Origin of the sequence: Brevundimonas sp. (assembly GCF_046295595.1) — a bacterium.
Taxonomy (GTDB): domain Bacteria; phylum Pseudomonadota; class Alphaproteobacteria; order Caulobacterales; family Caulobacteraceae; genus Brevundimonas.
On the sequence record NZ_JBKBMX010000007.1, the window covers coordinates 52010 to 105742 of the forward strand.

Annotated in this window: 58 protein-coding genes and 1 pseudogene (2 of these 59 only partly in view); 23 read left to right on the forward strand and 36 right to left on the reverse strand. The window is 68.6% G+C overall.

The features are described from left to right. Nucleotides 1–764 carry the 3' portion of a type I glutamate--ammonia ligase gene (glnA, locus tag ACK4JY_RS06890; protein WP_409604087.1) on the forward strand. Its footprint begins 643 nt before the window's first position, so the window shows 764 of its 1407 coding nt (coding positions 644–1407); its start codon lies beyond the left edge, outside the window; it ends in the stop codon at nt 762–764. Nucleotides 765–841: 77 nt separating this feature from the next. Here the strand turns inward: glnA and ACK4JY_RS06895 are convergent, their stop codons facing one another. From ACK4JY_RS06895 to ACK4JY_RS06910, 4 genes are read right to left on the reverse strand one after another with little or no spacing between them, the layout of a single operon-like run. Next, complete coding sequence (locus ACK4JY_RS06895; RefSeq protein ID WP_409604089.1) at nt 842–1111, reverse strand: hypothetical protein; 270 nt, start codon at nt 1109–1111, stop codon at nt 842–844. Nucleotides 1112–1168: 57 nt separating this feature from the next. Next, nucleotides 1169–2053, reverse strand: a complete 885-nt coding sequence (gene tatC / locus ACK4JY_RS06900; protein ID WP_409604090.1) for a twin-arginine translocase subunit TatC — start codon at nt 2051–2053, stop codon at nt 1169–1171. Next, entirely contained in the window at nt 2050–2631 is a 582-nt protein-coding gene (gene tatB, locus ACK4JY_RS06905) for a Sec-independent protein translocase protein TatB (RefSeq protein ID WP_409604092.1), read from the reverse strand. Before tatB ends, tatC begins: the two co-directional genes overlap by 4 nt. Before the next feature lie 26 nt (nt 2632–2657). After that, a complete protein-coding gene (locus tag ACK4JY_RS06910) occupies nt 2658–2876 on the reverse strand; it encodes a twin-arginine translocase TatA/TatE family subunit (protein ID WP_409604094.1) in 219 nt (72 codons plus the stop codon). 102 nt (nt 2877–2978) lie between these two features. On the opposite strand from ACK4JY_RS06910, the gene rnhA reads away from it, so the two are divergent. Continuing rightward, complete coding sequence (gene rnhA, locus ACK4JY_RS06915; RefSeq protein WP_409604096.1) at nt 2979–3419, forward strand: ribonuclease HI; 441 nt, start codon at nt 2979–2981, stop codon at nt 3417–3419. On the opposite strand, the gene ACK4JY_RS06920 is transcribed toward rnhA, so the two are convergent. From ACK4JY_RS06920 to ACK4JY_RS06935, 4 genes are all read right to left on the reverse strand, one after another. Then, nucleotides 3416–4081, reverse strand: a complete 666-nt coding sequence (locus tag ACK4JY_RS06920) for a hypothetical protein (protein ID WP_409604098.1) — start codon at nt 4079–4081, stop codon at nt 3416–3418. The genes rnhA and ACK4JY_RS06920 overlap by 4 nt on opposite strands. After that, entirely contained in the window at nt 4078–4536 is a 459-nt protein-coding gene (locus tag ACK4JY_RS06925; protein ID WP_409604100.1) for an NfeD family protein, read from the reverse strand. Before ACK4JY_RS06925 ends, ACK4JY_RS06920 begins: the two co-directional genes overlap by 4 nt. Before the next feature lie 3 nt (nt 4537–4539). After that, complete coding sequence (locus tag ACK4JY_RS06930) at nt 4540–5544, reverse strand: SPFH domain-containing protein (RefSeq protein ID WP_409604101.1); 1005 nt, start codon at nt 5542–5544, stop codon at nt 4540–4542. 67 nt (nt 5545–5611) lie between these two features. Next, on the reverse strand, nt 5612–6046 hold the full coding sequence (locus ACK4JY_RS06935; protein ID WP_409604103.1) for an NUDIX hydrolase: 435 nt from the start codon (nt 6044–6046) through the stop codon (nt 5612–5614). Between the two features lie 183 nt (nt 6047–6229). Here ACK4JY_RS06935 and ACK4JY_RS06940 point away from each other — a divergent pair, with 183 nt between their 5' ends. The 6 genes from ACK4JY_RS06940 (at nt 6230) to ACK4JY_RS06965 (ending at nt 10895) form a co-directional block, all read left to right on the forward strand. Next, complete coding sequence (locus ACK4JY_RS06940; protein ID WP_409604105.1) at nt 6230–7636, forward strand: FAD-binding oxidoreductase; 1407 nt, start codon at nt 6230–6232, stop codon at nt 7634–7636. A gap of 70 nt (nt 7637–7706) precedes the next feature. Next, nucleotides 7707–8651 (forward strand): ACP S-malonyltransferase, encoded by a 945-nt coding sequence (gene fabD / locus ACK4JY_RS06945; protein ID WP_409604106.1) that lies wholly within the window; start codon nt 7707–7709, stop codon nt 8649–8651. Between the two features lie 17 nt (nt 8652–8668). Beyond that, nucleotides 8669–9409 (forward strand): 3-oxoacyl-[acyl-carrier-protein] reductase, encoded by a 741-nt coding sequence (fabG, locus tag ACK4JY_RS06950; protein WP_409604108.1) that lies wholly within the window; start codon nt 8669–8671, stop codon nt 9407–9409. Beyond that, entirely contained in the window at nt 9409–9600 is a 192-nt protein-coding gene (locus tag ACK4JY_RS06955; RefSeq protein ID WP_409604110.1) for a hypothetical protein, read from the forward strand. Before fabG ends, ACK4JY_RS06955 begins: the two co-directional genes overlap by 1 nt. Nucleotides 9601–9757: 157 nt before the next feature. Then, nucleotides 9758–9997 (forward strand): acyl carrier protein, encoded by a 240-nt coding sequence (locus ACK4JY_RS06960; protein ID WP_055830235.1) that lies wholly within the window; start codon nt 9758–9760, stop codon nt 9995–9997. 304 nt (nt 9998–10301) lie between these two features. Continuing rightward, on the forward strand, nt 10302–10895 hold the full coding sequence (locus ACK4JY_RS06965) for a sce7726 family protein (protein WP_409604112.1): 594 nt from the start codon (nt 10302–10304) through the stop codon (nt 10893–10895). Here the strand turns inward: ACK4JY_RS06965 and ACK4JY_RS06970 are convergent. Genes ACK4JY_RS06970 through ACK4JY_RS06980 form a run of 3 tightly spaced genes read right to left on the reverse strand, consistent with a single transcriptional unit; the run spans nt 10852 to nt 13674 of the window. Beyond that, nucleotides 10852–11934, reverse strand: coding sequence for a beta family protein (locus tag ACK4JY_RS06970; protein ID WP_409604113.1), 1083 nt, complete (start codon nt 11932–11934; stop codon nt 10852–10854). The two genes, ACK4JY_RS06965 and ACK4JY_RS06970, sit on opposite strands and share 44 nt — an antisense overlap. A 13-nt stretch (nt 11935–11947) precedes the next feature. Continuing rightward, the gene (locus tag ACK4JY_RS06975) at nt 11948–13210 is read right to left on the reverse strand and encodes a helix-turn-helix domain-containing protein (RefSeq protein WP_409604115.1); all 1263 of its coding nucleotides are present in this window, start codon (nt 13208–13210) and stop codon (nt 11948–11950) included. Next, a complete protein-coding gene (locus tag ACK4JY_RS06980) occupies nt 13207–13674 on the reverse strand; it encodes a DUF6932 family protein (RefSeq protein ID WP_409604213.1) in 468 nt (155 codons plus the stop codon). Before ACK4JY_RS06980 ends, ACK4JY_RS06975 begins: the two co-directional genes overlap by 4 nt. Nucleotides 13675–13912: 238 nt before the next feature. On the opposite strand from ACK4JY_RS06980, the gene fabF reads away from it, so the two are divergent. Genes fabF through gmk form a run of 4 tightly spaced genes read left to right on the forward strand, consistent with a single transcriptional unit; the run spans nt 13913 to nt 17904 of the window. Beyond that, nucleotides 13913–15193 carry a beta-ketoacyl-ACP synthase II gene (fabF, locus tag ACK4JY_RS06985; protein WP_409604117.1) on the forward strand — a complete coding sequence of 427 codons (1281 nt, stop codon included), beginning with the start codon at nt 13913–13915 and terminating at the stop codon, nt 15191–15193. Then, nucleotides 15193–16377, forward strand: coding sequence for an endolytic transglycosylase MltG (gene mltG, locus ACK4JY_RS06990; protein WP_409604119.1), 1185 nt, complete (start codon nt 15193–15195; stop codon nt 16375–16377). Before fabF ends, mltG begins: the two co-directional genes overlap by 1 nt. Next, complete coding sequence (locus tag ACK4JY_RS06995; RefSeq protein WP_409604121.1) at nt 16374–17273, forward strand: YicC/YloC family endoribonuclease; 900 nt, start codon at nt 16374–16376, stop codon at nt 17271–17273. Before mltG ends, ACK4JY_RS06995 begins: the two co-directional genes overlap by 4 nt. Further along, nucleotides 17263–17904 (forward strand): guanylate kinase, encoded by a 642-nt coding sequence (gmk, locus tag ACK4JY_RS07000; RefSeq protein ID WP_409604123.1) that lies wholly within the window; start codon nt 17263–17265, stop codon nt 17902–17904. The genes ACK4JY_RS06995 and gmk overlap by 11 nt, the downstream gene beginning before the upstream one ends. A 118-nt stretch (nt 17905–18022) precedes the next feature. On the opposite strand, the gene ACK4JY_RS07005 is transcribed toward gmk, so the two are convergent. Both ACK4JY_RS07005 and ACK4JY_RS07010 read right to left on the reverse strand, forming a co-directional pair. Then, a complete protein-coding gene (locus ACK4JY_RS07005) occupies nt 18023–19387 on the reverse strand; it encodes a terminase large subunit domain-containing protein (RefSeq protein ID WP_409604125.1) in 1365 nt (454 codons plus the stop codon). Between the two features lie 140 nt (nt 19388–19527). Further along, nucleotides 19528–20073: a hypothetical protein gene (locus ACK4JY_RS07010; protein WP_409604127.1), complete on the reverse strand. Its 546-nt coding sequence runs from the start codon at nt 20071–20073 to the stop codon at nt 19528–19530. A 338-nt stretch (nt 20074–20411) separates the two neighbouring features. Between ACK4JY_RS07010 and ACK4JY_RS07015 the strand changes: the two genes are divergently transcribed. After that, nucleotides 20412–20906 carry a hypothetical protein gene (locus tag ACK4JY_RS07015; RefSeq protein WP_409604129.1) on the forward strand — a complete coding sequence of 165 codons (495 nt, stop codon included), beginning with the start codon at nt 20412–20414 and terminating at the stop codon, nt 20904–20906. 792 nt (nt 20907–21698) lie between these two features. Here the strand turns inward: ACK4JY_RS07015 and ACK4JY_RS07020 are convergent. The 8 genes from ACK4JY_RS07020 to ACK4JY_RS07055 form a co-directional block, all read right to left on the reverse strand. Further along, nucleotides 21699–22097, reverse strand: a complete 399-nt coding sequence (locus ACK4JY_RS07020) for a host attachment family protein (RefSeq protein WP_409604131.1) — start codon at nt 22095–22097, stop codon at nt 21699–21701. A gap of 79 nt (nt 22098–22176) precedes the next feature. Further along, a complete protein-coding gene (gene rsmA, locus ACK4JY_RS07025; RefSeq protein WP_409604215.1) occupies nt 22177–23049 on the reverse strand; it encodes a 16S rRNA (adenine(1518)-N(6)/adenine(1519)-N(6))-dimethyltransferase RsmA in 873 nt (290 codons plus the stop codon). Nucleotides 23050–23165: 116 nt separating this feature from the next. Beyond that, the gene (locus tag ACK4JY_RS07030) at nt 23166–23522 is read right to left on the reverse strand and encodes an endonuclease domain-containing protein (protein ID WP_409604133.1); all 357 of its coding nucleotides are present in this window, start codon (nt 23520–23522) and stop codon (nt 23166–23168) included. Nucleotides 23523–23927: 405 nt separating this feature from the next. Beyond that, nucleotides 23928–24902, reverse strand: coding sequence for a 4-hydroxythreonine-4-phosphate dehydrogenase PdxA (gene pdxA / locus ACK4JY_RS07035; RefSeq protein WP_409604216.1), 975 nt, complete (start codon nt 24900–24902; stop codon nt 23928–23930). A 26-nt stretch (nt 24903–24928) separates the two neighbouring features. Then, nucleotides 24929–26269 carry a peptidylprolyl isomerase gene (locus ACK4JY_RS07040; RefSeq protein ID WP_409604135.1) on the reverse strand — a complete coding sequence of 447 codons (1341 nt, stop codon included), beginning with the start codon at nt 26267–26269 and terminating at the stop codon, nt 24929–24931. Nucleotides 26270–26367: 98 nt separating this feature from the next. Beyond that, complete coding sequence (locus tag ACK4JY_RS07045; RefSeq protein WP_409604136.1) at nt 26368–28815, reverse strand: LPS-assembly protein LptD; 2448 nt, start codon at nt 28813–28815, stop codon at nt 26368–26370. A gap of 54 nt (nt 28816–28869) precedes the next feature. After that, complete coding sequence (locus ACK4JY_RS07050; RefSeq protein ID WP_409604137.1) at nt 28870–29973, reverse strand: LptF/LptG family permease; 1104 nt, start codon at nt 29971–29973, stop codon at nt 28870–28872. After that, nucleotides 29970–31103: an LptF/LptG family permease gene (locus ACK4JY_RS07055; protein WP_409604139.1), complete on the reverse strand. Its 1134-nt coding sequence runs from the start codon at nt 31101–31103 to the stop codon at nt 29970–29972. Before ACK4JY_RS07055 ends, ACK4JY_RS07050 begins: the two co-directional genes overlap by 4 nt. 132 nt (nt 31104–31235) lie before the next feature. On the opposite strand from ACK4JY_RS07055, the gene ACK4JY_RS07060 reads away from it, so the two are divergent. Continuing rightward, nucleotides 31236–32711: a leucyl aminopeptidase gene (locus ACK4JY_RS07060; protein ID WP_409604141.1), complete on the forward strand. Its 1476-nt coding sequence runs from the start codon at nt 31236–31238 to the stop codon at nt 32709–32711. A 266-nt stretch (nt 32712–32977) separates the two neighbouring features. Here the strand turns inward: ACK4JY_RS07060 and ACK4JY_RS07065 are convergent, their stop codons facing one another. The 9 genes and pseudogenes from ACK4JY_RS07065 to ACK4JY_RS07105 form a co-directional block, all read right to left on the reverse strand. After that, the gene (locus ACK4JY_RS07065; RefSeq protein WP_409604143.1) at nt 32978–33298 is read right to left on the reverse strand and encodes a peptidase inhibitor I78; all 321 of its coding nucleotides are present in this window, start codon (nt 33296–33298) and stop codon (nt 32978–32980) included. Next, nucleotides 33295–33567: a hemolysin gene (locus ACK4JY_RS07070; protein ID WP_409604144.1), complete on the reverse strand. Its 273-nt coding sequence runs from the start codon at nt 33565–33567 to the stop codon at nt 33295–33297. Before ACK4JY_RS07070 ends, ACK4JY_RS07065 begins: the two co-directional genes overlap by 4 nt. Then, nucleotides 33564–33857, reverse strand: coding sequence for an I78 family peptidase inhibitor (locus tag ACK4JY_RS07075; protein WP_409604146.1), 294 nt, complete (start codon nt 33855–33857; stop codon nt 33564–33566). Before ACK4JY_RS07075 ends, ACK4JY_RS07070 begins: the two co-directional genes overlap by 4 nt. A 17-nt stretch (nt 33858–33874) precedes the next feature. Further along, a complete protein-coding gene (locus ACK4JY_RS07080) occupies nt 33875–34189 on the reverse strand; it encodes a hypothetical protein (RefSeq protein WP_409604147.1) in 315 nt (104 codons plus the stop codon). Between the two features lie 11 nt (nt 34190–34200). Continuing rightward, on the reverse strand, nt 34201–34659 hold the full coding sequence (locus ACK4JY_RS07085; RefSeq protein WP_409604218.1) for a DNA polymerase III subunit chi: 459 nt from the start codon (nt 34657–34659) through the stop codon (nt 34201–34203). Nucleotides 34660–34749: 90 nt separating this feature from the next. Then, nucleotides 34750–35070 (reverse strand): annotated as a pseudogene (locus tag ACK4JY_RS07090) (endonuclease domain-containing protein); the annotation flags it as partial. 96 nt (nt 35071–35166) lie between these two features. Beyond that, a complete protein-coding gene (locus ACK4JY_RS07095; protein ID WP_409604149.1) occupies nt 35167–36501 on the reverse strand; it encodes a serine hydrolase in 1335 nt (444 codons plus the stop codon). A 176-nt stretch (nt 36502–36677) separates the two neighbouring features. Further along, nucleotides 36678–36917, reverse strand: coding sequence for a DUF2164 domain-containing protein (locus ACK4JY_RS07100; RefSeq protein WP_409604151.1), 240 nt, complete (start codon nt 36915–36917; stop codon nt 36678–36680). 1 nt (nt 36918) lies between these two features. Beyond that, the gene (locus ACK4JY_RS07105; protein ID WP_409604153.1) at nt 36919–38805 is read right to left on the reverse strand and encodes an ABC-F family ATP-binding cassette domain-containing protein; all 1887 of its coding nucleotides are present in this window, start codon (nt 38803–38805) and stop codon (nt 36919–36921) included. A gap of 180 nt (nt 38806–38985) precedes the next feature. Between ACK4JY_RS07105 and ndk the strand changes: the two genes are divergently transcribed. Continuing rightward, nucleotides 38986–39405 (forward strand): nucleoside-diphosphate kinase, encoded by a 420-nt coding sequence (ndk, locus tag ACK4JY_RS07110; protein WP_409604154.1) that lies wholly within the window; start codon nt 38986–38988, stop codon nt 39403–39405. A 76-nt stretch (nt 39406–39481) separates the two neighbouring features. On the opposite strand, the gene ACK4JY_RS07115 is transcribed toward ndk, so the two are convergent. The 3 genes from ACK4JY_RS07115 to purM all read right to left on the reverse strand — a co-directional run bounded on the left by ACK4JY_RS07115 (nt 39482) and on the right by purM (nt 43308). Continuing rightward, nucleotides 39482–41527 carry a M13 family metallopeptidase gene (locus ACK4JY_RS07115; protein WP_409604156.1) on the reverse strand — a complete coding sequence of 682 codons (2046 nt, stop codon included), beginning with the start codon at nt 41525–41527 and terminating at the stop codon, nt 39482–39484. 91 nt (nt 41528–41618) lie between these two features. Continuing rightward, a complete protein-coding gene (gene purN / locus ACK4JY_RS07120; RefSeq protein WP_409604158.1) occupies nt 41619–42224 on the reverse strand; it encodes a phosphoribosylglycinamide formyltransferase in 606 nt (201 codons plus the stop codon). 46 nt (nt 42225–42270) lie between these two features. Further along, nucleotides 42271–43308 carry a phosphoribosylformylglycinamidine cyclo-ligase gene (purM, locus tag ACK4JY_RS07125; RefSeq protein WP_409604160.1) on the reverse strand — a complete coding sequence of 346 codons (1038 nt, stop codon included), beginning with the start codon at nt 43306–43308 and terminating at the stop codon, nt 42271–42273. Nucleotides 43309–43388: 80 nt separating this feature from the next. On the opposite strand from purM, the gene rnd reads away from it, so the two are divergent. After that, nucleotides 43389–44537: a ribonuclease D gene (gene rnd / locus ACK4JY_RS07130; protein WP_409604162.1), complete on the forward strand. Its 1149-nt coding sequence runs from the start codon at nt 43389–43391 to the stop codon at nt 44535–44537. Between the two features lie 126 nt (nt 44538–44663). On the opposite strand, the gene ACK4JY_RS07135 is transcribed toward rnd, so the two are convergent. After that, complete coding sequence (locus ACK4JY_RS07135; protein WP_409604164.1) at nt 44664–45125, reverse strand: peptidylprolyl isomerase; 462 nt, start codon at nt 45123–45125, stop codon at nt 44664–44666. A 66-nt stretch (nt 45126–45191) separates the two neighbouring features. Here ACK4JY_RS07135 and ACK4JY_RS07140 point away from each other — a divergent pair, with 66 nt between their 5' ends. Further along, complete coding sequence (locus tag ACK4JY_RS07140) at nt 45192–45914, forward strand: RlmE family RNA methyltransferase (protein WP_409604166.1); 723 nt, start codon at nt 45192–45194, stop codon at nt 45912–45914. On the opposite strand, the gene ACK4JY_RS07145 is transcribed toward ACK4JY_RS07140, so the two are convergent. Next, the gene (locus ACK4JY_RS07145) at nt 45911–46459 is read right to left on the reverse strand and encodes a DUF2061 domain-containing protein (RefSeq protein WP_409604168.1); all 549 of its coding nucleotides are present in this window, start codon (nt 46457–46459) and stop codon (nt 45911–45913) included. The two genes, ACK4JY_RS07140 and ACK4JY_RS07145, sit on opposite strands and share 4 nt — an antisense overlap. A 130-nt stretch (nt 46460–46589) precedes the next feature. On the opposite strand from ACK4JY_RS07145, the gene guaB reads away from it, so the two are divergent. From guaB to guaA, 5 genes are read left to right on the forward strand one after another with little or no spacing between them, the layout of a single operon-like run. Continuing rightward, nucleotides 46590–48050 carry an IMP dehydrogenase gene (guaB, locus tag ACK4JY_RS07150; protein WP_409604170.1) on the forward strand — a complete coding sequence of 487 codons (1461 nt, stop codon included), beginning with the start codon at nt 46590–46592 and terminating at the stop codon, nt 48048–48050. 17 nt (nt 48051–48067) lie between these two features. Continuing rightward, nucleotides 48068–48466, forward strand: a complete 399-nt coding sequence (locus ACK4JY_RS07155; protein ID WP_409604172.1) for an MAPEG family protein — start codon at nt 48068–48070, stop codon at nt 48464–48466. Between the two features lie 9 nt (nt 48467–48475). After that, entirely contained in the window at nt 48476–49888 is a 1413-nt protein-coding gene (locus ACK4JY_RS07160; RefSeq protein WP_409604173.1) for an RsmB/NOP family class I SAM-dependent RNA methyltransferase, read from the forward strand. Further along, nucleotides 49885–50532 carry a 5'-methylthioadenosine/S-adenosylhomocysteine nucleosidase gene (locus ACK4JY_RS07165; RefSeq protein WP_409604175.1) on the forward strand — a complete coding sequence of 216 codons (648 nt, stop codon included), beginning with the start codon at nt 49885–49887 and terminating at the stop codon, nt 50530–50532. The genes ACK4JY_RS07160 and ACK4JY_RS07165 overlap by 4 nt, the downstream gene beginning before the upstream one ends. Then, nucleotides 50529–52091: a glutamine-hydrolyzing GMP synthase gene (gene guaA, locus ACK4JY_RS07170; protein ID WP_409604177.1), complete on the forward strand. Its 1563-nt coding sequence runs from the start codon at nt 50529–50531 to the stop codon at nt 52089–52091. The genes ACK4JY_RS07165 and guaA overlap by 4 nt, the downstream gene beginning before the upstream one ends. 271 nt (nt 52092–52362) lie before the next feature. Here guaA and ACK4JY_RS07175 read toward each other — a convergent pair whose 3' ends face one another. After that, the gene (locus ACK4JY_RS07175) at nt 52363–52956 is read right to left on the reverse strand and encodes a DUF6088 family protein (protein WP_409604179.1); all 594 of its coding nucleotides are present in this window, start codon (nt 52954–52956) and stop codon (nt 52363–52365) included. Nucleotides 52957–53452: 496 nt separating this feature from the next. Between ACK4JY_RS07175 and ACK4JY_RS07180 the strand changes: the two genes are divergently transcribed. After that, on the forward strand, nt 53453–53733 hold the 5' portion of the coding sequence (locus tag ACK4JY_RS07180) for a hypothetical protein (RefSeq protein ID WP_409604181.1). It continues 19 nt past the right edge of the window; only the first 281 of its 300 coding nucleotides appear in the window; it begins with the start codon at nt 53453–53455; its stop codon lies beyond the right edge, outside the window.

Here is a 53733-nt window from a genome sequence, read left to right on the forward strand (position 1 = left end):
CCCCGGCGCAGCACGAACTGGGCCTGAAATTCAGCGACCTGCTGACCATGGCCGACCGTCTGCAGCTCTACAAATACGTCATCCACAACGTCGCGGCCGCCTATGGCAAGTCGGCCACCTTCATGGCCAAGCCCACCTTCGGCGACAACGGCTCGGGCATGCACGTGCACCAGTCGATCTGGCGCGACGGCAAGCCGCTGTTCGCCGGCGACAAATACGCCGGCCTGTCGGATCTCTGTCTCTGGTACATCGGCGGCATCATCAAACACGCCAAGGCGATCAACGCCTTCTCCAACTCGACCACCAACTCCTACAAGCGGCTGGTCCCCGGCTACGAAGCCCCGGTCAAGCTGGCCTATTCGTCGCGCAACCGCTCGGCCTCGATCCGCATTCCGTGGGTCAATTCGCCCAAGGCCAAGCGCATCGAAGCCCGCTTCCCCGACCCGATGGGCAATCCCTATCTGACCTTCGTGGCCCTGCTGATGGCCGGCCTCGACGGCATCGAGAACCGCATCGATCCGGGCGCCGCCGCCGACAAGAACCTCTACGACCTGCCGCCGGAAGAGCGCGGCAACATCCCCGAGGTCTGCGGGTCGCTGCGCGAGGCGCTCGAGAATCTCGACAAGGATCGCGCCTTCCTCAAGAAGGGCGGCGTCATGGATGACGACTTCATCGACAGCTACATCGAGCTGAAGATGGAAGAGGTGATGCGTCTGCAACTGCACCCGCACCCCGTCGAATTCGACATGTACTACAGCTGCTGATCGACAGCAGGGCCTGACGAAAGACGGCGCCGGACGGTTTCCCGTCCGGCGCCGTTTTCGTGTGTCGCGTCCGCCTTCTAGCGGTTGGTCGTCTCGACCTCGACGCCGTTCTCGCCGGCGCGGACGGTGGTGGTGTCGCCGTCGTTGTCGTCCTGGACGACGACGGGGTCGGCCGGCACCTCGCGCTCGATGACCACCGGATCGGCCGGAACCTCGCGCTCGATGATCGTCGTCGTGTCGGTGGCGGGGGCGTTGTCCGCCTCCGTTTCCGCGGGCGTGCAGGCCGCGGCGGCGAGGGCGAGGGCGCCGATCGAGGCGATGGCGGTCAGTCGGGTAAGGCTGGTCATGGGCGAACTCCTGATGGCGACCCGGTGCAAACGGCTACGCTGCCCCGGAGGTTCCGGTCAGGCCGCGGCCTCGGCCTCATCCGCCTTTCCGCGCCGCAGCTCGATCAGCCGGACGCACCAGATCGACACTTCGTAGAGCAGCACCAGCGGGATCGCGAGCATCAGTTGGCTGATCGGATCGGGCGGGGTCACCACGGCCGCGACGACGACGACGGCGACGATGGCGTAGCGCCGTCCCTCGGCCATGACCTTCGAGCTGATGATGCCCGCCAAACCCAGCAGGGTCATGACGACCGGCAACTGGAAGCACAGGCCGAAGGCAAGCAGCAGGGCCGTGACCAGGTCCAGATAATCCGAGACCTTCGGCAACAGCGCGGCGGACACGCCGCCGCCGGCGATCTGCTGGCTGAGCGAGAACCACATCACGAACGGCAGCATGACGAAATAGACGAGGGCCGCGCCGAGCAGGAACAGCAGCGGCGCCGCGAGCAGGAAGGGCAGGAAGGCGCCCTTCTCGTTGCGATACAGTCCCGGGGCGACGAACTTGTAGAGCTGCCAGGCCAGCACCGGGAAGGCGACGACGATGGCGCCGAAGCCGGCCAGCTTCATCTTGGTGAAGAGGATCTCCAGCGGCGCGGTATAGATCAGATTGACCATCTGGCCATCCACGACGGGCAGCGGTTTCACCCCGGCGGTCCCGAGAATCAGGTCCAGCGGCGAGACATGGCCCCCGGGGCCGACCGACGTGTGGAAGGCCGCGGCGGCCGCGAACGGCTTGACCAGGAAGATGTACAGCGGTTCGGCGAAGGCGAAGCACAGGATGAAGCCGAGGATGAAGGCGACGACGCAGATGACCAGCCGCCCGCGCAGCTCGATCAGATGGTCCATCAGCGGCGCGCGCGAGGCCTCGATCTCGTCCTTGTCCTGCTCCAGCCGGCTCACAGCTCCACCTTCTTCGCGCGGCTCGCTCGGGGTTTGCCGCCGGCCGGTTTGACCGCCGTCGCCGTCGCCGCCGGCTTGCGAGGCGTCGTCGGCTTCGCAGCGGTATTCGGAGCGGGCGTGACGGCCGTCGTCTTGCCGGCGGCCGCACTGGTCCGCGGTTTCGTCTTCGCCTTCGCCTTCGGCCCGGTTTCGGCCGGGCTTTCCAGCGGCTCCATGACCGGGGCCGCCTCCGGCCATTCCTCAGGCCCGGTCAGGGCCGGCTGATCCGCGGGCGCATACAGCGGCTGGTTCAGGTCGTTGCGGATGTCGCGGAAGGCGGCGTCGGCCTCGGCCCCGAGCGGAACCAGCTGGCCGGTACGCAGCGCCTCGACCTCCTTGCGCAGTTCGTCCAGTTCCGACTGGCGCGCCATTTCGTCGAAGCTGGAGCGGAACTCATTGGCCATGGCGCGCGCCTTGCCCATGGCCTTGCCGACCTTGCGCATCAGCAAGGGCAAATCCCTCGGCCCCACCACCAGCAGGGCCACCAGGCCGATGACAAGGATTTCAAGCCCGCCGATTCCGGGGCCAAGACCACCCATCCGTCAGTCTCTCCGACGCCAGGCGACTACGACTTCAGGTCTTCTTTTTCCGCCTCGGTGCGGGGCAGGGCGCCGGCGCGCTCGTCCCGCGGCTTGTCGCCGTCGGTGTCCTTCAGACCATCGCGGAACGCCCGCACGCCCTTGGCCGCGTCGCCCATCAGACCCGACAACTTGCCCCGGCCGCCGAACAGCAGGACCACCACGATGATGACGATGGCCCAGTGCCAGATGCTAAAAGAGCCCACGCGCAATCTCCTCATTCGGGTCGCTCGACCCGCTCAATCTCTTCCGCTGCATATAGGCCGTTCAGTGGCGCGACGCCAAGCGAACCTGTTAGGGACGCGCGCATGAGTCACGTGATCATCCACACCGACGGCGCCTGCAAGGGCAATCCCGGCCCCGGCGGCTGGGGCGCAATTCTCCAGACCGGCGGCGGTCATGAAAAGGAACTGTGGGGCGGCGAGCCGCTGACCACCAACAACCGCATGGAGCTGACGGCCGCCATCATGGCGCTGGAGGCCTTGTCCCGCCCGTGCCGTGTCGATCTGCATACCGACAGCAAATACGTCATGGACGGCATCACCAGCTGGATCCACGGCTGGAAGGCGCGCGGCTGGAAGACGGCCGACAAGAAGCCGGTCAAGAACGAGGACCTGTGGAAGCGGCTCGACGCCGCCCGCGCCCGCCACGAGGTCAAGTGGCACTGGGTCAAGGGCCACGCGGGGCATGAGCTGAACGAGCGGGCGGACGGCCTCGCGAATCGCGGGATCGAGGAGATGAAGCGCTAGGGCTGGGGGCGAACCCAGCTATACGCTGACAAATACGCTGGCTCGCCGCCGGAAGGTGCGCTGATCGTCTGTACGGCGACCGGGCCTCCATGAAGCGGCGCCATCAGGGCCACTGCGGCCAGGGCGCGGTCCGTCGTTGCAAGGACCTCAGGGGGCCGGTCGCTCCCATCGAGGAACAGGGCGACGATGGTGGACTGGTCCGCCGCGCGCCACAGGCCGACGAACCATTGACCCTCGGGACCTCCCCGAAAGCGACGGTTGAAATAGTTCCTGGCTCCAGGAATTTCCGGAGGACTGGACGGCTGGCGGGCGTACAGGTCCGGCACCGGTTCGCCGCGAAAGGCGACGGGCCTGTCGCCGCCTCGTGCGCAATAGACGCGTTCGAGACGGCTGTGGCGTCGGAGCCGCCAACTCGTGTATCCGGCCGCGCTCCGGATCGTCCCGAACTCGGGAATGAACAGGTCTATGGCGCCGAAGCGGTCTTCATCATGGCTCAGCGCGGCGGACCCGTGGGAGACCGCATGGCCGGGCCCCCGCCATTCAAGGGGATCGAAATCAGACGCGTAACCGAGCACCTCGACCACGTCGGTGTCGCAGGTATGAACGTCGATTGGCGCTGGCGCGGCCTGAAAGGCGGCCCAAAGCGCCAGGAGGGCGATCATACCGCCCGGACCTTCAGCCTCGTTCCATTCATCGCCTCGACGATCACGCTCTCGCCCGCCAGCGGCGCGGCGCCGTCGATCTCGGCGACCCATTCGGACCCCGAGACGAAGACCCGACCCCGACCGTCGACGAAGGCCTGGATCACCTGCGCCCGCTGGCCGACCAGACGGCTGTCGCGGGCGTTGATGTCGGGGCTGTCCGACGGATTGACCCGCTGGATCAGCCGCCGTGACAGCAGGGTCGCGGCCACCGTCAGCACGGCGAACAGCAGCACTTCGCCGACGATGCCCAGTGGCAGGCCCAGCGCCGTGACCACCGCCACGACCCCCGCCGCCACCGCCGGCCACAACAGCCATTCGGTCGAAAAGGCCGCCTCTATGGCCAGCAGGATCACGCCCAGCGCCAGCCAGATCCAGAACGGCTGCGCCGCGTGCAGGTCAACCAGGGTGTCCATGATCTAGCTCTCCGGAACCGAGCCGCCGCCGCGCGGCGGGCGCGGCGCGGCGCGGGCGGCCGCCGGCGCCGTGCGGACGTCGGTGCGGCCCTGCTGCTGTTCCCTGGCCAGGCCGACCAGCTCGCCCAGACCGGCGATGGTGCCCACCAGTCCCGACATCTCGGCCGGGACGATGACCGTCTTGGCGGTCGGGTTGCGCGCCAGTTCGGCGAAAGCCTCGACGTATTTCTGGGCGACGAAATAGTTGATCGCGTTGACGTCGCCGCGGGCGATGGCCTCGGACACCATGGCGGTCGCCTTGGCCTCGGCCTGGGCTTCGCGTTCGCGGGCCTCGGCGTCGCGGAAGGCGGCTTCCTTGCGGCCCTCGGCCTGCAGGATGGCGGACTGCTTGGCCCCCTCGGCGCGGGCGATGGCTGCCTGTTTCTCGCCCTCGGCCTCGGTGATGACGGCGCGGCGCTCGCGCTCGGCCTTCATCTGTCGCGCCATGGCGTTGGTGATGTCGACCGGCGGCGTCAGGTCCTTGATCTCGATCCGGTTGACCTTGACCCCCCACGGCTCGGTCGCGGCGTCGATCACGGTCAGCAGGCGCGAGTTGATGTTATCGCGCTGGAACAGCACCTCATCCAGGTCCATCGAGCCGACCACGGTGCGCAGATTGGTCGAGCACAGCTGGGTGATGGCGTAGGGCAGGTTCTCGACGCGATAGGCGGCCGCCGCCGCGTCCATCACCTGGATGAAGACGATGGCGTCGACCTTCACCATGGCGTTGTCCTTGGTGATGACCTCCTGGGTGGGCACGTCGAGGACCTGCTCCATCATGTTCATGCGGCGCCCGACCCGTTCGACGAACGGCGTCAGCAGGCTGATGCCGGGAACCAGGGTGCGGGTGTATTTGCCGAACCGCTCGACCGTGAATTCCCGCCCCTGCGGCACGATCTTGACCACGCTGAACAGCAGGATGAAGGCCAGCACGACAAGCGCGGCGACGAAGAGGGTGGAAAAGTCCATCAGGGTCTCCTTTTCGCCTCAAGGTTAGCACCCGGGGACCCGCCCGCCAGCGAAACCGGGCCCCGGTTCATGAACTCGCTGTAATGTTTCCGCTGCCCGCCGCCGCCCGCGCCAGGCGGATCACCCGCCGGGTCTCGTCCCAGCGCACCAGCGCCTCGACCTCCTCCGGCCCGGCGAATCGCGCCTCCAGCGCGTCATCCCCGGCCACGGGCTCGCCCGACAGCCAGCGCGCGGCGTAGTCGATCAACACATAGTGCCGTCCCGCCTCCACAAAGATTCCGTCGACCACGTCCAGCAGCCCGGTGATCTGCGCCTCCACCCCGGTCTCCTCCCGCAACTCCCGCAGCGCCGCATCGATCGCCCGCTCGCCCGGTTCGATCCGCCCGCCCGGCAGGCTCCAGTCGCCCTGCATCGGCGGCCGTCCGCGCCGGATCAGCAGCACCTCCTCGCCGCGCAGGCAGACGACGCCGACGCACGGAACCGGGGCGGGCAGGGTGTTCATTCCTCCCCCATAGCGCAGCGGAAGGGGGAGGGGGACCGTCGGAACGACGGTGGAGGGGGCCTGACTCATCCGCCGGCGTGTGGGGCGGCCCCCTCCACCATCCTGCGGATGGTCCCCCTCCCCCTGAAGGGAGGGGGAGGAATGCCCTTTCGCGGCGCCCACGACTTTGACACAACCGGAGTCATGACCGCGCCCTCCGCCGAAGCCCTCACGGCCCTGAAGTCCGCCCTCGGCGACGGCGGCTGGACCGACGATCCCGCCGAAATCGCGCCGTGGCTGACCGAATGGCGCAACCGCTGGACCGGCCATACCCCGCTGATGCTGACGCCGCGCTCGACGGAGCAGGTCGCCGCCGCCGTGCGCCTCTGCGCCGAGCACCGCATCGCCGTCGTCCCGCAGGGTGGCGACACCGGCCTCGTCGGCGGACAGATCCCCTATGGCGAGGTCCTGCTCTCGACCCGCAAGCTGCGCGCGATCCGCGACGTCACCCCGCTGGACGACGCCATGGCCGTCGAGGCCGGCGTCACCCTTCTGGAGGCGCAACAGGCCGCCGCCGCCGCCGACCGGATGTTCCCGCTCAGCCTCGCCGCCGAAGGCAGCGCCACCATCGGCGGCGTCATCTCGACCAATGCCGGCGGCACCGCCGTGATCCGCTACGGCGTCATGCGCGATCTGGTGCTCGGGATCGAGGCGGTGATGTCCGACGGCGAGGTCTTCCACGGCCTCAAACGGCTGCGCAAGGACAACACCGGCTACGACCTGAAACAGCTGCTGATCGGCGCCGAGGGCACCCTCGGCGTCGTCACCGCCGCCACCCTGAAGCTGTTTCCGGTGATGCGCTCCCGCGCCACCGCCATGGTCGGCCTCGACCACCCCTCGGCCGCCATCGAGCTTCTGGCCCGGGCCAAGGCCGAGACCGGCGGCGGGGTCGAGGCCTTCGAGCTGATGAAACGGCTCGGCATGAGCTTCGTCCTCGCCAACATCCCCGACACGCGCGAGCCGCTGGACTCCACCCCGCCTTGGTACGTCCTGATCGAACTGGTCTCCGGCGAGCCCGGCGCCGCCGACGCCGCCATGGACCGGCTGCTGACCCACGCCTTCGAGACCGGCCGAATCACCGACGCCGCCATCGCCCAGAACGATGCCCAGCGCGCCGCCTTCTGGAAGGTCCGCGAGGAACAGTCCGCCGCCCAGAAGCCCGAGGGCGGCGGCTGGAAACACGACGTCTCCGTCCCCGTGTCGCGCATCGCCGACTTCCTCGAGGAGGCCACCGCCGCCGTCGAACGCTTCCACCCCGGCGCCCGGGTCAGCGCCTTCGGCCACGTCGGCGACGGCAACCTCCACTACGATGTCCTGTGCCCGCCCGGCGGCGACCTTCCCGCCTTCCTCGCCCGCTGGGCCGAGGGGTCGGAGATCGTGCACGACATCGTCGCCCGCTACGACGGCTCCATCTCGGCCGAACACGGCCTCGGCCGCCTCAAGACCGACGAGGCCCGCCGCTACAAGACCCCGCTGGAGATCCGCACCATGCAGGCGGTCCGCGCCGCCCTCGACCCGCACCGGATCATGAACCCGGCGGTGCTGTTCTAGCGCCCGGCTTGCCCCCTGCGCCCTTCCGTCCTACCCCTCCGCCCTCGATTCAACGCCCCCGGAGCCCCGCATGACCCTCGCCCTTCTGTTCCCCGGACAAGGCAGCCAGTCGGTCGGCATGGGCGCCGCCCTGGCCGACGCCTTCGCCTCCGCCCGCGAGGTCTATGCGGAGATCGACGACGCCCTCGGCCAGAAGCTGTCGCTGCTGATGCGCGAGGGCCCCGAGGACCAGCTAACCCTGACCGAGAACGCGCAGCCCGCCCTGATGGCCGTGTCGCTCGCCGCCGCCCGCGTCCTCAAGGTCGAATTCGGCGTCGACGTCAGCCGCGCCGCCTTCGTCGCCGGCCATTCGCTCGGCGAATACTCCGCCCTGTGCGCCGCCGGTTCGATCACGCTCGCCGACACCGCCCGCCTGCTGAAACTGCGCGGCCAGGCCATGCAGCGCGCCGTCCCCGTCGGCCGCGGGGCCATGGCCTCCCTGATCGGCCCGAAGACCGACCTCGCCCTCGCCGAGGCCGCGGCCGCCGCCGGCTCCGAGGTCGGCGTCTGCGTCGTCGCCAATGACAACAACGCCGGCAATATCGTCATCTCGGGCGACAAGGCCGCCGTCGACCGCGCCATCGAAAAGGCCAAGGAACTGGGCGCGCGCGCCATTCCGCTGAACGTTTCGGCCCCCTTCCACTGCCCGCTGATGCAGCCCGCCGCCGACGAGATGGCCGAGGCCCTCGCCGACGCCAGGATCGTCGCCCCCTCGGTCGCCGTCGTCGCCAACGTCACCGCCCGCCCCGAGACCGACCCCGAGGTCCTGCGCCGCCTGCTGGTCGACCAGGTCACCGGCCGCGTCCGCTGGCGCGAGTCGATGGAATGGATGGCCGGGGAGGGCGCCGTGACCCGCTTCGCCGAGATCGGCTCGGGCAAGGTCCTGACCGGCATGGCCAAACGCATCGCCCCCGACGCCGAAAGCGGCGCGCTGAACACCCCGGAAGAGCTGGAAGCGTTCTCGAAGTCCCTCTGAGAGATAAGGAAAAGAAGATGTTCAATCTCACCGGCAAGACCGCCCTCGTCACCGGCGCCACGGGCGGCATCGGCGGGGCCATCGCCCGCGCCCTGCACGCCCAGGGGGCGACCGTCGTCCTCTCCGGCACCCGCGAGGCCGTGCTGCGGGATCTGGCCAAGGAGCTCGGCGAGCGCGCCGTCTTCGCCGCCGCCAACCTGTCCGATCCCGAGTCCGTCGACGGCCTGATCGCCCGCGCCGAAGAGGCCGCCGGCGCCCCGCTGGACATCCTGATCGCCAACGCCGGCATCACGAAGGACGGCCTGCTGATGCGGATGAAGGACGAGGACTTCACCGACGTCATCAAGATCAATCTCGAGAGCTATTTCCGCCTCTCCCGCGCGGCGATGAAGGGGATGATGAAGCGCCGCTCGGGCCGCATCATCGGCGTCACCTCGATCGTCGGCGTCACCGGCAACCCCGGCCAGACCAACTACGCCGCCTCCAAGGCCGGCATGATCGGCTTCTCCAAATCCCTGGCCCAGGAGGTCGGCAGCCGCGGCATCACGGTCAACTGCATCGCCCCCGGCTTCATCGCCTCGCCGATGACCGACGTGCTCAACGACGCCCAGCGCGAGACCATCCTCAAGACCATCCCGCTGGGCCGCCTCGGCGAGGGCGACGAGATCGCCGCCGCCGCCGTCTATCTGTCCTCCGACGAAGCCGCCTACGTCACGGGCCAGACCCTGCACGTCAACGGCGGCATGGCGATGATCTGATGAAAGCCCTGCGCATCCTCGCCACCATCCTCAGCGGTCCGATGCTGCTGATCGGCCTCGCCTGGGTGCTGCAGGGGCTGAACATCCTGCCCGGCAGCTTCATGACCGGCCAGATCATCTGGGCCGTCTATGGCGCGCCCCTCGCCGTCGTCGGCGGCGGCCTCGTCTGGTGGGTCAACCGGGGGCGTTGATGCGCCACAGGGCTATTTCCCGCCCGCGTCGCCGTGCTAAAGCCCTCGCAACCGGTTGGCCTGAGTCTTCGTTGAAGGCTTGCGCCGCCGCCGCTGTCGTCATACGGCAGTGACCGAGACAACAGCCGCCCCGGCGGCCCAACGAGCAGAGACCCCCATGTCCGACACCCTGGAACGCGTCCGCAAGATCGTCATCGACCACCTGGACGCCGATCCGGAAAAGGTCGTTGAAAAGGCCAGCTTCATCGACGATCTGGGCGCCGACTCGCTCGACAACGTCGAACTGGTCATGGCCTTCGAGGAAGAATTCGACATTGAAATCCCGGACGACGCCGCCGAACACATCCAGACGGTCGGCGACGCCGTGAAGTTCATCGACGAAAAGCTGGCCGGCTAAAGCTGGTCGCCGTTTCGTACGGCATCAGGGCCGCCGCGACGTCGCAGGGCGCGCGGCGGCTTTTTGCGTTGGGGGGGCGGGGAAGGCGCTGGGTCCGCTACTGACCCACTGCGGCGTCCAAAATGTCTGCTCCGCGCGCGTTACCGAGTTGTCCCCGGTGACTCAAAGGCCGAAAGGAGCGCTTCGGCCTTGGCCGGACACCATTGCCCGTACGATTGATCCTCTGTTTGTCGGGACGGTGATTGTCTCCCACTGAAAAATCTCGCCTTGCCGAATGAGAATGGCAGGCGGTATCCCCCGGACCATGACGAGTCTTCTCAAGGACGGGGATGTGCGGCGCGCTGTCTATGCGCGAATGCTCAGCGCCGCCGTCCGTAGCCCGGATACGCTGGTCATCGATGAGTTGGGTCTGGATCACGGCTCGTGTCGGGTCGACATCGCGGTGATCAACGGCCACATCCGAGGATTGGAGATCAAGGCCGAGGCCGACACCCTGACGCGGCTTCCAGCTCAGGTCGCGGCCTACGGCGATGTCGTGGACAAGGCCTCGCTGATCGTCGCCGAGCGCCACCTCGACGCGGCCTTGCCGTTGCTCCCGGAGTGGTGGGGCGTGGTCGTCGCGACGCGTTTTTCGAATGGTGAGGTTGCATTGCGACGGGTTCGGGAAGAGCGCGTCAATCGCACTGTCGATCCGATCATTCTGGCCCGGCTCCTCTGGCGGCCGGAGGCGGCTCAGATCTTGCGCGACCTGAACACCGCCGAGCGGAAGCTTCGTGGCCCACGCGAGGAACTGTACCAGCAGTTGACTCAGGCCCTTTCGCACCGGGAGCTTTCGACGCGGGTGCGCGAAACTCTCAAGGCGCGGGCAATCTGGCGAGATCGTCCAAGACCACAGTAATGTGGTGGTTGGTAGCGACCCATTTCCAAGTCGTCGGGTTACCGCGTTTGACTCGGCCGTGTTCGCAGTCGCTGATGTATCCGCTCCCTGCGGAGTAGGTCGCGCCATGATAGGCGGACGCTCCGGTGATCAGTGTGCAGAGACCGGGATACGCCTGATTGGTCTCGCCTTTGAGACGCTTGCGTCGGGCCACGAGCCAGCCGCCCGTCGTCGCGTAGCGGATGTTCGGAGCTCCCCGCATGAACCGCATATCCCCTTTCGGGAAAGCCACGGCGGCGACCGCGTAGTCGCCGAATGCAGGCCGCCTGACGCCCTTGGGCAAGGCGGCGATCAGCGACCGATAAAAGAGCCAATCGTTGCGTGGCAGCAGTTCGAGCGAGGTCTTCAGATGGGCGAGACTGTCCGGGAACGACGCGGCCATGACGACGAGGCTACGCGCATTGGCCATGGTGGACGAGCCACCCAGCGCGGCCTGGACCACCCCGACCAGACCTTGCAACGGCTCATAGGCCGGGGCCCTCAGGTCGAGTACCAGATCGAGTTCAGAAAGGCTCAGCCCCAGTGCCGCGAGCAAGGCGGCGACGTTCACATCGAAGTCCGGATCGAGCGCCTCTTCTAGGGTGCACCGCAGAACCGCACCTCTTCCGTCCAAGGCGTGGATCCCGCGCACCGCGGCCTGATACGACGCGTCATAGTCTAGGGCGGTGACCGGGGTCAGTTCACCCCCAAGCGCACGCGTCTCATCGAAAAGATAGGTCATTGGATGACGGCCATCCGCCATCCGGGTTGTAGGCGGCAGCTGACGGGCGTCGAGAAGGGCGGGGCGCTCGCCCCACTTCTTGTTCAACTGGCTCGCGAAGGTCGACAGTTGCTCGTCGATGGTCTTCTTGGGAATCCATTTTTCGAAATCGAAATCCGGTTCAAGCACCTCGATCATTGGAAGAACCGACAGTTTCTTAGACGCCTCCAACCGAAGCAGCGCTTGATACTCTCCCATGCGCCAGCGCAGCAGCGGGACATACTGGTTGTGTGTGATCATGTGCGGCGACGCCTCATTGTTCGAACTGACGGCGCACGTGGCCCGACCCGACAAGTGTTCGTAGCAGGGTGTAGTCGCCGGCCTCCCGCCGCACCCTGCCTGCGATGACGGCTGGGCCGACGCCGAACCGCTTGGCGTCGGTCATCACGGCCTTCTCGGTTCTCGAGAATCTGGAGACGGCGACGTCCCATTGAGCGGCGGGCAACAAGGCTTCTTGGGCGAAAAGGTCGGCCTCTTCCTCGTGCACGGTGCCGGCAGGCGCTTCGGTGTCGTCGAAGATCGCCGCGAAAGCCTCGCCGTGACCGATGTGCAGTTTCAGATGCCCGATCTCGTGGAACAGTGTGAACCAGAAATTGTCGAGCCGGTCATGCCGCAGGGTCAACGCCACCAAGCCATGACGGTCCCGCGAGCAAAGCGCCGCCCCGTCGAGATAGGTGCCGGGGAGGTGGCGTTCGATGACGAGGGAGATGCCGATCCGACGCAGATGGTCGACCGCTCTGACTGGCCCGCTAACGTCCAGCGTCAATGCGACCAGGTCGTTCAGCCAGCGGTCGTTGATGGCTGCCCGATCAAAGGCGATGGGTGGAGGATCGCGGCCAGCCACCTGACGGACCCGCGCCTCCCAGGCCATGATCGCCGCTTCGTGGATCGCGCCATCGGAGCGGACAGACTTGCGATGCAGGGCGACCGGCGAATAGGCAGAGTGCCCGCCTTGGAGAAACGCGGGGACCAGGTGGTCCGCCATCTTTCGCGCCTGCGCCATTGTTCCCGCAAAGTCTTCGAACCAGCCGCGCTTCCACATCTCAGCGATCGGGAAAGCCCGCCAGTCGGTCGGATCCACTGTGTTCAAGGCGTCGCTTCCCACGAGGGAGGCGCGGTTCTCGATCTGGACACCGAGGGCGTCGGAGACCTCAACAAGTCGATCCAAGCTGGCGGATCGATATCGTTCAGCCTCATAGCGCTGGATCTGCTGTTCCTTCACACCCAGCACATCTCCAAGATCCTTCTGGCTCATCCCGCGGGCGATACGCGCTTGGATCAGCGCGTCCGGAAGGTCTGACAAACGTTCCGCTGCGAACGTTGTGATCTCCCCCGAACGGAGGCGGTCGAAGGTCGCCACAGCCTCCTCAAGCTCCTGGATTTGGCTGGACAAAGCATTGCGGGAGATCTCGGCGAAGAGGGGATCGGCGCCCGCAGAAGGGGCTTGATTAGCGGCCGCTCTGAGTGTGGCGATCGCTGCTTTCGTGGAACGGTACTGTTTGTCGTTGGTAATCATGGGGTCGCCCCTTTCGAGGTGGGGAGAGCGATTCTCAGAATGCCTTTCGGCAAGCCGCAGTGTTTCTCGTTCTGGAAGAAGTCGAGGAAGGAGCCCGACGTCCCATTGGCAGCAAAGGCGGGGAACAGCTCCCCCAAGTACTTCGCTTTCTGCGCCTCGCGCTTCCCGGAGAAATCCTTAAGCACCGGGTCGAGCCTGCTGAAATCCATTCCGGCGTGATCCCAGCAGCCATCGAAGTCTCCCGGATGTTCCTTTGCGGTGGTGAAGCTTCCGTCGAGATACACGTAGCGGCATCCGGCCTCCTCGAGAGCCGCGACGACTCGAAGAAATCCCTCGAACAACCATCGCCGGTGAGGTGTCTGGGCGAACCGTTCCGCGATCTCGTCCAAAGTGACGTCATGCACGCCGGGAGGCAGCACCAGCCAAGGAGCGTCAGGACCAACATCGATTAACGCCGGTATCATGGACACAACAATATCGTTGTGTTCCTGTTTTGTCTACCGCCAAGCGAGTGGTCCAGAACGGCATAGCCGTAGCGGACCTGAGCGAATGCGCCGCGGCGAGTCTGGAGGTCTGATATGCGGATGCTTGGCAATGACGGCGTCTGGCACCCTCGGCATCCGCCCGCTTCGCCACTCCCGCCTAGCCCCGCGCGCCTCCACCCCCTATTCTCCCTTCGAGATTCACTTTGAAGGAGCGCGCATGCGCCGCGTCGTCGTCACGGGCCTCGGTCTGCTCACCCCCCTCGGCTGGGGCGTCGAGCATAACTGGAAGGGCATCGTCGACGGCCGTTCCGGCATCGGCCCGATCACCAGCTTCGACACCGAGGGCTATGGCTGCACCATCGCCGGCGAGATTCCCTCGGTCGACGGCCGCGGCGGCGGGGCGCCGGGGCAGCCCGGCGTGTTCGACCACGAAAAGGTCATGTCGCCCAAGGACCGGAAACGGGTCGACGACTTCATCGTCTACGCCATCGCCGCCGCCGACGAGGCCCTGGCCGATTCCGGCTGGAAGCCCGAGACCGAGGAACAGCGCGAACGCACCGGCGTCATGGTCGGCTCGGGCATCGGCGGCCTGGGGCCCATCGCCGACACCGCCATCATCCTCAAGGAACAGGGCCCGCGCCGGGTCAGCCCCTTCTTCATCCCCTCGGCCCTGATCAATCTGACCTCGGGCCAGATCTCGATCCGCCACGGCCTCAAGGGTCCGAACCATTCGGTCGTCACCGCCTGCGCCACCGGCGCCCACGCCATCGGCGACGCGGCGCGGATGATCATGCTGGACGACGCCGACGTCATGGTGGCCGGCGGGGCGGAAAGCTCCATCGTCCCCATCGGCATCGCCGGCTTCCTCGCCTGCAAGGCCCTGTGCACCGCTTACAACGATGAACCGGAGAAGGCCTCGCGGCCGTGGGACAAAGACCACTCCGGCTTCGTCATGGGCGAGGGCGCCGGCATCGTGGTGCTGGAGGAGTATGAGCACGCCAGGGCGCGCGGCGCGACCATCTACGCCGAGGTCATCGGCTACGGCATGAGCGGCGATGCCTATCACATCACCGCCCCGGCCGAGGACGGCAATGGCGGTTACCGCGCCATGCAGATGGCGGTCAAACGGGCCGGCATCGACGTCTCCGACATCGACTACGTCAACGCCCACGGCACCTCGACCATGGCCGACTGGATCGAGGCCGGCGCGATTGAAAAGCTGATGGGCGACCACGCCCCCAATGTCGCCCTGTCCTCGACCAAGTCGATGACCGGCCACCTGCTGGGCGCCGCCGGGGCGATCGAGGCGATCTTCTGCATCCTCGCCATCCGCGACCAGATCGCGCCGCCGACGATCAACCTCGACAATCCCGAGCGCGAGACGCCGCTGAACCTGGTCCGCGACAAGGGCCAGCCGATGACGATCGACGTCGCCATGTCCAACAGCTTCGGCTTCGGCGGCACCAACGCCAGCGTCATCTTCCGGAAGGTCGCCTGATGTTCGGACGTTTTCGGGGGGCGGGGGCTCCGAAGTCCGGACAGCCGCGATCGGGACGGGCCACGGCCCTGCTGGCCGCCTCGGCCACCTTCAGCGTCTTCCTGATCGTCGCCCTTGTGGCGGCGTGGAGCGTCTTCTACGCCCCGGGGCCGCAGGCGCGCGCCGGCGAGGCGACCATCGTCACCCTGCCCAGCGGCGCCGGCGTCAGCGCCATCGCCGCCAATCTGAAGGCCGCCGGGGTGATCCGCTCGACCGACATGTTCAAGGCCGCCGCCACCCTGACCGGCGCGGACCGCAAGCTGCGCGCCGGCGAATACGAGGTGCCTTCCAGGGCCTCCCTGCGCTCGGTTGTGGCGCTGCTGGTCGACGGAAAGGTAGTCCGCCACTACGTCACCCTGCCGGAGGGCTGGTCCTCGGCCCAGGCCGTCGACATCCTGATGGCCCAGCCGATCCTGACCGGCGAGCTGCCCGACACGCCGGAAGAAGGCTCGCTGTGGCCCGACACCTATGAGATCAGCCGCGGCGACACCCGCGCCTCGGTCATCGCCCGGATGACCACCGCCCAGGCCGACAATCTCGCCCGCCTGTGGGCCGCCCGCTCGCCCCGCACGGTGGTCAAGTCGCCGGAGGAGGCCGTCATCCTCGCCTCCATCGTCGAGAAGGAGACCGCCGTCGCCGCCGAACGCCCGCGCGTCGCCGCCGTCTTCTCCAACCGCCTTCGCCTCGGCATGCGGCTCGAGAGCGACCCGACCATCGTCTACGGGGTGACCCAGGGGCGGCCGCTGGGCCGCGGCATCCGTCGCTCCGAGCTGGATCGTCCGACGCCGTGGAACACCTATCAGATCGACGGCCTGCCGCCGACGCCGATCGCCAATCCGGGCGGCGAGGCCCTCGCCGCGGTGCTGAATCCGCCCGTGTCGCAGGAGCTGTTCTTCGTCGCCGACGGCTCGGGCGGCCACGCCTTCGCCCGCACCTATGACGAACACCTCGCCAATGTCGCCCGCTGGCGCGAGATCGAGCGGCGCAAGGCCGGCCTGCCCCCCGGCAGCCCGCCCCCGGCCGTCCCCGGGACCTCGCCCGGCGTGCCCAACGCCGACCCTGACGCCGCCGCCTCTCCGCAGGGTGTCGTCGTTCCCCCCGGCGCCCAGGTCATCCGCGTCCCGCAGCCGGCCCCCGCCCAATGACCGCCATCAGCGGCATGACCGGCTTCGGCCGCGCCGAGGCGGCCCACGGCGCCTGGACCTGGTCGGTCGAGGCCCGCTCGGTCAACGGCCGCAATCTGGAAGTCCGCTTCCGCGGCCCGCCCGGCTTCGACAGCCTCGAGGCCGCCGCCAAGGCCTCCGCCCGCCGCCATTTCAACCGCGGCCAGATCACCGTCGGCGTCCAGGCCAGACGCGCCGACCCCGGCGCCGCCGCGCTCAGGGTCAATGAAGCCATCCTCGCCCGCTACCTGACCCTCGCCAACCAGCTGGCGGAGGAGGGGGCGACCCCGCCTTCGGCCGACGGCCTGCTGGGCCTGCGCGGCGTGCTCGAGGCCCCCGAGGAGGCCGAGGACCCCGAGGCCCGCGCCGCCGTCGAGGCCGCCAGGGCCGCCTCGATCGACGCCGCCCTCGCCGCCCTCAAGACCTCGCGCGACCGCGAGGGGGCCCAGCTGCTGCCCGTCGTCGCCGACTTCATCGACCGGATCGAGGCCTTCGTCGCCGCCGCCGAAACCGAGGCCGCGGCCCAGGTCGACGCCATCCGCGACCGCTTCACCCGTCGCCTGACCGAGCTCGCCCCCGACCTGACCGACGCCGGCGCCCCCGGCCTGCACGACCGCATCGTCCTCGAGGCCGCCGCCCTGGCCACCAAGGCCGACGTCCGCGAGGAGCTCGACCGCCTCACCGCCCACCTCGCCTCGGCCCGCACCCTGTTGCGGCAACCCCCCGCCGGGCGAAAACTCGACTTCCTGATGCAGGAATTCATGAGGGAGGCGAACACCCTCTGCTCGAAATCGGCTACGACCGCGCTCACCGGAATCGGCCTCGAACTCAAGGCCGTGATCGAACAGCTGCGGGAACAGGTCCAGAATGTCGAATGAACGCACGCCCCGCCGCGGCGTCCTGCTGATCGTCGCCAGCCCCTCGGGCGCCGGCAAGACCAGCCTGTGCCGCCGCCTGATGGCCGATCACGGCGGGCTGGAGCTGTCGGTCTCCATGACCACCCGCGCCATCCGCCCGGGCGAGGTCGCCGACCGCGACTATCATTTCGTCGACGACGCCCAGTTCCAGCGCATGATCGAGGCCGACGCCTTCCTCGAATGGGCCGACGTCCACGGCAGCCGTTACGGCAGCCCGCGCGCCCCGATCGACCGCGCCCTCGCCGAGGGCCGCGACGTGCTGTTCGACATCGACTGGCAGGGGGCCCGCGACATCGCCGCCAAATGCCCCGAGGACGCCGTCCGCGTCTTCATCCTGCCGCCCAGCCTCGAGGAACTGCGCCGCCGCCTCGTCACCCGCTCGCAGGACGCCGAGGAGGTCATCGAGCGCCGCATCGCCAACGCCAAGGGCGAGATCGAGCACTGCGGCGAATTCGACTATGTCTTCGTCAACGACGACTTCGACCGCTCCTACGCCGAGCTGGCCCACATCTACCACGCCGAGCGCTCCAAGCGTTTCCGCAACGTCTGGGTCGAGGGGTACAAGACGGCGCTGCTGAACGAGGCGGTCTGAGGAGGGATTAGGGATTAGGGATTAGGGGCTCGAGAGGTAGAGGCGGCGTGGCCATCTCCCTTCGGTCGGGAAGGGCGCCGCAGCTCATCCCTCATCCCTAATCCCTAATCCCTAATCCCTAAACCACCCGCACCCTCGGCCCCATCCCGCCGCCGTCGACCAGCAGCTCCGTCACCGCCCACACCAGGGCGTCGGCCCGGTCCGGCGAGCCGCCGCCGTCCAGCCCCAGTCCCATCAGCTCTTCCTCCAGCGCCTCCAGCCCGGCCGCGTGCTTCACCCGGCCCTGTTCGTACAGCGCCGCCACGGGCTCGGCCCGCGTCCGCTTGCCGGTCCGCGCATGCACCCGCTTCACTGGACACCCCACCCCGGCGGTCTTCAGCACCGCCTCGACCATCTCCCCGCCCTGGTTGGCCTCGGCCACCACCCGCGCGGCGCCGAATTCCTCCGCCGCCCGGGCCGCCACCCCGGCCCAGCCCTGCGGCGACCGCCCGCGCACGGTCCGGTCGGCCAGCACCCAGGCCAGGCCCCGCGCCCGGCCCACGACCACAATCCCGCACGCATCCCCCCGCGCCGAGCACGGCGGATCGACGGCCACGACGACCCGGTCGAAGACGGGCGGGCGCCATCGTTCTCCCTCCCCCTCCGGGGGTGCTTGGCCGGTCGTATACGACCGGCCTGCGACGTCGCCTTCGGCGACGGGGTGGGGGCGGCCCGGCGAGGCGGGCGCGGAGGAGCGCTCGCCCGGCCCTCCCCACCCGGTCGCCTCCGGCGACCACCCTCCCCGGGGCGGGGAGGGAGAGCGCGCTGCCGTGATCATGGCCAATGTGAACAGCGCCCCGTCGCCCTCGACCACCTTCCCCTCCAGCTCCTGCGCCGCCAGCCGCGTGCCGCCGTACAGCGCCTTCAGCCCGTCCAGAAACGCCGGCGCCAGATGGTCGGCATTGACCGCTGTCGGCAGGTCCGTCCGCTCGAGCCCGGGCTCTTTCAACAGCCGCCGCAGCGCCGCCGTCGGCTTCGGCGTCGTCGTCACCACCAGCCGCGGCCGCGTCCCCAGCCTCAGCCCCATCCGCAACAGCGCCAGCGTCGCCTCCGGTCGCCGCCAGGCGCACCATTCGTCGGCCCAGGCCGCGCCGAACTGCGGTCCGCGCAGGCTCTCCGGATCCTCGGCCGAGAACACCATCCCGACCGCCCCGTTCGGCCACACCAGCCGCCGCCGGCTCGCCTCCCATGACGGCCGCCCGCCGATGCCGAAGCGGGGCAGGGCGCGCAGCCCCGACGGCCCCTCGATCATCACCTCGCGCACGTCGTGCAGGCTCTGTCCGACCAGGGCGATCCGCCCCACCTGCCACGCCTGATCGGCGACCCACTCGGCCCCCGCCCGCGTCTTGCCCCCGCCGCGCCCGCCCAGCACCAGCCACGTCGACCAGTCCCCCTCCGGCGGCGCCTGCCCCTTGTGCCGCGCCAGCGTCCAGTCCGCCGCCAACAGCCGCCTCTCCGCCGCCGTCAGGGCGGCGAGGCGGGTCTCTCTTTCCTTCTCCCATTGGGAGAAGGTGGCGGGGCGGAGCCCCGTCGGATGTGGGTCGGCTGGCGGAAGCGGCGAAGCCGCCCCGGGACGGTCGACCCTCACCCTCCCACGCCTCCGGCGCGGGTCCCTCCCTCTCCCATCGGGAGAGGGTAGTCGCCGTCCCCCCACCCCAGCACCTTCCTCCGCACCGCCTCGAACGCCGCCGCGTCCGGCTCTCCCGGATCCTCGGGCCCGTCCCCATCCAGCCGCGCCGCCGCCCGCGCCATCACATCGGCCACCCGCGCCGCTTGGGCCGCGCCGCACATCTCCCCTCCGCGCATCAGCTGGATCGCCCGCTCCAGCGCCAGCCGCGCCGCCGCCTTCGGCTCCATCGTCCCCGCCTCGACCCCCTCCGCCGCCGCGACGATCTCCGCCATCGCCTCCTCCGGCTCGGGCATCCCCGCCGCCTCGGCCTCGGCCAGCGACCGCTTGCTCCAGCCCTCGCGCCAGATGCGTTTGCGGATGGCGTATTCGGTCACGCCGAAGACCTCGGCCAGCCGCGCCGCGCTCTCGCCGCGCAGATAGCGCGGCCGGATCAGCGCCCAGACCCGGTCGGCGCGGATGCGATAGGGGTTTCGTCGGGGTGTGTGGCTCGTCCTGTTCATCCCGCCAGTATCGCCCCGCCGCTTCCTGCGGCGGGTTCAGGACGCTGGGGCGACAGACGTCTTGTGGAACATCAAGGGCTTAGGCCGAAATATTGTGACAGGGGCGGGCGGATTGTCAGCAATCGTCCCGGCTGTCCCGGGTGTCGCCGATATCCCGCCGCCCCGTGTCCCGGGTGTCCCGCACGAATTGTCCCGGTCGGGTCTCCCGGGGCCGGCTCCACGGATCCGCTTGTCGGCATCGAGCCAAGGACCGCAGCCGACCCTTAGCGGACATCCGAGCATTGCCAGCTTAGCAGCTACACCTTATCGCTTGGCATTCGTTGACCATCGTAGGCCGCATGATGCTCAGGATCGCGAGGCAGGTTGCTCGGGGGCACCCCGCTGTTCTGACCCTCGTCCTCATCGTCTTCTTCGCAGCCCAGATCGTTGCGAGCAGCGGGACAATGTCGCCCCTTTTGCGGGGTGCTCTCATGGCCTTCCCTCTGGGGGCAATGTGCGGTTGGTGGTGGGCCGTTCTCGTGGTGGCTAGGGATGGCGTCGGTCGATGGGATTGGGTGTTCGTCATACCCCCGCTGCTGGCCCTCATCGCCGGTTTTGCCGGTTGGCCGACGGTCAACAGTCCTGTGGCCTTCGCGATCTTCTTGGCGATCTTCATTGCGCTGACGATGGCCGCCAAGGCGCTGGAGAAAGCTGATGCTCCAGACGGCGATCCATCTGTCGGAAGAATGCTGGCGACATTCCTGCTCCTGTATCTGGCTCCCCTCGGCGTGTGGGTCCTGCGCTCCAAGATAATAAGGGTCGCCGACCGGTCGCCGTTGACCGCCCAAGCCTAACGTCCGCTTCCCACCCGTCAGGGACCTTCGCCAGGTCCGCTCCTGGACGGCCGGGCCGAACGTCTGCTTTGAGGCCGACCGTGAACGACCGCGTCCACCCGTTGCGGACAGAACCTTCGGGTGATTAGATCGTGGACATGACGCAGGACCGTTCGCGACCACCCCGCTCCGAGAGGTATCTGCGCAACTTCTTTATCGGGTTTTATGTTGTCTTTGAGATTTTGATGTGGGCCGTCTGGCCGCCCGAAGAAGGCTGGATGAACGCGCTCTCCGTTCTCGGAATGCCCGCGATTTGTTGTTGGGGGCTCTTTTTGTTTTACCGCGGCCTGGCGCGCATCGCTCTCCGGCAGGGCGATCGGCTTCGATAACGTCCGCTCCCCACTCATCGCGGACATCCGCCCCGTCCGCTTCCCGCCATTGCCGACCTAATCCCGCCCTCTTGACGCCGCTCCGCCCGCGCCTATCTCCAACGCACTGTTTCAACAACGAAAGGAGGTGGTCGAATGTCTCATTGTCTCACGCCGCGCGCGGCCCGTCGGATGAGCCCGGCGTCCCCCCTGGCGGGGACCATCGCCTGACGACGAACCCGTCCGCCGGCTTACAATGGAACGGGCCGCTCCCCCGGGGGAGCGGCCCTTTTTGCTTCCGAAGTCTCGCCCTTCTCCCCTCGGGGGAGAAGGTGGCCCGGAGGGCCGGATGAGGGGGCGGCCTGACCCGGACCGGCTGCCGGCGGCTTCGCGTCCGACGGCCCCTTATCCGGGCGGCATCCCTCAGAGAAGAAAAGACTTCCCCTCAGGCCTTCTCGATCGCCGCCGCGATCTGCTCCGGCGTATGCCCGGTCAGGTCCTTCGAGATCTCGCCGACCACCCGGGCGGCCGTCTCCTTGTGCCAGCCCTTGCGCAGCTGACCCATGGTCTTGGGGGCGGCGATGACCAGCAGGTGTTCGACCTTGTTGGTCAGCACCCATTTGTTCAGCACCTCGGTGACGCCGAGGGCGAAGCCGTCCTCGGCCTGGGTGTCATTGTCGGGATTGGCCTCGCTGGAGGCGCGGCCGGCGGCGCCCGAGACGCGATCGGCGATCTCCGGCGTCGGCTTGGCGGTCAGGCTGATCTCCTGCTGCCCGTTGTTCTCGAACAGCGCCAGCTTCTCGCCGTCGACGACGGCCACGAGCGTGCCTTTGGAAAGTTTCATCCCGAATCTCCGATTGTGGGGGGACCCGATGAACGTCTCGCGCCGGGGGCGGTTGCCCCGGATCGTACTCCGGCGGCGACTAGCCGCGCTTTCGCCGCATCATCGTCGCCCCGCCGTCGTCCGGCGCCCCGGGCTGCGACTGACCCGCCACCGCCCGCGCCAGCCGCAGGAAGCCGGCCAGGTCGATGACCTCGGCCCGGTCCTCCGGACTCAGTCCCGCCGCCTCGCACAGCTCGGCCCCGCCCAGCGGCTTCAGGCTGGACCGCAGCATCTTGCGCCGCTGGCCGAAGGCCGCCGCCGTGACCCGCTCCAGCGCCTTCAGCAGGTCGCGGTCGGGCCGCTCCGCCTTCGGGACCAGATGCACCACGGCGCTGGCCACCTTGGGCGGCGGGGTGAAGGCGGCGGCCGGCAGATGCATGACCAGTTTCGCCTCGCACACCGCCTGGGCGATCACCGCCAGCCGGCCATAGGCCTCGTCCCCCGGGCCGGCGACGATCCGCTCGGCCACCTCCCTCTGGAACATCAGCGTCAGGGCGTGCGGCGTCCAGGCGCCCGTCAGCCATTTGATCAGCAGCGGCGTGCCGACATTGTAGGGCAGGTTGGCTGCCACATGCGCCCGCCCCTCTACCAGCTCCGCCTCGCGCACCCCCAGGGCGTCGCCCTCGACGATGACCAGCCGCCCCGAGCCGTCGTCCAGCTCGCCCAGCAGCGGCAGGAACCGCGGATCCTTCTCGACCAGCACCACCTTGCCGGCATCACTCTCCAGCAGCGCCCGCGTCAGCCCCCCGGGCCCGGGCCCGACCTCAATGACGGCCCGCCCCTCGAACGGCCCCGCCAGCCGCACGATCTTGCGCGTCACATTCAGGTCCAGCAGAAAATGCTGCCCGAAGCTCTTCTTCGCCAGCAGCCCGTGGGCGTTGAGCGTTTCGCGCAGGGAGGGGAGGTCGGTCACAAGCCAATCCACGTAAACACTCCTTCTCCCCTTGGGGGAGAAGGTGGCCCGGCAGGGCCGGATGAGGGGTAGGCCAGCCACCGCCCCGGCGCCAACCGTTTTCCGCTCAGCGATGATCAGCGTCCCCGCACCGCCGCCGTATGCCGCCGGATCGCTTCAAGCACGATGGCCGGGTTATTCAGAAACGCATCATTGCCGAACCGCAGCACCGTGAACCCGGCCGCTGCAAGGCGCGCGTCACGGTCGGCGTCGCGGTATTCGCGCAGCCTGTGCACCCCGCCGTCCAGTTCGATCGCCAGCCTGATCTCCGGACAGAAGAAATCCGGAATCGCGCCGGCCGTCGGCGCGTGGCGACGAAATTTGAGCCCGTCGCACCGCCTGCCCCGAAGCATGGCCCAGAGCTTCATCTCCGCGCCGGTCATCTCCGTACGCAGGCTCCGGGCTTGCCGGGTTCTCGGCGGCGTCTGAAACATCGAAGGCCTCCCGGGCGAACCATGACGGCCGGACGGCAGGTTGGCCAGCGAGTACTACCTAAGATGGAATCCTTCTCCCCTTGGGGGAGAAGGTGCCCCGGAGGGGCGGATGAGGGGAAAGCCCGCGTCAGGCTCGGCGCCGGCCAGTCCGCCTCAAGCATCCTCCTCATCCGGGCCTCCGGCCCACCTTCTCGAACAGGGGAGAAGGATCGGACCAGCCCGCGTCAGGCTCGGCGCCGGCCAGTTCGCCTCAAGCATCCCCCTCATCCGGGCCTCCGGCCCACCTTCTCCCCCGAGGGGAGAAGGATCGGACAAGCCTGCGTCAGGCTCGGCGCCGGCCAGTTCGCCTCAAGCATCCCCCTCATCCGGGCCTCCGGCCCACCTTCTCCCCCGAGGGGAGAAGGATCAGAGCGCGGCCCTTGCCGCCGCCATCTCCCCCGCCAGCCGCAGCGCCGCGATCAGGCTGTCCGCCCGCGCCACGCCCTGGCCGGCGATGTCGAACCCCGTCCCGTGGTCGGGCGAGGTGCGGACCACCGGCAAGCCCAGGGTCGCGTTGACCCCGCCCCAGAAGTCCAGCGTCTTGACCGGGATCAGCGCCTGGTCGTGATACAGGCACAGCACGGCGTCGTAGCCGGCCCGGGCCTCTTCGTGGAACAGGGTGTCGGCGGGCAGGGGGTCGGTGATGGCGATCCCCTCCTGGCGCAGGGCGGCCGCGGCGGGCGCCAGGATCTCGATCTCCTCCAGCCCCAGGGCGCCGCTCTCGCCGGCGTGGGGGTTCAGCGCCGCCAGCGCCAGACGCGGCCGGGCGATGCCGAAGTCGCGCCGCATCGACTCATGGACGACACGGGCGGTGCGCATGACCCGCTCGGCGGTGACCAGCTCCGGCGCCTGAGACAGCGGCGCGTGAATGGTCACCAGACAGGCGCGCAGGTCTTTGGCGGTCAGCATCATCACCGGCCCGCGCACGCCGCTGAACGGCGCGTCGGCGGTCAGCTCGGCGATGAATTCGGTGTGGCCGGGAAAGCGAAAGCCGGCGGCGTACAGCGGGGCCTTGGCGATCGGGGCGGTGACCAGGCCCGCGACCTCGCCAGCCAGGGCCAGGCCGACGGCCTGCTCGATCCAGTCGGCGACGGTTCCGGCGTTGGCGGCGTCGGGGCGGCCGGCCTGGACGGGGGCGGGCAGGGGGACATCCAGCACCGGCACGGCGTTGGCGAACACCTCGACGGCGTCGGCCGCGGCCATGACCGTCCGCACCGGAACGCCCTGCGCCCGCATCAGGACGGCGTCGCCGACGACGACGAAGGCGGGGCCGCCGCCCTCCTTCAGCGCCCGCCAGGCGCGGCCGATGATCTCCGGCCCCACGCCCGCCGGCTCGCCCATGGTCAGGGCCAGCGGCGGGCCGGCCGTCACTCCTTGTACTCGATCAGGGCGTCGGCCCGCAGGTCGCGCATATAGCGCCGGGCCAGGGTGGCGAGGTTCTGGCGGAACAGCTGGTTCTCGACCGCTTCCGCGTTCGGGGCCTCGGCCCCGCCGGCGCGGCGGCCGCAGACGCCGATCAGATGCAGGCCCAGCGGCGTGCGCACCGGGGTGCTGACCGAGCCGACCGCGGCCGAGCGGGCGACCTGCTGGAACTGCGGGGCGAGGTTCTGCACATCGGCCTCGCCGAGGTCGGCGCCGAGCAGGCCCTGCTCCGAGGTCGCGCGCTGCAGCATCGTATCGCAGGTCAGCTGCGGCCGCAGGGCCTCCAGCCGTTGCGTCGCCGCCGCCACCTCGGTCTCGCTGGCCGTCTCCGGCAGTTCGACCATCACCTGCTTCAGCTGCACCAGGCTCGCCGCCGCCCCGTCCCGCTTGTCCCGCATATAAATGATATACACCCCCCCATCCACAGGAATTGGCCTTGAAAGCTGACCAATCTCAAGCTGTTCCATCGCCGCCTGAAGAGCGGGGTTGATCGTGCCGGCGATCACCCAGCCGGCGTCTCCGCCGCGCGCCGCGGAGGGCGCGGCGGAGAACTGCTGCGCCACCGCCTGGAAGGGGGCCCCCTGGACCATCTGCTGAACCAGCTGGTTGGCACCATTCAATGCCGCCTGCTGCCCGCCCACCCGGGCAGCCTCGATATATATCTCGCCAACCAGATATTGCTTCTTGGTCGCGGCCTCGTTGATCTGGCGGAGGGCCGCGTCGACAGCCCCCTTGCTGACCCGGGCGCGGCTCTGGAACCGGCCGCCGACCAGTCTTTCCCATCCAATCTGCGTCCTCAACTGGTCGCGAATCGTCTGCGGACGGATCCCGCCCGCCTCAAGGAAGGACAGGTAGGCTTGGGGCGTCGTGCCCGCTTCCTGCGCCATGGAGGCGATCTCCTGTTCGACCTGTTCGGGGCTGATCACGAGCCCCTCGTAATTCGTCAACTCTTGGGCCTGCAGACGTTCGTCGATCAGGGCATTCAGCGCTTCTTGCTGGATGGCGGGAATATTTTCGGGTGTGGGCTGGACTTGGGTCATCGCGATCAGCAGCAACATACGCTGGCGCAGGTCGTAGCCGGTGATGATGCTGTCGTTCACGGTGACGAGAATCCCGTCCGCAAGCTGGAACTGGGGGGGTGCCGGCGCGACGACAGGAGCGGTCTGTCCCGCGGTTGGATTGAGCGCGCCCGCCGCCGCCGGCTGCTGCGGCGCGGTCTGGGCCACGGCCGGCCCGGCCAGGAGGGCGGCGATCGCCACGCCCGTCAAATAACCCTGAAAACGCATGTCAGTCCTGGTTCCTCAAGCGGCGCCGTCGGTTAGAGCCTGATTGGCGCGCTCTGCGCCCGGCCCCATTCGCCCGCCTACAGGCGCCCGTCGCCACGTCAATATCCTGTACCGCCGAAAGTGGCGAGGGTTAGGCGTACGTAGGGACCCTCCGCAGGTCCAGACGGTCGTACGCTGGTGTTGTCGCGCCGCCACCCCAGTTCGAAACGGAAACAGTCATCGTCGAACAGCAGGCCGATCTCGGACCGCACCAGGTAGCCTGGATCGGGCTGACCGGGCCGTCGGGTCCGTTCGAGGTCGGCGACGCCGGAGAAGGCGACGCCCCAGTTGCCATAGACAAACTGCTGGCCCTCCAGCTGAACGAATTCGTAGTTGCGGTTCTCCGGCCCGACCACCGGATTGGAACGATCAAGAATGTAGCTGATCGTGGCGAGGTTGCGCCGTCCCCAACGGCCGTCGACCGCGATTTCCGCGCGCCGGACGTCGCCGCTGGAATCGATCGTTGCGTGACCCCAGCCGCGAATGCGGTCCGACGGCGAAAAGTCGCCCTGGACGACCCAGTCGGTGGTGTCCGACGCCAGACCCGACGGATCGTACACTTGCGTCGCCGCGTCCGGAACCGGCACGAGGAAGGCCGGCTCCCCGTCGGCTCGTATGCTGCGGCCGACGAAGAGGCTGGCTTGGCGACCCTCATCCCAACGCATGGTCGAACGGACGCCGGCCGTGATCCGGGGGCCGCCCTCGTAAAGGTCGTAACCGGGGAAACGATCGGTTCGGAACAGCGAGCTCTCGTCCAGCTCGACCGTCTGGCTATCCTCAATGGGAATGCGCGGGTCGAGGTCGGAATCGGTCGAGACCGACAGCTGCGCCGTCGGCTCGAGGATCAGGTCCGTTGCGCCGAACCGCCGTATCAGCGGGTAGCTGACGTCGATCCCGGCGGTGGCCCGGCCTCGCGCGATGACTTCGTCATCCAGCCCCAGCGACGGCGGCAGGTCGCCGATCGAATAGAGGTCGGCGCGCAGGTCGAGGAACGGCTCCCAGCGCACGCCGCCAGCCGAAATCACGGCGCGCCGCCAGTCAAGCTGGGTCGAGATCCGGCGAGTGTCCACGCCGGGCAAGCCGGAGACCGAACCGGTCGCCGTTGTTCCCGCACGAAGAACCGGGCTACCGACGTAGTTGTCGCGATACAGCGAAACTGCCGACCCCCGCAGGCGAAGGCGTCCACCGAGAACAGGCCCCTGGGGCTCCCAGCGCGCCTCGATCAGCGGGGCGACGACCGGCAGGGCGCCATCGTCCTCGAAAACGTTCAGCGCCGGCGTAACCGGGTCGAAACTGGCGACCCGGAGGCTTTGCAGGGTGAATGCGGCGACGGAAACATAGGACCGGTCGGTCTGATGCTCCGTGTAGATCTGGCTGATCAGCCGGCGCTGGTCGCCATAGTATAACCCGTTGTCCTGGTAGGGATCACGGACGTCGTAGCGGTCGAACAGGGTCTTGTCGGAGGTTCGCTCGGCCGTGAACCCCCAGCGCCACGGACCCTGCGGGTCGAAACGTCCGTGCCCAAGCAGGTAGCTTCGGCTGGTGCGTTCGCCGAAGGTGACGTTGCTCTCTGCATCACCATCGCCATCGAGGTCGAAATCGCCGAAATTGCGCTCGTAGGTGTAGCCGCCTCTCAGAACGACCGTCCCGTCAGCGAATCTGCGCCGCCACTGCAAGTTCAGGAGCGGCGCGATGTGGCTGTTGAATTGGGGGCTGATCAACCAGTCCTCTGAGGGCGACACGACCTGAAGGTAAGGAACCTCGAGGCTGACGCCTCGCCCCTCGTCATAACCGGGGCTGGGAACGAGGAATCCGGAGGCCCGCTCGACCGTCGGATCAGGGTGCGCGAACCAGGGCAAGTACAGCACCGGCACCCCGCCGACGCGAAACACGGCGTTGCGGTACAGCACCGCGCGCAGTTCCTCGTCCTGGACCACCTTTTCCGCCTGTATCGCGATGCTGGGTTCCTTGGGATTCCCTTCGGCATCGCAGATCGGGCAGGGCGTAAAGAGCGCATAGTTCAGTTCATTGACGTTCTCGCTCCGCCGCACCGCTGTCGCCGCCATGAGGCTGGCGCCGTTGCGGAAGCGGGTGGCGAAATCCACCGCCACGCCGGCCCGAAGGTCCGGATCGAGTTCCAGATGGCTGGCGAAGACCACCGTGCCTTCCGGATCGACGAACTCGACGCGGTCATCGGCGGTCCCCACGCCGGCGGCGAGATCATAGGTCAGCCGACCGGCGTGGAGCGTTGTATTGCGGAAGCGGGCGAGCACCCTTTGAGCGCCCCCGCTCGCTGACATCACGTCGCCGTCACGGGACACCGTTTCAGCGTCGATGTAGACCGCTCCGGGCGCCAGACCGTCGGGGCCGGCCGTCGTCGACTGAGGTGCGTTCGTCGCTTCCTGGGCCTGGGTCGCGCCGCTCCATGCGGCCATGGCGACGGCGGCGGCGCCGGCCAGCAGCCGGATGCGCAGGGCTCCTGGTTCGACGCGAGGGTCACGCGGCATTCAGGCTCACTCGGTGGACGGCGGGGGGCGGCGGGACGACGGGCGGTGCTTCGCTTAGCCGTCTTCGGTATAGAACAGCAAGGTGAAGGCGGCGAGCGCCGTCAGCAGCGGCGGGAGCCAGGCGGCGAGCCATGGGGGAATGACCTCGGCCGAGCCGAAGGCCGAGGCGGCCTGGTTGACGAAGAAGAAGCCGAAGCCCAGCACCACGGCCGCCAGGCTCATCCGCGCCAGGTCACCCAGCCGCATCAGGCGCAGGGAGAAGGCGGCCGCCAGGATCGACATGGCCGCGAACATCAACGGGGTGGCCAATAGTTGCTGCAGCCGCAGCCGGTAGGCGGTGCTCGAAAAGCCCGCGGCCTCGACCCGTGCGATCTGCGCCGGCAGCGACCAGAACGGTGTCGACTGGGGCCGGGCGAATCTTTCGAACGCCTCCTCGTCGGCGAGGCTGGAGAGGAGGTCGAGGGTCTCATAGCTTACGGCTCTCTGGCCAATCTGGGCGCCCACGGCGTCGACCAGCCGCCAGCGTCCCGCGCTCAGGGAGGCGGAGGCGGCGTCGATGCGTTCGCGGAAGACACGATGACCATTTCCGTCATTCGCGTAGATGAAGAAGGTCACGCCGATCAGGCGGGCGTTGCTGCGGTCCTGGCGCTCGGCGCGGATGACCATCTGGCGGGTGTCGTCGCCCTCGCGGATCCACACCGCCTCCGAGGCGTCGGTCGGGCCTGACAGACGGGTTCGCTCGCGCTGGAACAGGCCGTCGGCGGAGGCGGCGATGGGGCCGAGGGCGGTGACGGTGACAATTCCGAGCAGGAAGGCCGCGCCGGCGGCGGGCAGGACGAACCGCCAGGCCGACAGGCCGGCCGCGCGCATGGCGATCAGCTCGCTGCGGCGGTTGAGGCCGACAAAGGCGGCGAGGCTGCCGAACAGGAAGACGAACGGCAGCAGCTGGAGAATCACCTGCGGCGACTTGAGCAGCATCAGGCCGAGGATGCGCAGGCCGGAGAGGTCGACGTCGGAGCCGACGCCGCGCGAGATCTCCACGAAGTCGATCAGCATGATCAGGGCGGCGATGACGCCGAGGGCGATGGCCAGCGAGCGCGCCTGCTGGACCAGCACATAGCGCTCGATCCGCCCGAGACGAAGCCAGGCCGCGCTCACGCGACCCTTCCTTTCAGGCGCGCCAGGGCGGGCCAGGCGCGCCGGCGACGGGGCTTCAACGCCCGGAACAGCAGCCGCAGGGCGATGGCCGTGCCGGCGAGCGGCAGCAGATACTGGAAGACATTGAGCCAGCCGTTCCAGGCGCTGGCGGCGACGACGCCATAGCCGATGATGCGCAGGATCAGGAAGCCGCCGGCCACCCTGGCGATGCGCAGGCTGTAGCCGGTCCGGCTGAACTGGCCGCCGAGGATCGCCGACAGCGCCATGGCCATGGCGAGCAGGGCGTAGAGCGGCGCCGAAAGCCGCGAATGCGCCTCGGCCCTCAGTTCGCCGGCCGACCCGACGCGTTCGAGATCCTGCGGCGAAGGGTCGAGGAGTTGCGGCAGATAGAGGTCCGACGGCTTGTAGCGGACGGTGTCGGTCACCTCGGAATACTGGCCCAGCGGCACGTCCTGCCGGCCGAAGGAGAGGTGCTCCAGCACGCCGCGACTGGAATAGCGCTGCCACGAACCGTCGATCAGGGTCAGGATCGGCTCGCCGTCGATGCGCGCGAAGCGGGCCTCGGCGGCATCCCAGGTCGTGACCCGATCGTCCTCGGCCTGGTAGATGAAGATGTTCTTCAGCAGCCCGTTCTGCTCGATCTGCTGAACGTAGACGGTCAGGCCCTCAGGCCCCTGGACGAAGCGGCCCTCCTCGACCAGCAGGGCGGCCAGGTCGGTGCGCACGGCGAAGGCCTCGGCACGCGCCTGCCGCTGCGCCCACGGCTGCAAGGTGGTGGTGATGACCAGGGTCAGGACCGCCGCGATCGTGGCGATCTTCACCGCCGGGCGAATCGCCTGCCAGCGGGTGACGCCCGAGGCGAACACGGCGGTAAGCTCCTGTTCGCGCTGGAGGCGGGTGAGGGCCACAAGGGCGCCGACGAACAGCCCGATCGGAATGATCACCGCCAGAAGTTGCGGGACCGCGAGCAGGGTCAGCTTGATCATGACCCAGACGCTCTGGCCGCGTTCGACGATAACCTCGAGTTGATCGAGGCTCTGGCTCAGGATGCCGATTCCGGCCAGCGCGGCGCATGCTCCGACGACCGGGCGGGCGATCTGGCGAAATAGATAGCCTTGAATCAGCGTCATAAGCGGAGGAAATCGCCCGTTGCAGGCGGCGGCTGGAACGCCTCTAATACACATCCCCGCGCAGCGGCGACAGTCGCCCGATCGCGCCACTGCAAGTACGACCGGGGCGTTCCATCCCGGCAGGAGTAGCCCATGAATATCGAGTTCGTCGCGTCCGCCAGCGGAGCCGAAGTTTTGGCCGTGCTGGTTCACGAGGGGCGCGCCTTCCACGGCGCCGGCGCCGGCCTCGATACCGCCGCCACGGGCGCCCTGACCCGGGCCATGACCAACAGCCGCTTCACCGGCGGATCGAACAGCACCCTCGTCGTCGCGGCGCCGGCCGGCGTCGATGCCGGCACGATCGTCCTGACCGGCGCGGGCGAGAGCGCGAAATTCGACGATCTGGCGTTGGAGGCCGCGGCGGGCGCCGCCTATCACGCCGTCAAGCTTTCGGGCGCGACATCACTGACCATCGACGGGTCCGGCCTGACCGCCGACCAGGCCGCCCGCGCGGCCTTCGCGGCGCGTCTGGCCAGCTATCGCTTCCAGAAATACCGCACCACGCTGAAGCCCGAGAAGACGCCGTCGGTGGAGACCATCAAGGTCGTCGCCGGCGATGTGAAGGCCGCCCAAGCCGCCTACGACGGATTGTCGCCCGTGGCGGACGCCGTCGAATTCTCGCGCGATCTGGTCAGCGAGCCGGCCAACATCCTGTATCCGGAAGAGTTCGCCCGCCGGGTCAAGGCGCTGGAAAAACTGGGTCTCGAGGTCGAGATCCTCGGCGAGAAAGAGCTGGAGAAGCTCGGCTTCCGCACGCTGCTGGGGGTCGGACAGGGCAGCCGCCGCGAGAGCCAGGTCGCCATCATGAAATGGAACGGCGGGGCCAAGGGCGATCAGCCGATCGCTTTCGTCGGCAAGGGCGTGACCTTCGACACCGGCGGCATCTCCATCAAGCCGTCGGACGGCATGGAGGAGATGAAGTGGGACATGGGCGGCGCGGCCGCCGTCGCCGGCCTGATGCACGCCCTCGCCGGCCGCAAGGCGAAAGCCAATGTCGTCGGCGTCCTCGGCCTGGTCGAGAACATGCCCGACGGCAACGCCCAGCGCCCCGGCGACGTGGTCATGTCGCTGTCGGGCCAGTCGGTCGAGATCCTGAATACGGACGCCGAGGGCCGCCTCGTGCTGGCCGACTGCCTCTGGTACACCCAGGAGCGGTTCAAGCCGAAATTCATGCTCGACCTCGCCACCCTGACCGGCGCCATGATCGTCGCCTTGGGCCTGGAATATGCCGGCGTGTTCTCGAACTCGGACGAGCTGGCCAACAACTTCCTGGCCGCCGCGCCCAAGGTCGGCGAGAACGCCTGGCGGATGCCGATCCCGGCCGCTTATGAGCGCCACATCGACAGCCCGATCGCCGATGTGAAGAACACCGGCAATGGCCGCGCCGGCGGCTCGATCACGGCGGCCCTGTTCCTGCAGCGCTTCACCAATGGGGTGCCGTGGGCGCACATCGACATCGCCCCCACCGCCTGGGTCAAGGACAGCAAGTCCCCGACCGTGCCGGACGGCGCCGTCGGCTGGGGCGTCCGCACCCTGGACCGGATGGTGGCCGACAGCTACGAGGCCTGACGGGTTCCGGTCTCCCGGAACGGAACCACCGGCGGGGCTCGCGCTCCGCCGGTGATGTTCGTTTCCGGCTCTGGTCAGTGGTGAATTCGACCACTCCGGACGCGAGCTGAACGCGCAGTCTGGTCACACCGACCAGCCAGAAACGGGACAATCGGGCGGGACAGGCGGGACATTTCCGGGACAATATCCGGGATATGTCGGGACAAACCCGGGACATCAACCGGGACAGCCGGGATACCCGGGACGGCCCGCGCGCCGAGCCCGGATCAGCCGCAGGTGAGGCGGACCACGGTCTGGCTTTCCGGATCGATCTCGATGTTCAGGCGCTCCCGCCGCAGGTCCTGGGTGACCGGCTCGCCGGTCTGGAACGTCCGCCACAGGGCGCCGGCGGGAGCCGCCGGCAGGTCCGCCCGCGCGCGCCCGATCCAGTCCTGACGTTCGGCCGCGCCGCAGGCGTCCGTCGGCGGCGCGGTCGCGGGCGCGGCAGGCCCCGCGGCAGCCGACGCGGAGGGCTGGGCGGCCGGCTCAGGCGCGCCCTCGGCACAGGCGGCGAGCGCCAGCACCGCGGCGAAGGGGAGCAGGATCAACCGCAATCGACGCTCCTGATGATGCCGGTCGCCTCGTCGAAGCGGACGTTGAGACGATCGGGACGCAGGTCCTTGGTCGTCGGGCAGGTGGTGCAGACCACCCGGACGTTGGCGTCGGCCGGGAAGGTCACGGCGCCGACGTGCGACCCGATCAGCGAGCGGGCGCCAGCGGCGTCGCAACGCTGGGGGATCGGCTCCATCGGCGACCCGGGCGCCGGAGCGCAGGCGGCCAGCGTCAGGGCGCCGGCGGTGAGGATCAGGGCTCTCATCCGCATTTCACCTCGCGGATCACGCCGCTGGCCTCGTCATAGAGGACGTTCAGGCGGCTGGGGCTGTAGTCCATCGTCACCGGGCAGGTCGTGCAGGTCACGCGCCAGGTCTCGTTGGACGGCTTCGGCGGCAGCTCCGAACGGTTGCGGCCGATGAAGCGCTGATACTGGTCGGCGCGGCACTGCGACGGGCCGTCTTGCGGCGGCATGGGCGCCGGCGCGGTTTCGACGGGGGCGCAGGCCGCGGCCAGCAGGCCGGCGGCGGCGAGGCCGAGAATCTGTGATTTCATGGGGCGGTTCCTCTGGTTCAGCCGCATCGGACCTGTTCGACGATGCCGGACTGGTCGTTGAAGAAGATGTTCAGGCGGTGGGGGGAGAAGTCCTCGGTGACGGGGCAGGTGGTGCAGGTCACCCGGCGGTTGACCACCTGGACCGGAACGGGGATTTCCGTCTTCGGTTTCCCGACCAGCCACTGCAATTCGCCGGCGCGGCACAGGTCGGCGGTGGGGTTGACGGGGCGGGCCCCGATCGGCTGGCTCATCTGGGCCTCCTCGATGGCGCGGGGCGCCGGCGCGTCCGACACGGGGGTCGAGCAGGCGGACAGCGCCGCCAAGGCAATCACGGACGGGGCGATCAGGCGGCTTTTTCCCAGCGGCCCTCGGGCGACTGCTTCCAGTAGGCGAGATTGGCGCCGGCCTCCTTCAGCGTCTTCCAGCGCACCCGGGCCGCGCTGACCGCCGCCTCGTTCCTGCCGTCGAAGATGATGAAGCATCGATCGAACCCTTTCGTATCGCCAAGCTGTGCGTCGTCGAGGATGAACAGCGCCTGAGCGTCGTTCGGGTTCTCATCCGATTGCGTCAACAGAATGGGCTGACGCGCCGCTTCCGGCTCCGTCGCCCGGCCGTGGGCGAGAAAACTGTCCTCGCGGTAGGTCCAGAGCCGTTCGTCGATGTCATCCAGCAGCCGGTCGTCGGCGGCGCGGACCAGCGCCCGCCAGCCCCGCTCGCGGGTCTTCTCCAGCAGGCCGGGCAGGACCTGGTCGAGCGTCGAGCGCTCGAGGTGGTAGAACCAGATTTCGGGGCCCGAGCTCAATTCCTTCCCCCCTTGCGGGGGAAGGTGGCTCGCGGAGCGAGACGGATGGGGGGTGTGTTCCCCGGTCTTTGCAGCATGAGCGCGGATCTCATCGAGGACGGTGTTCGGCTTTCCGAGAATCGTCCCGTTCGGGAAGCGCAGGATGACGAAGCCTTGAGAGCGAAGCCAGTCGTCCCGTGACCGATCTTCGGCCTCGCGCAGCACGTGAACGCCGCCGTCGGCTTCAAGCACCAGTTTGTGGGAGGGGCAACAGCAGTCGGCGACATAGGGGCCGAGGGGCATCTGACGGCGAAAGCGCAGGTTGTCGATCTGGCGGTTGCGAACGAGGGCCCACAACGCCTTTTCGGCGGTGGTCGGCGTTTTGCGCTGGCGGCGCGCCGAGGCGTAGGCGCGGTCATGGTGGACGGCCATGGGGGGAGGCTATGCTCGATAGACCGCGCTGGCACCCCCCATCCGACCCGCTTCGCGGGCCACCTTCCCCCGCAAGGGGGGAAGGAACTCTTCGCGTTACCGCTTCGGCGCGGGCATGTCGCGGCCGCCCTGGTGCAGGACGGCGCCATCGACCGAGCCCGAGGCGTCGCGGGTGAAGGTGACCTGGGCGTCGACCTCGCGGAGGAAGAAGGCGTCGGCGGATTCCGCATGCAGTTCGAAGGCCTGCTGGCCGGTGGCCTGGACCATCAGCCGGCCGTCGACGACCGAGACGGTGAGGGCGAAGGTCGGCGCCAGATCATAGACGCCCACGTAGCCTTGCAGCACCTCGGGGGCGACCGTGAAAGCCTGACGCTCGCTGGGCAGGGTGACGGTCTGGCCGCGGGCCAGCGCGAGGAGGGAGCCGCCGACCTGGTCGGAGCCGGGGCCGTTGAGATTGCCCAGCACCACGACCGTCATCCGGCGCGCCGGATCCCAGGCCATATAGGTGTTGAAGCCCTCGATGCCGCCGGAGTGGGTGATGGTCGTGTCTCCGTCCGTCTCCTTGACGATCAGGCCGAAGGCGTACTGGTTGCGCACGGGCGTGGTCAGGAGGGTCAGCGAGTCCGCACGCAGCAGACGGCCGCCGAACAGCCCCTGTTCCCATTTCAGCAGGTCGCGGGTGGTCGAATAGAGGGCGCCCGCGCCCTGGGGGATGCTCATGTCGATATAGTCGGCGTTGACGAACCCCTCGGCGGTCGGGCTGTAGCCCGAGGCGCGACGCGGCAGGATGGCGGCGTGGCTATCGTAGCCGCTGTCGCTCATGCCGAGGGGCTGGAAGAGGGTCCCCGCGACGAAGTCGGCGTAGGACTGGCCGCTGGCCTTTTCGACGATCGCGGTCAGCAGGATGTAGCCGGAGTTGGAATAGCTCCAGCCCTCTCCCGGCTGGAATTCCAGCGGGCGGTCGCGAAAGCGCGCGATCAGGCTGTCGATCGTGGCCGGCAGGGTCCTCGACGCCTCATACTCGTCGAAATCGGTGAAGTTGGGGATGCCGGCGGTGTGGCTGAGCAGGTGGCGCGTGGTCACCGCGTCCCAGGCCGCCGGCGCGCCGGGCAGATACGTCTTCACCGGCGCATCGAGATCGACCAGGCCGCGCTCGTGCAGGAGCATGACGGCGACGGCGGTGAATTGCTTGGTCACCGAACCCAGGCGAAATTTGGTGTCGCCGTCGTTGGGAATGCTCCATTCCCGGTTGGCGAAGCCATAGCCGCGGTCGAGCAGGATTTCGCCGTCGCGCGCGACCAGAACCGAGCCCGAGAACTCGTCCGCCGCGACGGCGGCGCGCACGACCTCGTCCATCCGCGCCGGGTCCTGGGCGAGGGCGGGGGCGGCGGACAGGACCAGGGCGGTCAGGCCGGCGAGGACGAGACGCATTCCACCGCGATGAGCCCGGAACGGGTCAGGGGCGCTCTGGCCCGGGTGGGAAGAGAGTTTGTTGTTGGACATCTGGCGCCCCCCGCTGAGCGTGACCATCACGCTGTCGGTGCATGATGCCATGACCGGCGGCCGTGGATGCAGCCGGCGACATTAGGGTTTTGTAATCCGGCGACCTAACCGCGCTCGAGCCCATAGATGGCCTCGGCGATATCCTCGACCCTGGCGCTCACCACGGCCCGGGCGTCATGGAGGCCGCGGTTGTAGAAAAACGGCCCGATCTCGCGGCCGAGGAAGTCCAGCAACATCTCCGCGGGCAGGGCGGCGAGGTCCGTCTCCAGCTCGTCGCGGAAATACGCCCGCAGCCTGGCCGTGATGTCGGCGGTTTCCTCACGGCTGAAGACGATCGGCTTCATCTCAGCTGACGTCCGCCAGGGCTTCTTCGGCCTGGACCCAGGCGGCTTCGGCGGCGTCGAGGTCGGTCTGGGTCCTGGTGCGGGCGCGGGTCAGGCCTTCGAGGGCCCGGGGATTGTTGACCGAGGCGTTGGCCATGTCGTCGTCGATGCGGGCGAGCTCGGCGGTCAGCTGGGCCATCCGCTCCTCGGCCTTCTTGACAGCGTGACGCAGGGTTGAGGGAGAAGGGCCTGATTTCTTGTCGTTCTTCTTGCCCTTGTTGTTCGACGCGGGCGCGGAGACGGCGGCCTCTTCCTTGATCTGGCTCGGTTTGACGGCGGCCTGTTTGGCGCGGTCGAGGACGAATTTGGCGTAGTCGTCCATGTCGCCGTCCCACGGCTTGACCGTGCCGTCGGCGGCCAGCCACAGGCGGTCGGCGACCATCTCCATCAACGAGCGGTCGTGGGTGATCAGGATGACGGCGCCGTTGTAGTCGTTGAGGGCGTCGAGCAGGGCGCGGCGGCTGTCGATGTCGAGGTGGTTGGTCGGTTCGTCGAGGATCAGGACGTGGGGCGCGTCCATCGCCACCTGGTTGAGCAGCAGGCGGGCGCGCTCGCCGCCGGACAGGGCGGCGACGGTGGTCTCCTGCTTCTCATAGCCGAGGCCCCATTGCGCCAGTTTCGAGCGGCGGCTGCTCTCGGGGGCGTCGGGCATGGCGCGGCGGATGATCTCCAGCGGGGTGTCGGTCGGGTCCATGGCCTCGATCTGGTGCTGGTGGAACCAGCCGACGCGCATCTTGCGGTCGCGGTGCAGTTCGCCGGTCTCGACGTTGAGGGCGCCGGCGATCATCTTGGCGAAGGTCGACTTGCCGGCGCCGTTGACGCCCAGCAGGCCGATGCGGTCGTCGAGGTCCATGCGCAGGTTGAGATTGCGCAGGATCGGCTTGCCGGGCTCGTAGCCGACATTGGCCCCTTCGAGACGGATCAGGGGCGGGGCCAGGGGGCGCGGCGGCGAGGGCAGGGTGAAGGGGGCGACGCGCTCCTCGGGCGGCAGTTCGACGGGCTGGAGCTTGGCCAGCCGCTTGACCCGGGACTGGGCCTGGGCGGCCTTGTTGGCCTTGGCCCCGAAGCGGTCGACGAACGACTGCAGGTGGGCGCGCTCGGCCTCCTGTTTGGCGCGGGTCGCGGTCAGCAGGCGGACCTTCTCGGCGCGCAGCTTTTCGAAGGAGTCGTAGTTGCCGGTGTAGATCTCCAGCTTGAGGTTGGAGAGGTGCAGGATGTGGGTGCAGACCTCGTTCAGCATCTCGCGGTCGTGGGAGATGATCAGGGCGGTGTGCGGGTATTTCTTGAGGCGGGCCTCAAGCCACAGGGCGCCTTCGAGGTCGAGGTAGTTGGTCGGTTCGTCGAGCAGCAGCATGTCCGGCTCGGCGAACAGGGCGGCGGCGAGGGCGACGCGCATGCGCCAGCCGCCCGAGAACTCCGACATCGGCCGCTGCTGGTTCTCGTGGTCGAAGCCGAGGCCGACGAGGATTTCGGCGGCGCGGGCCGGGGCGGCGTCGGCGTCGATCTCGATCAGCCGGGCCCAGATCTCGCCCATCTCCTCGGGGGCGGCGGTTTCAAGCCGACCCAGCAGGGTGTGGCGTTCGACGTCGGCCTCGAGGATGGTTTCGAGCACGCTGACGGGGGTGGCGGGGTGTTCCTGGTCGACCGAGGCGATGCGGGCGGTCTTGGGCAGGGTGATCTCGTCACCGCTCGCCGCCAGTTCGCCGAGGATCAGCTTGAACAGGGTCGACTTGCCGATGCCGTTGCGGCCGACCAGCCCGACCTTTGAGCCGGGCGGCAGGGAGACGGAGGCGTCCTCGAGGAATTTGCGGCCCCAGGCGTTGAAGGTCAGGTCGGTGATCTGGAGCATGCGAAGAGGTCGGTCCGATAGGCGAGGGTCGCTCCCCGCGGGCGGCGAGCGACAGGTCAGGAAGGGATCGTCCCTCAAGGAGCGAGCGGCCGCGCCGCGAGCCTCAGGGACGCCTTGGAAAGGGCGGAGGGCGCGTCTATAAGCCCGCGACCGTCAATCTCCCAACAAGAAGTCACTCCCATGACCGAACGCACCTTCTCGATCCTCAAGCCCGACGCCACGCGCCGCAACCTGACCGGCGCGATCAACGCCGTGATCGAGGGCGCCGGCCTGCGCATCGTCGCCCAGCGCCGCGTCAAGCTGACCGAGGCCCAGGCGAAGAAATTCTACGAAGTTCACGCCGAGCGCCCGTTCTACGGCGAGCTGGTCGGCCAGATGACCGCCGAGCCGGTCGTGGTGCAGGTGCTGGAAGGCCCGAACGCCGTCGCCGCCTACCGCGAAGTCATGGGCGCCACCAACCCGAAGGACGCCGCCGACGGCACGATCCGCAAGCAGTTCGCCCTGTCGATTGGCGAGAACTCGGTGCACGGCTCGGACTCGATCGAGAACGCCGGCATCGAGATCGCCCAGTTCTTCACCGACGACCAGATCGTCGGCTAGGGCTTCACCGCCTTGCAAAGCAAACGGCCCCGGCGAGCGATCGCCGGGGCCGTTGTCGTTTCGGGCGTGCGGCCGCCTACCAGATGCGGGCGCGGGCCTCGGGGGCGAGGTACTGTTCGTCGCCGGGCTGGACGCCGAAGGCCTCGTACCAGGCGTCAATATTCCGCACCGTGGCGCTGGCGCGGTACTGGGCCGGTGAGTGGGAGTCGGTGGTCAGGCGCTGCAGCAGGGTCTCGTTACGGATGTTCTCGCGCCAGACCTGGGCCCAGCCGAGGAAGACCCGCTGGTCGCCGGTCAGACCATTGATGACCGGGGCCGGCTGGCCGTCCAGCGACAGGTGATAGGCGTCGAGCGCCAGCAGCAGGCCGCCGAGGTCGGCGATGTTCTCGCCCATGGTCAGGTCGCCGTTGACCGAGGCGCCCTCGAACGGGCTGAGGGCCGAATACTGGGCGCCCAGGACCCGGGCGCGTTCCTCGAACTTGGCGGCGTCCTCGGCCGTCCACCAGTCGCGCAGCACGCCGTCGCCGTCGACCTTGCGGCCCTGGTCGTCGAAGCCGTGGGTGATCTCGTGGCCGATGACGGCGCCGATGCCGCCGTAGTTGATGGCCGCGTCGGCGTTCGGATCGAAGAAGGGCGCCTGCAGGATGGCGGCGGGGAAGACGATCTCGTTGCGCGGCGGGTTGTAGTAGGCGTTCACGGTCTGGGGCGTCATGCCCCATTCCAGCGGGTCGACCGGCTGGCCGACCTTGCCCAGGTTCCACTCCCACTCGAAGGCCGAGGACCGCTCGACATTGCCATACAGGTCGCCCGCTTCCAGCCGCAGGCCGTCATAGCTGCGCCATTGCTCCGGATAGCCGATCTTCACCCCGAAGCGGCTCATCTTGTAAAGGGCCTGCTGGCGGGTCTCGGGGCTCATCCAGTCCAGCCCCTCGATGCGGGCGGTCATGGCCCGGCGCAGGTTGGCGACCAGTTCCTCCATCTGGGCCTTGGACTCGGCCGGGAAGTGGCGGGCGACGTACTCCTTGCCGAGCGACTCGCCGAGCGAGCCGTCGACCAGCTGCACGCCGCGCTTCCAGCGCGGGCGGTTCTCCGGCTGGCCCTGAAGAACCTTGCCGAAGAAGTCGAAGCGGGCGTCGACGAAGGCCTGCGACAGATAGGGGGCGGCCTGGTTGATGACGTGGAAGGCCTGCCACGACTGCAGGGTCGCGACCGGGGTTTCGGCGAAGACGGCGGCCATGCCGGGGAAGGCGGTGTCGTTCATCGCCACCAGCACCGGCACCTGGCCCAAGCCGGCGCCGTCAGCCCAGGCGGCCCAGTCGAAGCCGGGGGCGCTGGCCGTCAGCTCGGCGACCGAGGTCGGGTTGTACAGCTTGTCCAGCTGGCGGCTCTGCACCGCGGTCCAGTGATGCCGGGCGATGGCGGTCTCGAATGCGACGATGTCGGCGGCGGCCTGTTCGGCGTTGGGCCAGCCGCCGAGCTCAAGCGCCTTGGCGACATAGACCTGATAGGCGGCCTTCTGTTCGGCGAAGCTGTCTTCCAGATAGTAGTCGCGGTCCGGCAGGCCGAGGCCGCCCTGGACGATGTAGGCGCTGTTGATGTCCGGCTGTTTGAGGTCTTCGAACACCGCGGCGCCGAACAGGCTGGAGCCGAAGCCATACTGGGTGCGGCCCATCAGGGCGGCGATTTCCTCGCGGGTGTCGGCGGCGCGAACCTCGGCGAGATCGGCCTGCAGCGGGCCGGCGCCGAGGGCTTCGACGGCCGCCTCGTCCATGAAGCTGGCGTAGAAGGCGCCGATGCGGGCGGCTTCGGGGCTGGAGGTCGGTTCGGCCGCGCTCTCCTCGATCAGGGTCTTCAGATTGTCCTGCGACCGGTCGTACAGCATGTCGAAGACGCCGTAGGAGGTCTTGTCGCCCGGGATCGGCGTGTCGCGCAGATAGACGCCGCTGGCGTAGCGATTGAAGTCGTCGCCCGGGGCCACGGCGGGATCCATGCCGTCGAGGTCGAAGCCGAACGCGCCGATCTCGGCCTGGGTCGTGGACGGAATCTCGACGATCGGGGGCGCGTCCTGGGCGGCGGCGGAGCCGACGGCGAGAAGCAGAACGGCGCCGGCGGCGCAGGCCATGAGTCGAAGTTTGAGCATTGGAGGCCCCCAGATTGAATTTGGCGGCAGACTGACCCAGCCGAACGGCGCTGTCGCGGCGAAAGTCGCCAGATTACAAAATGCTCATCCGCGTCGAACAGAAGTCGGCGAGGGTCCGCGCATAGAGGCCGTGTTCCGCCGTCAGCACCCGTTGGGCGAGCGAGGCCGGGGTGTCGTCGGCCAGAACCGGCACCGTCGCACGGGCGAGGACCGGGCCCTCGTCGACGCCCTCGGTGACCAGATGGACGCTGCAGCCGGCCTCGGCATCGCCGGCCGCGAGGGCGCGGGCGTGGGTGTCGAGGCCGGGATATTTGGGCAGCAGGCTGGGGTGGATGTTGAGCAGTCGCCCGCTCCAGCGCCGCACCAGCCACGGCGTCAGCAGGCGCATATAGCCGGCGAGGGCCACCACCTCGACGCGGTGTTCGGCCAGCAGGGCGTCCAGCGCCTGTTCGTGCGCCTCACGGTCCTTGCCGAAGGGTTGGTGGTCGACGACGGCGACGGCGACGCCCTTGGCCTCGGCGACGGCCAGCCCGCCGGCGTCCGGGCGGTTCGACGCCACCAACACGATCTCGAACGGGCAGTCGTCCGCGCCCCCGGCATCGATCAGGGCGGCCATGTTGGAGCCGGCCCCGGAGATCAGGACGGCGACGCGGACGCGGTCGGACGACGACCGGTCCATCACAGGGCCCGAACCGTCCGGCGACGCGGGGCGGCGGTCACGCGGCTCAGTCCGCCGCCAGCTGGCCGCAGACGAAGGCGACCTCGCCCGCGTTCAGCAGGCCTTCCAGCACCGGCTCGGCGTTCTCGGGCGCGACGACGAGGATGAAGCCGACGCCGCAGTTGAAGGTGCGGCGCAGTTCGTGATCCGAAATGCCGCCGGTCTCGCCCAGCCACTGGAACACCTGGGGCAGGGGGATGGCGTCCCAGTCGAACTCGGCGTGCAGGCCCCCGGCGATGCAGCGCGGCGGGTTCTCGATCAGGCCGCCGCCGGTGATGTGGGCCGCGCCCTTGATCAGCCCGGCCTTCATCAGCGGCAGCACCGGCTTCACATAGATGCGGGTCGGCTCCATCAACGCCTGGGCGAGGGTGCGGTCGCGGGCGAAGGGGGCGTCGTCGCCCCACGACAGGCCGGACTTCTCGACGACCTTGCGGATCAGGGAATAGCCGTTGGAGTGCGGGCCGGACGAGGCGAGGCCGATGATGATATCGCCCGCGGCCTGGCGATCCAGATACGGCAGGGCGTGGCCGCGCTCGACCGCGCCGAGCGAGAAGCCGGCGAGGTCGTAGTCGCCGCCGGCGTACATGCCGGGCATTTCGGCCGTTTCGCCGCCGACGAGGGCGCAGCCGGCCTGGCGGCAGCCCTCGGCGATGCCGGCGACAACGCGTTTGGCGGCGTCGATCTCGAGCTTGCCGGTGGCGTAGTAGTCGAGGAACAGCAGCGGCTCGGCACCCTGGGCCAGCAGATCGTTGACGCACATGGCGACCAGATCGACGCCGACGCCGTCATGCCGCCCGGTCTCGATGGCGATCTTCAGCTTGGTGCCGACGCCGTCGGTGGTGGCGACGATCAGCGGGTCCTCGAATCCGGCCGCCTTGAGGTCGAACAGGGCCCCGAATCCCCCCAGCGAGGCCTCGGCGCCGGGGCGGCGGGTCGATTTGGCGAGCGGCTTGATGGCGTCGACCAGCATCTCGCCGGCGTCGATATCCACCCCCGCATCGGCGTAGGTCAGACCGTTTTTCAGGCTTTCGGGGGTGTCGCTCATCGGTCACGGGCCTGAATCAGTGGGCGGATTTGTGCGGCGGCTCTTGCCATAACCGCATTGCGCGGGGCTATAGCATTCGAATGACGCCCATCACCACCACCGAGGCGCTGCGCGATTTCTGCGCAAAGCTTTCAAACCAGCCCTTCATCACGGTCGACACCGAGTTCATGCGGGAGACGACCTATTGGCCGCGCCTGTGCCTGATACAGGCGGCCTCGGCCACCGACGCGGCCATCATCGATCCGATGGCCGAGGGGCTCGATCTGGAGCCCTTCCTCGACCTGCTGCGCGACGAATCGATTCTCAAGGTCTTTCACGCCGCCCGGCAGGACGTGGAGATCTTCGTCAAACTGGGGGCCATGCCCAAGCCGATGTTCGACACCCAGGTGGCGGGCATGGCCGCGGGCTTCGGCGACCAGGTCTCGTATGAGGCGCTGGTGCGCCAGATGCTGCGGCAGGAGGTCGACAAGGGCAGCCGCTTCACCGACTGGGCCCGTCGGCCGCTGTCGGATGCGCAGCTGGTCTACGCCCTCGGCGACGTGACCCATCTGGCCGCCCTGTTCCCGAAGCTGCGGGACCGGTTGGCGAAGGAGGGGCGCCTCGACTGGGTCACCGCCGAGATGGAGGACCTGACCGATCCGGCGCTCTACGACACCGATCCCGAAAAGGCGTGGAAGCGTCTGAAACCCAAGAAATATGCGGCGAAATATCTGGCCGCCTTCGTGGCCACGGCGGTCTGGCGCGAGCGGGCGGCGCAGGAGCGCGACCAGCCGCGCGGCCGCATCCTCAAGGACGAGGCGATCGACGAGATCGCGGCCCAGGGCCCGACCGATCCGGACGCCTTCAACCGGCTGAGGTCGGTGCCCAAGGGGTTCGGGGCCTCGCGCCTCGGTCTGGAGTTGTGCGCCGAGCTGAAGCGGGTGCTGGCCGATCCGGAAGCCCATGCGCCCAAGCTGGAGCGGCCCTCGCACAACCAGCCGGCCCCGCCCTCGGTGGTCGAACTGCTGAAGGTGCTGCTCAAGGCCAAGAGCGACAACGCCGGCGTGGCGACCAAGCTGCTGGCCAATGTCGCCGACCTCGAGAAGATCGCGCTGGACGACGAGGCCGATGTCGATGCGCTGAAGGGCTGGCGGCGTCAGCTGTTCGGCGAAGACGCGCTGAAGCTGAAGCGCGGCGAGATCGCGCTGGTGCTGAACGGGGCGCGGGTCGAGGTGGTGGAGATCGAGTAGGGATTAGGGATTAGGGATTAGGGATTAGGGATTAGGGATTAGGGATTAGGGATGAACCGTGCGGCCGGAACCGCTGCGCCCGATCCTGATCTGCTTCCTAATCCCTAATCCCTCGTCCCTATTCCCTCAGCTGACCGTCGCCTTGACGATCTTGCCGGGGTTGCGGGGCGGTTCGCCCTTCGGCAGGGCGTCGACATGGTCCATGCCTTCGATGACCTCGCCCCAGACGGTGTACTGGCCGTCGAGGAAGGAGGCGTCGTCGAGGCAGATGAAGAACTGGCTGTTGGCGCTGTTGGGGTCCGAGGTGCGGGCCATGGAGCAGACGCCGCGGGCGTGGCGTTCCTTCGAGAACTCGGCCTTCAGGTTCGGCTTGGACGAGCCCGAGGTGCCGGTGCCGGTCGGATCGCCGCCCTGGGCCATGAAGCCGGCGATGACGCGGTGGAAGACGACGCCGTCGTAGAAGCCTTCGCCGGCCAGCTCGGTGATGCGGGCGACGTGGCCCGGCGCGAGGTCCGAACGCAGCTTGATGACGACGTCGCGGGCTTCGCCGTCGCCGGTGTCGAGGGTGAAGGTCAGGGTTTCGGCCATCTGGGCGCTCCTTTGAAATGTCGCGGGGTCATAGCCCGCAAACCCGGTCGGGGCTATGTGGATGCGATGAGTGACGAAGAAAAGCCCAGGCCCGGGGAACCCGAACGCCGCCGCATGGTCCGTCCGCCCTCCGGCGGCACGGCCTCCGGGCGCGGCATGGGCACCAAGATGAAGACGGCGGACACCAAGTCGATGTCCAGCCAGCAGTGGATCAAACGCCAGCTGTCGGACAAATGGTCCGAGCGGGCGCGGGCCGAGGGCTGGCGCAGCCGCGCCGCCTTCAAACTGCTGGAGATCGACGAGCGGTTTCACCTGATCCGGCAGGGCAGCCGGGTCATCGATCTGGGCGCGGCGCCGGGCGGCTGGATCCAGGTGGCGCTGAAGCGGGGCGCGACCTCGGTGGTCGGGGTCGACCTGCTGCCGATCGAGCCGATCCCGGGGGCGACCCTGATCCAGGCCGACTTCACCCATCCGGGTGTCGATCTGCAGATGATGGAGCTGCTGGGCGGTCAGCCGGACCTGGTGCTGTCCGACATGGCCCACAACACCGTCGGCCACCGCCAGACCGATCACCTGAAGATCATCGCCCTGATCGAGATCGCCGCCGACTTCGCGATTCGCACGCTCAAGCCGGGCGGGCATTTCGTGTCGAAGAATTTCCAGGGCGGCGACGCCGGCGGGGTGCTGGCGCGGCTGCGGTCCGAGTTCGAGACGGTCAAATACGTCAAGCCGGAGTCGAGCCGGAAGGACAGCGCCGAGGTGTTTCTGGTGGCGATGAACCGGCGCTAGGCCGAGGCCGTCTCCGCCGCCCGCGCGGCCTTGCGCGCCTCGATCCGGGCCCAGACGCGATCATGGACGGTGAAGAAGACCGTCTGCACCAGCGGCTCGATCAGGCCGATGGCCAGCGAGACCTTCCAGTCGCGGGTCAGGGCGAAGGCGACGGCGACGGCGACGACGAAATGCATCAGGCCGTAGGTCATCGACTTGACCGCCACCTGCTTCAGCGAGCGGGGCAGGGCGTGGCTGTGGCCGTGATGGCCGTGGGCGCGGGACTGCTCCTCGGGGGCCATGATCTGCAGGCGGGCGGTGAAGGCCTCGGACGCCTCCTCGAGGTTGGACAGCATCCGCCGGTGCTCGATCCGGTGCCAGACGCGGTCGTGGATCGAATAGGCGATGGTCTGGAAGAAGGGCTCGACCACGCCCACGGCCAGGGCCAGCCGCCAGTCGCGGGTAATGGCGAAGGCGACGAGGATCGCCACCACCAGGTGCATCACGCCATAGCTCGCGATCTTGAGCGCGAGGCGGCGGGCGGTGCTGATCAACAGTCGGACCATGGGTCTTTCAAATGTGGGGTCGAGGCCGCAACGGCAAGGCAATTGTTGTTATCGTCAACATAGGCCCGTGCGGGCCTTGCGGTTCCCCGGGTTCCACCGCTATACGCGGCCCGCAAAACGGAGACTCCTCATGGAGATACGCGAAGGGCTCACCTTCGACGATGTTTTGCTGGAACCCGGCCCGTCAGAGATCATGCCCGCGGAAGCGGATGTCTCGACGAAGCTGACCCGCGACATCAGGCTGAACATCCCGCTGACCTCGTCCGCCATGGATACGGTCACCGAAAGCCGGCTGGCCATCGCCATGGCCCAGGCCGGCGGTCTGGGCGTCCTGCACCGCAATATGACGGTCGAGGAACAGGCCGACATGGTGCGCGAGGTGAAGCGCTACGAAAGCGGCATGGTCATCAATCCGGTGACCATCTCGCCGCAGACGACGCTGGGCGAAATTCGCGCCATCCGCGCGAAGAAGAAGATCAGCGGCTTCCCGGTCGTCGATCCGGCCACCGGCAGGCTGGTCGGCATCCTGACCAATCGCGACATGCGCTTCGACACCGATCCGAACCGCAAGGCCGCCGAACTGATGACCTCGGGCGAGCTGATCACCGTGCGCGAGGGCGCGGGCCGCGACGAGGCCCTGGCCCTGCTGCGCGATCGCAAGATCGAGCGCGTCATCGTCGTCGACGAGGACTATCGCGCCACCGGCCTGATCACGATGAAGGACATCGAGAAGGCCCAGGCCCATCCGCACGCGGCCAAGGACGATCAGGGCCGGCTGCTGGTCGGGGCGGCCTCGACCGTCGGCGACAACGGCTATGAGCGGTCGATGGCCCTGGCCGAGGCGGGCGTGGACGTGGTGGTGATCGACACCGCCCACGGCCATTCGATCCAGGTCTCGCGCGCGGTCGAACGCATCAAGCGGGAGAACAACCGCGTCCAGATCATCGCCGGCAACGTCGCCACCTATGACGCCGCCCGCGCCCTGATCGACGCGGGCGCCGACGCGGTGAAGGTCGGCATCGGGCCGGGCAGCATCTGCACCACGCGCATCGTCGCCGGCGTCGGCGTGCCCCAGCTGACCGCCATCATGGAGGCCGTCCGGGCGGCGAAGGAGTCCGGCGCGCCGGTCATCGCCGACGGCGGCATCAAATATTCGGGCGACCTGGCCAAGGCCATCGCCGCCGGCGCCTCTGTGGCGATGATGGGCTCGATGTTCGCCGGCACCGACGAAAGCCCGGGCGAGGTGTTCCTGTACCAGGGCCGGTCGTACAAGTCGTACCGCGGCATGGGCTCGGTCGGCGCCATGGGCGCCGGCTCGGCCGACCGCTATTTCCAGAAGGAAGTCGAGGACACCCAGAAGCTGGTGCCCGAGGGCATCGAGGGCCAGACGCCGTACAAGGGGCCGATTGCCCCGGTGCTGCACCAGATGGTAGGCGGCCTGCGCGCCGCCATGGGCTATGTCGGCGCCGCCACCATCGCCGACTTCCAGCAGCGGGCGCGGTTCGTGCGCATCACCGGGGCCGGTCTGCGCGAAAGCCACGTCCATGACGTGATGATCACGCGCGAGGCGCCGAACTATCGGCAGGGATGAGCGGGGAGGCTCAAGCCATGGATATGACGCCCGAATTCCTGATGCTGGCCTTCACCCTGATCCTGGCCCTGGTCCAGATCGGGGCGGCCGGGATGGCGCGCACGGCAGAGCTGGGCGGCAAGTGGAACGCCGGCCCGCGCGACGGCGAGGCGCCGCCGCCGGGCAAGTTGGCCGGGCGTCTCATGCGGGCCCAGGCCAATCTGTTCGAGACCCTGCCGCTGTTCGCCGCCGCTGTGATCATAGCGCATATCGCCGGTAAGGACGGACAACTGACCTTCGTCGGCGCTCACCTCTATTTCTTCGGGCGGCTGATCTACCTGCCGCTCTACGCCTTCGGCGTGCCCTACATCCGCTCGCTGGTCTGGCTCGTCGCCACCGGCGGTCTGGTGACGGTGCTCGTCGCCCTGTTCCTTTGAAAGCCTGAATTGACCCCAGCCGCCCGCCTCGCCGCCGCCGCCTCCGTTCTCGACAGCATCGCCCAGGGGCGCGCCCCGGCCGAGGTCGTGCTGAAGGCCTGGGGCGCCGCCAACCGCTACGCCGGATCGGGCGACCGCCGCGCCGTCGCCGACCGCGTCTACCGCGTGCTGCGCGCCCGCGGCCGGTTGGTCTGGGCCATGGGCGGGCGCGAGGACGGGCGGGCGCTGGTGATCGGCTCGCTGGCCCTGATTGATGGCCTGTCGCTGGAAGAGATCGAGGCCCTGCACTCGGGCGATGGCTATGGCCCGCGGCCGCTGTCGAAACAGGAACGGGCCCGGATCATGGCCGGGGAGGGCGACCTGCCCGGCTGGGTCGCCGCTGGCCTGCCCGAATTCGTGGTCGAGGACTTCAAGGCGACCTTCGGCGAGCGCTGGAGCGAAGAGGCCCGCGAGCTGATGGCGCCGCGCGCGCCGATCGACCTGCGCGTCAATACGGCGAAGACGACCGTCGAGGCTGTCGCCGCCGAGCTGACCGCCGCCGGGCTGAAGCCGGAGCCGACGCCGTGGTCGGCCCGCGGCCTGCGCCTGACGTCCGAGCCGCCGCCCAATGTCCAAGCGCTGGAGGCCTTCAAGGCCGGTCATATCGAGATCCAGGACGAGGCCAGCCAGATCGTCGCCTGGCTGGCGGGGTCGAGTCTGGACTTCTCCCCGGACAGCATCGTTGTCGACTATTGCGCCGGCGGCGGCGGCAAGACGCTGGCGTTGGCCGTGCAGGGGCTGGCCGACGCGGGTCCGGCCAAGGCCGTCGCGCCGAAGCCGGCCGGCTGGTCCCCGACCGGGGCCGATGAGGCCGCCGCCGCCCGGGCCGCGCCGCCGGCCTCGGGGATGAAGCTCATCGCCTGCGACGTGGTGCAGAAGCGGCTCGACAATATCCGTCCGCGACTGGCCCGCGCCGGCGTCGCCGCCGACCTGCGGCTGATCGGCCAGAACGGCGGCGGGGTCGAGGAATTCAACGGCAAGGCCGATCTGGTGTTCGTCGACGCGCCGTGCAGCGGCGCGGGCGCCTGGCGTCGCCGGCCCGAGGACGCCTGGCGGCTGAAGCCGGACGAGGTCGAGCGGATGCACGCGCTGCAGCTGCGCATCCTCGATCAGGCCGTGGCGCTGGTGAAGCCGGGCGGCCGGCTGGCCTATGTCACCTGCTCGATGCTGACGCGCGAGAACGAGGCGACCGCCGACGCCTTCGAGGCGGCGCATCCCGGGTTCCAGCCCCTGCCGGTGGCGGCGCTGCTGGACACGCCGACCCTGACCGGGGCGGCGCGCGAGCGTCTCGCCGCCCAGGCGGCGGGTCATCGCCTGCGGATGTCGCCGGGCTCGACCAACACCGACGGCTTCTTCCTCGCCCTCTATGAGCGGCGGGCGTGAGCCGGGACTGGTCCCTTTCCCGCTTCGGTCCCAGGACCGTCCTGTGCGTCATGGCCGCCGAGCCTGAATACGGCCCGGCGCTGAGGGCGCGCATCCGTCCGCTGATCACCGGCGTCGGGCCGGTGGAGGCCGCCGCCGGGGTCGCCCATGCCCTGGCCGTGCTGCAGGCGGAAGGCGCTCTGCCGGACCTGATCGTCTCACTGGGCTCGGCGGGTTCGCGCACCCTCGACCACGCCCGGGTCTATCGCGTCGCCACGGTCAGCTATCGCGACATGGACGCCAGCGCCCTCGGCTTTCCCAAGGGCGAGACGCCGTTCCCGCGCCTGCCGGCCATCCTCCCGCTGACCGAAGGCCCTGCCGCCCTGCCGACCGCCCGCCTCGCCACCGGGGCCAGCGTCGTTTCGGGGGCCAGCTATGACGCCATCGACGCCGACATGGTCGATATGGAGACCTTCGCCGTCGTCCGCGCCGCCGCCCGCTTCGGCGTGCCGGTATTGGGCCTGCGCGGCGTCAGCGACGGCCGCTCGGACCTGTCCGCGCTCGAGCACTGGACCGACGCCCTCGCCGAGGTCGATCAGGCGCTGGCCGAAGCGCTCGACCTGATGCATGACCTCTTCACGCCTGCCGCCACGGAGCCCGCATGACCGCCCCCGCTGATCACCAGAAGGTCCTGATCGTCGACTTCGGCAGCCAGGTGACGCAGCTGATCGCCCGGCGCCTGCGCGAGGCCAGCGTCTATTGCGAGATCCATCCGTACGCGAAAGCTGAGGCCGCCCTGGCCGCCATGAAGCCGCAGGCCATCATCCTGTCGGGCGGTCCCGAGAGCGTGCACGAAGAAGGCAGCCCGCGCGCGCCGCAGGGCGTGTTCGAGGCCGGCGTCCCTGTTCTGGGCATCTGCTACGGCGAGATGACCATGTGCGAGCAACTGGGCGGCAAGGTCGAGGGCGGCCATCACCGCGAGTTCGGCCGCGCCGAGATCACCGTCGAGAAATCCTCGCCGCTGCTGGCCGATCTGGCGCCGGTCGGCGAGGACGAGACGGTCTGGATGAGCCATGGCGACAAGATCGTCGCCATTCCGCAGGGGTTCGACGTCGTCGCCTCGTCGCCGGGCTCGCCCTATGCCGCGATCGCCGACGAGACGCGGCGGTTCTACGGCGTCCAGTTCCACCCGGAGGTCATGCACACCCCGCGCGGCGCGACCATGCTGAAAAACTTCACCCACGGCATCGCCGGGCTGAAGGGCGACTGGACCATGGCCGCCTATCGCGACGAGAAGATCGCGCAGATTCGCAAACAGGTCGGATCGGCCAGGGTCGTCTGCGGCCTGTCCGGCGGCGTCGACTCTTCGGTGGCCGCGGTGCTGATCCACGAAGCGATCGGCGACCAGCTGACCTGCGTCTTCGTCGACACGGGACTGCTGCGCAAGGACGAGGCGACCCAGGTCACGACCCTGTTCCGCGAGCACTACAACATTCCCCTGATCCACGTTGATGCTTCGAAGGAATTCCTCGGAGAGCTGGCCGGGATCTCGGACCCCGAGACCAAGCGCAAGACGATCGGCCGGGTCTTCATCGAGATCTTCGACCGCGAGGCGGGCAAGATCGACGGCGCCGAATTCCTCGCCCAAGGCACGCTGTATCCGGACGTGATCGAGAGCGTTTCGTCCTCGAGCGGCAAGGCCCATGTGATCAAGAGCCACCACAATGTCGGCGGCCTGCCGGACTTCATGAAGCTGAAGCTGGTCGAGCCGCTGCGCGAGCTGTTCAAGGACGAGGTGCGGGCGCTCGGCCGTGAACTGGGCCTGACCGACGCCTTCGTCGGACGCCACCCCTTCCCGGGGCCGGGCCTGGCCATCCGCATTCCCGGCGAGATCACGCCCGAGGCGGTCGAGACCCTGCAACAGGCCGACGCCATCTATCTCGACGAAATCCGCAAGGCCGGGCTTTACGACCAGATCTGGCAGGCCTTCGCCGTGCTGCTGCCGGTCAAGACCGTCGGCGTCATGGGCGACGCCCGCACCTATGAGAAGGTGCTGGCCCTGCGCGCCGTCACCTCGACCGACGGTATGACCGCCGACTTCTTCGAATTCCCGTGGGACGTGCTGGGCCGGACCGCGACCCGCATCGTCAATGAGGTGAGGGGGGTCAACCGCGTGGTCTACGACGTCACGTCCAAGCCGCCCGGGACGATCGAGTGGGAGTGAGGGAGCGGGCATGCGGGGGCGGCCCTTGGCGAGGGGCTTTGGTTGATGACGGGGCGACTTTAGCTTCCTCAGCTGATCTGTTCGACCCGGAGCTCTACGGTGGGGGATCTTCGGTCCCGCCACCCGCGTCTGACCTTTGAGGGCCCCTGTTGATGTCGCCGTTCTGCGGAATGCAACTGGCGAGAGCAGGTGGCTGCGGTTGTTTTCTGGCGATCAGCCTCAGGCGGTCGTCCGCGCCGCAAAGCGGTCTTCGTCCGACAGCTTGAAGGCCTCAGGCATGCGCCGCCTGACTGACAGAGCGGGCCAGCCAAGTCGGCAGGCGCGGACCCACCGAGACCAGTTCGCCAAATGCCGATGGCCCTAGCTTCCGCCTCAGGAGGGCGAGCGCCGTCCCGGCCTTCTCAGGCCCCAGCCAGGCCAGGGCGCGGACTGCCTCGCCGGCCGGACGATCGGCCAGCAGGAGTTGCCAGGCGGGTGCATGTCTGAACTCGACGGTCTGGTTGCCGAGGCTGAGCGTTCGGCTCGGCCCGCTGGTCAGATAGACTGATCGGACAGGCGCCTGGGTTGTCAGGCCGAGGGCGTTTGCCGCCGCCGCCCCGCTGGAGGCCACGACCTCTCCGCGCTGCTCGCCGACAGCCCGCACGACCTTTTCGACCGCGGGGGTTCGTACGCCGAAGCGGCCTTCTATCGGACGGACATAGAGACCCCGTCCGGCGCGAAGGAGTCTGCCTCGGCGGACAAGGCGCGACAACGCCTGATCCACGGCGGCGCGGCTGCCCAGGTGCAACAGCGACTTAGCGGCGATCGGCGTCCCTTCGGGGAGCGCCGTGGCGCGCTCCATGATCTGTTCGGCGAGAACTTGCATGGCTTGTCTGTGTCAGAAAAATAGTGCGGTTTCTGACACTCTGCAAGCGAGCGCCACTGACGGGCGCGCATAGACAAGGGAAGGGGCTCCGGCACAAGCTGAAATCCGACCGCGCCCAGCCCAAGCTGATCCTGACGGAGCCCGGCGTGGGTTACCGACTACGAGTGTAAGGGCGCTTTGAACGTCCGCGGGCCGCAGAACCGGTTCCCACGTGCCGATAAGAACTTAACCCGACGCCCGCTGAAGGACCGATCTTGACTCATCCGTGACGTTCGGAGAGTCCGCTCTCGGGTAGAGCGATGGAATCAGAAGAAGCAGCCGCACATCGAACCGATCAAGGAGCCCGGACTGTCCTGATCAGCAGACCCACCCTTCGCCGTTCCGCGCCGAAGCGGCGAAGAGTTTGGGGGGCCGCGGTTGCGTGATTTCGGCAGGGCAGGGCGGCTTTCAACCTGGCGCGGTTAACCTGTCAGTCCCGGTCGGCTATGTCGCTGGATTGACGGTCCTGATCGTGTCCTCGGCGCCGCCGTCACGGTCAAGCTCGCACCCGCCGGGAGGTGGAGGCGGCTTCGTCGCCTACGCCCATGCGCTGTGGTGGACAGCCATGCTCACCACCAGTAGCGGATCCGACTTCTGGCCCGAGACGGCCGCGAGGCGGATTCTCGCCCTCTGGCTTTCGGTCTACGGTCTGGCGGTCTTTGACAATATCACCGCCAGTTCCGTCAGCTTCTTCATCGGCCGCGACGCCGAGGCGCCCGACGCGCCGGTCGCGGGCAG

What these genes read in the sequence shown, in the direction of transcription:
- ACK4JY_RS06895 (WP_409604089.1), bottom strand. Translation starts at nt 1,111, where the DNA reads ATGACCAGCCTTACCCGACTGACCGCCATCGCCTCGATCGGCGCCCTC.
- tatB (WP_409604092.1), bottom strand. Translation starts at nt 2,631, where the DNA reads ATGGGTGGTCTTGGCCCCGGAATCGGCGGGCTTGAAATCCTTGTCATC.
- rnhA (WP_409604096.1), top strand. Translation starts at nt 2,979, where the DNA reads ATGAGTCACGTGATCATCCACACCGACGGCGCCTGCAAGGGCAATCCC.
- ACK4JY_RS06920 (WP_409604098.1), bottom strand. Translation starts at nt 4,081, where the DNA reads ATGATCGCCCTCCTGGCGCTTTGGGCCGCCTTTCAGGCCGCGCCAGCG.
- ACK4JY_RS06925 (WP_409604100.1), bottom strand. Translation starts at nt 4,536, where the DNA reads ATGGACACCCTGGTTGACCTGCACGCGGCGCAGCCGTTCTGGATCTGG.
- ACK4JY_RS06930 (WP_409604101.1), bottom strand. Translation starts at nt 5,544, where the DNA reads ATGGACTTTTCCACCCTCTTCGTCGCCGCGCTTGTCGTGCTGGCCTTC.
- ACK4JY_RS06935 (WP_409604103.1), bottom strand. Translation starts at nt 6,046, where the DNA reads ATGAACACCCTGCCCGCCCCGGTTCCGTGCGTCGGCGTCGTCTGCCTG.
- ACK4JY_RS06940 (WP_409604105.1), top strand. Translation starts at nt 6,230, where the DNA reads ATGACCGCGCCCTCCGCCGAAGCCCTCACGGCCCTGAAGTCCGCCCTC.
- fabD (WP_409604106.1), top strand. Translation starts at nt 7,707, where the DNA reads ATGACCCTCGCCCTTCTGTTCCCCGGACAAGGCAGCCAGTCGGTCGGC.
- fabG (WP_409604108.1), top strand. Translation starts at nt 8,669, where the DNA reads ATGTTCAATCTCACCGGCAAGACCGCCCTCGTCACCGGCGCCACGGGC.
- ACK4JY_RS06955 (WP_409604110.1), top strand. Translation starts at nt 9,409, where the DNA reads ATGAAAGCCCTGCGCATCCTCGCCACCATCCTCAGCGGTCCGATGCTG.
- ACK4JY_RS06960 (WP_055830235.1), top strand. Translation starts at nt 9,758, where the DNA reads ATGTCCGACACCCTGGAACGCGTCCGCAAGATCGTCATCGACCACCTG.
- ACK4JY_RS06965 (WP_409604112.1), top strand. Translation starts at nt 10,302, where the DNA reads ATGACGAGTCTTCTCAAGGACGGGGATGTGCGGCGCGCTGTCTATGCG.
- ACK4JY_RS06970 (WP_409604113.1), bottom strand. Translation starts at nt 11,934, where the DNA reads ATGATCACACACAACCAGTATGTCCCGCTGCTGCGCTGGCGCATGGGA.
- ACK4JY_RS06975 (WP_409604115.1), bottom strand. Translation starts at nt 13,210, where the DNA reads ATGATTACCAACGACAAACAGTACCGTTCCACGAAAGCAGCGATCGCC.
- ACK4JY_RS06980 (WP_409604213.1), bottom strand. Translation starts at nt 13,674, where the DNA reads ATGATACCGGCGTTAATCGATGTTGGTCCTGACGCTCCTTGGCTGGTG.
- fabF (WP_409604117.1), top strand. Translation starts at nt 13,913, where the DNA reads ATGCGCCGCGTCGTCGTCACGGGCCTCGGTCTGCTCACCCCCCTCGGC.
- mltG (WP_409604119.1), top strand. Translation starts at nt 15,193, where the DNA reads ATGTTCGGACGTTTTCGGGGGGCGGGGGCTCCGAAGTCCGGACAGCCG.
- ACK4JY_RS06995 (WP_409604121.1), top strand. Translation starts at nt 16,374, where the DNA reads ATGACCGCCATCAGCGGCATGACCGGCTTCGGCCGCGCCGAGGCGGCC.
- gmk (WP_409604123.1), top strand. Translation starts at nt 17,263, where the DNA reads ATGTCGAATGAACGCACGCCCCGCCGCGGCGTCCTGCTGATCGTCGCC.
- ACK4JY_RS07010 (WP_409604127.1), bottom strand. Translation starts at nt 20,073, where the DNA reads ATGAACAGGACGAGCCACACACCCCGACGAAACCCCTATCGCATCCGC.
- ACK4JY_RS07015 (WP_409604129.1), top strand. Translation starts at nt 20,412, where the DNA reads ATGATGCTCAGGATCGCGAGGCAGGTTGCTCGGGGGCACCCCGCTGTT.
- ACK4JY_RS07020 (WP_409604131.1), bottom strand. Translation starts at nt 22,097, where the DNA reads ATGAAACTTTCCAAAGGCACGCTCGTGGCCGTCGTCGACGGCGAGAAG.
- ACK4JY_RS07030 (WP_409604133.1), bottom strand. Translation starts at nt 23,522, where the DNA reads ATGTTTCAGACGCCGCCGAGAACCCGGCAAGCCCGGAGCCTGCGTACG.
- pdxA (WP_409604216.1), bottom strand. Translation starts at nt 24,902, where the DNA reads ATGGGCGAGCCGGCGGGCGTGGGGCCGGAGATCATCGGCCGCGCCTGG.
- ACK4JY_RS07040 (WP_409604135.1), bottom strand. Translation starts at nt 26,269, where the DNA reads ATGCGTTTTCAGGGTTATTTGACGGGCGTGGCGATCGCCGCCCTCCTG.
- ACK4JY_RS07045 (WP_409604136.1), bottom strand. Translation starts at nt 28,815, where the DNA reads ATGCCGCGTGACCCTCGCGTCGAACCAGGAGCCCTGCGCATCCGGCTG.
- ACK4JY_RS07055 (WP_409604139.1), bottom strand. Translation starts at nt 31,103, where the DNA reads ATGACGCTGATTCAAGGCTATCTATTTCGCCAGATCGCCCGCCCGGTC.
- ACK4JY_RS07060 (WP_409604141.1), top strand. Translation starts at nt 31,236, where the DNA reads ATGAATATCGAGTTCGTCGCGTCCGCCAGCGGAGCCGAAGTTTTGGCC.
- ACK4JY_RS07070 (WP_409604144.1), bottom strand. Translation starts at nt 33,567, where the DNA reads ATGAGAGCCCTGATCCTCACCGCCGGCGCCCTGACGCTGGCCGCCTGC.
- ACK4JY_RS07075 (WP_409604146.1), bottom strand. Translation starts at nt 33,857, where the DNA reads ATGAAATCACAGATTCTCGGCCTCGCCGCCGCCGGCCTGCTGGCCGCG.
- ACK4JY_RS07095 (WP_409604149.1), bottom strand. Translation starts at nt 36,501, where the DNA reads ATGCGTCTCGTCCTCGCCGGCCTGACCGCCCTGGTCCTGTCCGCCGCC.
- ACK4JY_RS07100 (WP_409604151.1), bottom strand. Translation starts at nt 36,917, where the DNA reads ATGAAGCCGATCGTCTTCAGCCGTGAGGAAACCGCCGACATCACGGCC.
- ACK4JY_RS07105 (WP_409604153.1), bottom strand. Translation starts at nt 38,805, where the DNA reads ATGCTCCAGATCACCGACCTGACCTTCAACGCCTGGGGCCGCAAATTC.
- ndk (WP_409604154.1), top strand. Translation starts at nt 38,986, where the DNA reads ATGACCGAACGCACCTTCTCGATCCTCAAGCCCGACGCCACGCGCCGC.
- ACK4JY_RS07115 (WP_409604156.1), bottom strand. Translation starts at nt 41,527, where the DNA reads ATGGCCTGCGCCGCCGGCGCCGTTCTGCTTCTCGCCGTCGGCTCCGCC.
- purN (WP_409604158.1), bottom strand. Translation starts at nt 42,224, where the DNA reads ATGGACCGGTCGTCGTCCGACCGCGTCCGCGTCGCCGTCCTGATCTCC.
- purM (WP_409604160.1), bottom strand. Translation starts at nt 43,308, where the DNA reads ATGAGCGACACCCCCGAAAGCCTGAAAAACGGTCTGACCTACGCCGAT.
- rnd (WP_409604162.1), top strand. Translation starts at nt 43,389, where the DNA reads ATGACGCCCATCACCACCACCGAGGCGCTGCGCGATTTCTGCGCAAAG.
- ACK4JY_RS07135 (WP_409604164.1), bottom strand. Translation starts at nt 45,125, where the DNA reads ATGGCCGAAACCCTGACCTTCACCCTCGACACCGGCGACGGCGAAGCC.
- ACK4JY_RS07140 (WP_409604166.1), top strand. Translation starts at nt 45,192, where the DNA reads ATGAGTGACGAAGAAAAGCCCAGGCCCGGGGAACCCGAACGCCGCCGC.
- ACK4JY_RS07145 (WP_409604168.1), bottom strand. Translation starts at nt 46,459, where the DNA reads ATGGTCCGACTGTTGATCAGCACCGCCCGCCGCCTCGCGCTCAAGATC.
- guaB (WP_409604170.1), top strand. Translation starts at nt 46,590, where the DNA reads ATGGAGATACGCGAAGGGCTCACCTTCGACGATGTTTTGCTGGAACCC.
- ACK4JY_RS07155 (WP_409604172.1), top strand. Translation starts at nt 48,068, where the DNA reads ATGGATATGACGCCCGAATTCCTGATGCTGGCCTTCACCCTGATCCTG.
- guaA (WP_409604177.1), top strand. Translation starts at nt 50,529, where the DNA reads ATGACCGCCCCCGCTGATCACCAGAAGGTCCTGATCGTCGACTTCGGC.
- ACK4JY_RS07175 (WP_409604179.1), bottom strand. Translation starts at nt 52,956, where the DNA reads ATGCAAGTTCTCGCCGAACAGATCATGGAGCGCGCCACGGCGCTCCCC.